53 protein-coding genes and 2 tRNA genes are annotated in these 57,036 nt (G+C 62.0%); 24 read left to right on the top strand and 31 right to left on the bottom strand.

The window, feature by feature from the left end:
- Positions 1 to 76: 76 nt before the first annotated feature.
- Positions 77 to 493 (top strand): 2Fe-2S iron-sulfur cluster-binding protein, encoded by a 417-nt coding sequence (locus tag AB1555_15215; protein MEW6248046.1) that lies wholly within the window; start codon positions 77 to 79, stop codon positions 491 to 493.
- 103 nt (positions 494 to 596) lie between these two features.
- On the opposite strand, the gene AB1555_15210 is transcribed toward AB1555_15215, so the two are convergent.
- Positions 597 to 1,307 carry an FAD-dependent oxidoreductase gene (locus AB1555_15210; protein MEW6248045.1) on the bottom strand — a complete coding sequence of 237 codons (711 nt, stop codon included), beginning with the start codon at positions 1,305 to 1,307 and terminating at the stop codon, positions 597 to 599.
- A gap of 129 nt (positions 1,308 to 1,436) precedes the next feature.
- Between AB1555_15210 and gltX the strand changes: the two genes are divergently transcribed.
- Entirely contained in the window at positions 1,437 to 2,858 is a 1,422-nt protein-coding gene (gene gltX, locus AB1555_15205; protein ID MEW6248044.1) for a glutamate--tRNA ligase, read from the top strand.
- A gap of 37 nt (positions 2,859 to 2,895) precedes the next feature.
- A tRNA-Gln gene (locus tag AB1555_15200) sits at positions 2,896 to 2,969 on the top strand.
- A gap of 8 nt (positions 2,970 to 2,977) precedes the next feature.
- Here AB1555_15200 and AB1555_15195 read toward each other — a convergent pair.
- The 3 genes from AB1555_15195 to AB1555_15185 all read right to left on the bottom strand — a co-directional run bounded on the left by AB1555_15195 (position 2,978) and on the right by AB1555_15185 (position 5,595).
- Positions 2,978 to 3,328, bottom strand: a complete 351-nt coding sequence (locus AB1555_15195; protein MEW6248043.1) for a hypothetical protein — start codon at positions 3,326 to 3,328, stop codon at positions 2,978 to 2,980.
- A 24-nt stretch (positions 3,329 to 3,352) separates the two neighbouring features.
- On the bottom strand, positions 3,353 to 5,050 hold the full coding sequence (locus tag AB1555_15190; GenBank protein MEW6248042.1) for a glutamine--tRNA ligase/YqeY domain fusion protein: 1,698 nt from the start codon (positions 5,048 to 5,050) through the stop codon (positions 3,353 to 3,355).
- Between the two features lie 131 nt (positions 5,051 to 5,181).
- On the bottom strand, positions 5,182 to 5,595 hold the full coding sequence (locus tag AB1555_15185; protein MEW6248041.1) for a hypothetical protein: 414 nt from the start codon (positions 5,593 to 5,595) through the stop codon (positions 5,182 to 5,184).
- Between the two features lie 133 nt (positions 5,596 to 5,728).
- On the opposite strand from AB1555_15185, the gene AB1555_15180 reads away from it, so the two are divergent.
- Positions 5,729 to 6,046, top strand: a complete 318-nt coding sequence (locus tag AB1555_15180; GenBank protein ID MEW6248040.1) for a PilZ domain-containing protein — start codon at positions 5,729 to 5,731, stop codon at positions 6,044 to 6,046.
- Positions 6,047 to 6,121: 75 nt separating this feature from the next.
- Here AB1555_15180 and AB1555_15175 read toward each other — a convergent pair whose 3' ends face one another.
- Positions 6,122 to 6,658: a hypothetical protein gene (locus tag AB1555_15175; GenBank protein MEW6248039.1), complete on the bottom strand. Its 537-nt coding sequence runs from the start codon at positions 6,656 to 6,658 to the stop codon at positions 6,122 to 6,124.
- Between the two features lie 198 nt (positions 6,659 to 6,856).
- Positions 6,857 to 7,264, bottom strand: coding sequence for a hypothetical protein (locus AB1555_15170; protein MEW6248038.1), 408 nt, complete (start codon positions 7,262 to 7,264; stop codon positions 6,857 to 6,859).
- A 295-nt stretch (positions 7,265 to 7,559) separates the two neighbouring features.
- Here AB1555_15170 and AB1555_15165 point away from each other — a divergent pair.
- Positions 7,560 to 7,637: transfer RNA gene (locus AB1555_15165), tRNA-Glu, on the top strand.
- A 445-nt stretch (positions 7,638 to 8,082) separates the two neighbouring features.
- On the opposite strand, the gene AB1555_15160 is transcribed toward AB1555_15165, so the two are convergent.
- The 12 genes from AB1555_15160 to AB1555_15105 form a co-directional block, all read right to left on the bottom strand.
- Complete coding sequence (locus AB1555_15160) at positions 8,083 to 8,922, bottom strand: hypothetical protein (GenBank protein ID MEW6248037.1); 840 nt, start codon at positions 8,920 to 8,922, stop codon at positions 8,083 to 8,085.
- A 355-nt stretch (positions 8,923 to 9,277) separates the two neighbouring features.
- A complete protein-coding gene (locus AB1555_15155) occupies positions 9,278 to 12,181 on the bottom strand; it encodes a DUF499 domain-containing protein (GenBank protein ID MEW6248036.1) in 2,904 nt (967 codons plus the stop codon).
- A gap of 40 nt (positions 12,182 to 12,221) precedes the next feature.
- Positions 12,222 to 12,656, bottom strand: a complete 435-nt coding sequence (locus tag AB1555_15150; protein ID MEW6248035.1) for a DUF488 domain-containing protein — start codon at positions 12,654 to 12,656, stop codon at positions 12,222 to 12,224.
- The gene (locus tag AB1555_15145; GenBank protein MEW6248034.1) at positions 12,653 to 13,273 is read right to left on the bottom strand and encodes a DUF488 domain-containing protein; all 621 of its coding nucleotides are present in this window, start codon (positions 13,271 to 13,273) and stop codon (positions 12,653 to 12,655) included. The genes AB1555_15150 and AB1555_15145 overlap by 4 nt, the downstream gene beginning before the upstream one ends.
- The gene (locus AB1555_15140; GenBank protein ID MEW6248033.1) at positions 13,270 to 13,971 is read right to left on the bottom strand and encodes a hypothetical protein; all 702 of its coding nucleotides are present in this window, start codon (positions 13,969 to 13,971) and stop codon (positions 13,270 to 13,272) included. Before AB1555_15140 ends, AB1555_15145 begins: the two co-directional genes overlap by 4 nt.
- A 21-nt stretch (positions 13,972 to 13,992) precedes the next feature.
- Positions 13,993 to 14,247 carry a hypothetical protein gene (locus AB1555_15135; GenBank protein ID MEW6248032.1) on the bottom strand — a complete coding sequence of 85 codons (255 nt, stop codon included), beginning with the start codon at positions 14,245 to 14,247 and terminating at the stop codon, positions 13,993 to 13,995.
- A complete protein-coding gene (locus tag AB1555_15130; protein ID MEW6248031.1) occupies positions 14,223 to 16,976 on the bottom strand; it encodes a DUF1156 domain-containing protein in 2,754 nt (917 codons plus the stop codon). The genes AB1555_15135 and AB1555_15130 overlap by 25 nt, the downstream gene beginning before the upstream one ends.
- Positions 16,973 to 17,629, bottom strand: coding sequence for a hypothetical protein (locus tag AB1555_15125; protein ID MEW6248030.1), 657 nt, complete (start codon positions 17,627 to 17,629; stop codon positions 16,973 to 16,975). The genes AB1555_15130 and AB1555_15125 overlap by 4 nt, the downstream gene beginning before the upstream one ends.
- The gene (locus AB1555_15120) at positions 17,626 to 18,003 is read right to left on the bottom strand and encodes a hypothetical protein (protein MEW6248029.1); all 378 of its coding nucleotides are present in this window, start codon (positions 18,001 to 18,003) and stop codon (positions 17,626 to 17,628) included. The genes AB1555_15125 and AB1555_15120 overlap by 4 nt, the downstream gene beginning before the upstream one ends.
- On the bottom strand, positions 17,996 to 18,775 hold the full coding sequence (locus AB1555_15115) for a TIGR04255 family protein (protein ID MEW6248028.1): 780 nt from the start codon (positions 18,773 to 18,775) through the stop codon (positions 17,996 to 17,998). The genes AB1555_15120 and AB1555_15115 overlap by 8 nt, the downstream gene beginning before the upstream one ends.
- The gene (locus tag AB1555_15110; protein MEW6248027.1) at positions 18,775 to 22,290 is read right to left on the bottom strand and encodes a helicase-related protein; all 3,516 of its coding nucleotides are present in this window, start codon (positions 22,288 to 22,290) and stop codon (positions 18,775 to 18,777) included. The genes AB1555_15115 and AB1555_15110 overlap by 1 nt, the downstream gene beginning before the upstream one ends.
- Positions 22,291 to 22,313: 23 nt before the next feature.
- Positions 22,314 to 22,508 (bottom strand): helix-turn-helix domain-containing protein, encoded by a 195-nt coding sequence (locus AB1555_15105; GenBank protein MEW6248026.1) that lies wholly within the window; start codon positions 22,506 to 22,508, stop codon positions 22,314 to 22,316.
- A 905-nt stretch (positions 22,509 to 23,413) separates the two neighbouring features.
- Between AB1555_15105 and AB1555_15100 the strand changes: the two genes are divergently transcribed.
- The 10 genes from AB1555_15100 to AB1555_15055 all read left to right on the top strand — a co-directional run bounded on the left by AB1555_15100 (position 23,414) and on the right by AB1555_15055 (position 31,918).
- Positions 23,414 to 23,944 carry a hypothetical protein gene (locus AB1555_15100; GenBank protein ID MEW6248025.1) on the top strand — a complete coding sequence of 177 codons (531 nt, stop codon included), beginning with the start codon at positions 23,414 to 23,416 and terminating at the stop codon, positions 23,942 to 23,944.
- 30 nt (positions 23,945 to 23,974) lie between these two features.
- Entirely contained in the window at positions 23,975 to 24,343 is a 369-nt protein-coding gene (locus AB1555_15095) for a PilZ domain-containing protein (GenBank protein ID MEW6248024.1), read from the top strand.
- Between the two features lie 601 nt (positions 24,344 to 24,944).
- Entirely contained in the window at positions 24,945 to 25,598 is a 654-nt protein-coding gene (locus tag AB1555_15090; protein ID MEW6248023.1) for a S16 family serine protease, read from the top strand.
- A 192-nt stretch (positions 25,599 to 25,790) separates the two neighbouring features.
- Positions 25,791 to 26,894, top strand: a complete 1,104-nt coding sequence (locus AB1555_15085; GenBank protein ID MEW6248022.1) for a deoxyhypusine synthase family protein — start codon at positions 25,791 to 25,793, stop codon at positions 26,892 to 26,894.
- Positions 26,891 to 27,598: a thioredoxin domain-containing protein gene (locus AB1555_15080; GenBank protein MEW6248021.1), complete on the top strand. Its 708-nt coding sequence runs from the start codon at positions 26,891 to 26,893 to the stop codon at positions 27,596 to 27,598. Before AB1555_15085 ends, AB1555_15080 begins: the two co-directional genes overlap by 4 nt.
- A 61-nt stretch (positions 27,599 to 27,659) precedes the next feature.
- Positions 27,660 to 27,938, top strand: coding sequence for a hypothetical protein (locus AB1555_15075; protein MEW6248020.1), 279 nt, complete (start codon positions 27,660 to 27,662; stop codon positions 27,936 to 27,938).
- Positions 27,939 to 27,973: 35 nt separating this feature from the next.
- Complete coding sequence (locus AB1555_15070) at positions 27,974 to 29,401, top strand: aldehyde dehydrogenase family protein (GenBank protein MEW6248019.1); 1,428 nt, start codon at positions 27,974 to 27,976, stop codon at positions 29,399 to 29,401.
- 161 nt (positions 29,402 to 29,562) lie between these two features.
- On the top strand, positions 29,563 to 30,138 hold the full coding sequence (locus tag AB1555_15065) for an arginine decarboxylase, pyruvoyl-dependent (protein MEW6248018.1): 576 nt from the start codon (positions 29,563 to 29,565) through the stop codon (positions 30,136 to 30,138).
- A 57-nt stretch (positions 30,139 to 30,195) separates the two neighbouring features.
- Positions 30,196 to 31,128 (top strand): agmatinase, encoded by a 933-nt coding sequence (speB, locus tag AB1555_15060; GenBank protein MEW6248017.1) that lies wholly within the window; start codon positions 30,196 to 30,198, stop codon positions 31,126 to 31,128.
- A gap of 73 nt (positions 31,129 to 31,201) precedes the next feature.
- Complete coding sequence (locus AB1555_15055) at positions 31,202 to 31,918, top strand: pseudouridine synthase (protein ID MEW6248016.1); 717 nt, start codon at positions 31,202 to 31,204, stop codon at positions 31,916 to 31,918.
- 37 nt (positions 31,919 to 31,955) lie between these two features.
- Here AB1555_15055 and AB1555_15050 read toward each other — a convergent pair whose 3' ends face one another.
- The 5 genes from AB1555_15050 to AB1555_15030 all read right to left on the bottom strand — a co-directional run bounded on the left by AB1555_15050 (position 31,956) and on the right by AB1555_15030 (position 39,470).
- Positions 31,956 to 32,741 (bottom strand): MCP four helix bundle domain-containing protein, encoded by a 786-nt coding sequence (locus tag AB1555_15050; protein ID MEW6248015.1) that lies wholly within the window; start codon positions 32,739 to 32,741, stop codon positions 31,956 to 31,958.
- Positions 32,742 to 32,854: 113 nt separating this feature from the next.
- Positions 32,855 to 34,534, bottom strand: coding sequence for an ABC transporter ATP-binding protein (locus AB1555_15045; protein MEW6248014.1), 1,680 nt, complete (start codon positions 34,532 to 34,534; stop codon positions 32,855 to 32,857).
- 96 nt (positions 34,535 to 34,630) lie between these two features.
- The gene (locus AB1555_15040) at positions 34,631 to 36,301 is read right to left on the bottom strand and encodes an ATP-binding cassette domain-containing protein (GenBank protein MEW6248013.1); all 1,671 of its coding nucleotides are present in this window, start codon (positions 36,299 to 36,301) and stop codon (positions 34,631 to 34,633) included.
- A gap of 131 nt (positions 36,302 to 36,432) precedes the next feature.
- Entirely contained in the window at positions 36,433 to 37,911 is a 1,479-nt protein-coding gene (locus tag AB1555_15035; protein ID MEW6248012.1) for a TolC family protein, read from the bottom strand.
- 122 nt (positions 37,912 to 38,033) lie between these two features.
- Complete coding sequence (locus AB1555_15030) at positions 38,034 to 39,470, bottom strand: biotin/lipoyl-binding protein (GenBank protein ID MEW6248011.1); 1,437 nt, start codon at positions 39,468 to 39,470, stop codon at positions 38,034 to 38,036.
- Positions 39,471 to 39,763: 293 nt separating this feature from the next.
- Between AB1555_15030 and purE the strand changes: the two genes are divergently transcribed.
- The 3 genes from purE to AB1555_15015 all read left to right on the top strand — a co-directional run bounded on the left by purE (position 39,764) and on the right by AB1555_15015 (position 43,618).
- Positions 39,764 to 40,282: a 5-(carboxyamino)imidazole ribonucleotide mutase gene (purE, locus tag AB1555_15025; protein MEW6248010.1), complete on the top strand. Its 519-nt coding sequence runs from the start codon at positions 39,764 to 39,766 to the stop codon at positions 40,280 to 40,282.
- Between the two features lie 5 nt (positions 40,283 to 40,287).
- Positions 40,288 to 41,457: a 5-(carboxyamino)imidazole ribonucleotide synthase gene (locus AB1555_15020; protein MEW6248009.1), complete on the top strand. Its 1,170-nt coding sequence runs from the start codon at positions 40,288 to 40,290 to the stop codon at positions 41,455 to 41,457.
- Between the two features lie 292 nt (positions 41,458 to 41,749).
- Positions 41,750 to 43,618, top strand: coding sequence for a response regulator (locus AB1555_15015; GenBank protein ID MEW6248008.1), 1,869 nt, complete (start codon positions 41,750 to 41,752; stop codon positions 43,616 to 43,618).
- Between the two features lie 41 nt (positions 43,619 to 43,659).
- Here AB1555_15015 and AB1555_15010 read toward each other — a convergent pair whose 3' ends face one another.
- From AB1555_15010 to AB1555_14995, 4 genes are all read right to left on the bottom strand, one after another.
- Positions 43,660 to 44,382: a rhomboid family intramembrane serine protease gene (locus tag AB1555_15010; protein MEW6248007.1), complete on the bottom strand. Its 723-nt coding sequence runs from the start codon at positions 44,380 to 44,382 to the stop codon at positions 43,660 to 43,662.
- A 58-nt stretch (positions 44,383 to 44,440) separates the two neighbouring features.
- A complete protein-coding gene (locus AB1555_15005) occupies positions 44,441 to 45,340 on the bottom strand; it encodes a phosphoesterase (GenBank protein MEW6248006.1) in 900 nt (299 codons plus the stop codon).
- A gap of 79 nt (positions 45,341 to 45,419) precedes the next feature.
- Entirely contained in the window at positions 45,420 to 46,481 is a 1,062-nt protein-coding gene (locus AB1555_15000; GenBank protein ID MEW6248005.1) for an LOG family protein, read from the bottom strand.
- A 109-nt stretch (positions 46,482 to 46,590) separates the two neighbouring features.
- Complete coding sequence (locus AB1555_14995) at positions 46,591 to 47,358, bottom strand: CBS domain-containing protein (protein MEW6248004.1); 768 nt, start codon at positions 47,356 to 47,358, stop codon at positions 46,591 to 46,593.
- Between the two features lie 183 nt (positions 47,359 to 47,541).
- Here AB1555_14995 and AB1555_14990 point away from each other — a divergent pair, with 183 nt between their 5' ends.
- The 4 genes from AB1555_14990 to AB1555_14975 all read left to right on the top strand — a co-directional run bounded on the left by AB1555_14990 (position 47,542) and on the right by AB1555_14975 (position 51,756).
- Positions 47,542 to 49,005: a DUF692 family multinuclear iron-containing protein gene (locus tag AB1555_14990; protein MEW6248003.1), complete on the top strand. Its 1,464-nt coding sequence runs from the start codon at positions 47,542 to 47,544 to the stop codon at positions 49,003 to 49,005.
- Complete coding sequence (locus AB1555_14985) at positions 49,002 to 50,186, top strand: tRNA-dihydrouridine synthase (protein ID MEW6248002.1); 1,185 nt, start codon at positions 49,002 to 49,004, stop codon at positions 50,184 to 50,186. Before AB1555_14990 ends, AB1555_14985 begins: the two co-directional genes overlap by 4 nt.
- A gap of 3 nt (positions 50,187 to 50,189) precedes the next feature.
- Positions 50,190 to 50,822, top strand: coding sequence for a Maf family protein (locus AB1555_14980; GenBank protein MEW6248001.1), 633 nt, complete (start codon positions 50,190 to 50,192; stop codon positions 50,820 to 50,822).
- A gap of 256 nt (positions 50,823 to 51,078) precedes the next feature.
- Complete coding sequence (locus AB1555_14975; protein MEW6248000.1) at positions 51,079 to 51,756, top strand: hypothetical protein; 678 nt, start codon at positions 51,079 to 51,081, stop codon at positions 51,754 to 51,756.
- A gap of 65 nt (positions 51,757 to 51,821) precedes the next feature.
- On the opposite strand, the gene AB1555_14970 is transcribed toward AB1555_14975, so the two are convergent.
- The 3 genes from AB1555_14970 to AB1555_14960 form a co-directional block, all read right to left on the bottom strand.
- Positions 51,822 to 53,558, bottom strand: a complete 1,737-nt coding sequence (locus AB1555_14970) for an ABC transporter ATP-binding protein (GenBank protein MEW6247999.1) — start codon at positions 53,556 to 53,558, stop codon at positions 51,822 to 51,824.
- Between the two features lie 97 nt (positions 53,559 to 53,655).
- The gene (locus AB1555_14965; GenBank protein ID MEW6247998.1) at positions 53,656 to 53,874 is read right to left on the bottom strand and encodes a hypothetical protein; all 219 of its coding nucleotides are present in this window, start codon (positions 53,872 to 53,874) and stop codon (positions 53,656 to 53,658) included.
- A 29-nt stretch (positions 53,875 to 53,903) separates the two neighbouring features.
- A complete protein-coding gene (locus AB1555_14960) occupies positions 53,904 to 53,999 on the bottom strand; it encodes an AURKAIP1/COX24 domain-containing protein (protein MEW6247997.1) in 96 nt (31 codons plus the stop codon).
- A gap of 400 nt (positions 54,000 to 54,399) precedes the next feature.
- On the opposite strand from AB1555_14960, the gene AB1555_14955 reads away from it, so the two are divergent.
- Together AB1555_14955 and nadB are read left to right on the top strand one after the other, a co-directional pair.
- The gene (locus tag AB1555_14955; GenBank protein ID MEW6247996.1) at positions 54,400 to 54,723 is read left to right on the top strand and encodes a hypothetical protein; all 324 of its coding nucleotides are present in this window, start codon (positions 54,400 to 54,402) and stop codon (positions 54,721 to 54,723) included.
- Positions 54,720 to 56,366 (top strand): L-aspartate oxidase, encoded by a 1,647-nt coding sequence (nadB, locus tag AB1555_14950; GenBank protein ID MEW6247995.1) that lies wholly within the window; start codon positions 54,720 to 54,722, stop codon positions 56,364 to 56,366. The genes AB1555_14955 and nadB overlap by 4 nt, the downstream gene beginning before the upstream one ends.
- On the opposite strand, the gene AB1555_14945 is transcribed toward nadB, so the two are convergent.
- Entirely contained in the window at positions 56,302 to 57,030 is a 729-nt protein-coding gene (locus AB1555_14945; protein ID MEW6247994.1) for a transglycosylase SLT domain-containing protein, read from the bottom strand. The genes nadB and AB1555_14945 overlap by 65 nt on opposite strands.
- Positions 57,031 to 57,036 lie beyond the last annotated feature (6 nt).

Here is a 57,036-nt window from a genome sequence, read left to right as displayed (position 1 = left end):
GATTCAGCGGTAGATGTCACGGTCTTGAGGCCTCTCCTCGGGTGACGCTAAACCACGGAAGAAAGGGTAAAAGGGCATGGGAGGAATCAATCCCTATATCGAAAAGACGGACGTTGAGTTACCAACCAAACCGTACACGGTCACCTTCATCATGCCGGACAAAACAGAGACCAAGGTCGAGGTCCAGCCGGACAAAATTCCGTATGGGGCGACCGGGCTTCCCGGCAGCATCCTGGATATCGCGATGGGCAACGGGGTTGATCTTGAACATGTCTGCGGCGGAGTCTGCGCTTGCTCAACCTGTCATGTCATTGTGAGGAAGGGCTTGGAGTCATGCAATGAAGGGACGGACGATGAATTCGATCAGCTCGAAGAGGCACCGGTGACGACGTTGCAGTCGCGCTTGGGCTGCCAATGCGTTCCGAACGGCACGATGGACGTGGTGGTCGAAATCCCCGCTGTGAACAAAAATCTCGTTAAGGAAGGGCACTGAAAAGGATGCGAAGCGCTCGTCAATCGACATTGGTCAATCGTCGTGATGAGTAGCCATTCTCAAGCTTTCGTTTGACGAATGATGTTTGACGGTTAACGGTCTTCTAATCATACGTCTCCACCCGCACCTCCCGCCGGTCGAATCCCTGCTCGGTGAAAAAGGTCCGTAGCGGCCGGACAAAGGCTTTGATCCCGCAAATCATCGGGATCACCGGTCGTCCGTCGGCAAGGATCGGCTTCAGTTGTTCGATCAGCGCTTCGACTTCTGCGTGGGGCGGAGTTTCGGGAGCACAGGCGATCGGCACGTACCTGAAGCGATCCCGCCGTGACGCGAGGGCTGTGAACTCGTCGTGGTACACCAGTTCGGCTTGGCCCGGGGCGCTGTAGAGCAACGAGACTCTGCGGTCCGGAACGCGTGAAAAGAGATGGGTGAGCATGCAGCGGAACGGGACGATGCCGGAATAGCGCGCGATCAACAGCAACTCTTTCGTCGATGGATCAGGGAGGACAAAGTTGCCGTAAGGTCCTGAAAGTGGGACCCGGTCGCCGGCTTTGAGTGTGGCGAGATAGTGGGAGCCAAGCCCGCCGGGCACGAGATCATACACCAATGTCAGATGTCCGGACGGTCGTTCCGGCTCGGCCATCGTGTAGGCGCGGTTCAGCGGAGGATGTTTCCCGACCGGCAACTTCAGCGACACCCATTGCCCGGGCGTGAACGAAATGCTGCGTTCCAGCGGCGCGAGCACCAGTTCGCGCACGTGAGGAGTGAGCGGGCGGACACTTACGACTTGAGCCAGTTGTGTCGGTTCCCCCATGCTCCGCTATCCGGCTGGTCGATCTGTACTCGCAAGCGGCGAGCGTGATATAGATACGCGCCCCGTGGCACGCGTTTTCCTGTGCGCATCGTAGTGCCAGTGTCCAGGCATTTTCAATGAGCCGGCGAGATGAGTAATATCAGAGTTCGATTCGCACCCAGCCCGACCGGCTATCTCCACATCGGCGGGGTCCGCACCGCCCTGTTCAACTGGCTGTTCGCGCGCCAGAACAAAGGGGTCTTCATCCTGCGCATCGAAGACACGGACCAAAGCCGGTCCACGGAAGAATCCATCCAAGTCATTCTTGAAGGCATGCGGTGGGTCGGTCTGGACTGGGACGAAGGCCCCTATCGTCAGACCGAGCGCATGGATCTCTACCGGCGGCATGCCATGAAGCTCTTCGAGCAAGGCCGGGCCTATTGGTGTGTATGCCGAGCCGAGGAGTTGGAAACTCGGCGCAAGGAAGCCGAAGCGAAAGGGCTTTCGCCGAAATACGACGGCCGCTGCCGCGATCTCGGCATCACGACGCCGACCGGAGACGCTGCGCTGAGGTTCAGAGCGCCGCAGGAAGGGCAGACCGTCATCGACGATCTGATCAAGGGGCGCGTGGTCTTCGACAACAGCGTGCTGGACGACCTGATCATCCTCCGGTCCAACGGCTACCCGACGTACAACTTTTCAGTGGTCGTGGACGATGCGCTGATGAACATCACCCATGTCGTGCGCGGGGATGACCACCTCACCAACACACCCAGGCAGATTCCCATGTTTCAGGCGCTGGGCTATCCGGTGCCGCGGTTCGGCCATCTGCCGATGATCCTGGGATCGGATAAGACGAGGCTTTCCAAGCGCCACGGAGCGACCTCGATCATGGCGTACAAGGAAATGGGCTATCTGCCGGAAGCCATGGTGAATTATCTCGCGCGGCTCGGCTGGTCGTACGGCGATCAGGAAATCTTCACGCGGGAGGAGCTCATCGAAAAGTTTTCTTTCGACCACGTGCAGAAGTCTTCGGCGGTGTTCAACCCGGACAAGTTGCTCTGGGTGAACGCCCACTACATTCAACACGGGACGCCGGGCCGGATCGCGCAGGCCCTCGTGCCGTATCTGGAGCAGGCCGGGCTGAAAGAAGAGATCAAAGCCGTGTCGGCGGAGTGGCTGGAGAGGCTGGTCGTCACGGTGCGGGAGCGAACCAAGACCCTTGTCGAGATGGTGACCTGGGCGACACCGTATTTCGGGCAGGACGTCGCTATCGACGAAGAAGCGGCCAAGAAGTTCCTGACGCCGGCGATCGTCCCCGCCCTCACGAAGCTTAAGGCCGGAATTGAAGGCGCCGTGCAGTTTTCCAAGGCCCGCCTGGAGGAAGTCTTCAAGGGCGTGCTCGAAGAAGAGGGCCTGAAGATGGGTCAGTTGGCGCAGCCGGTGAGGGTCGCCCTCACCGGCCGCACCGCCAGCCCCGGCCTGTTCGATGTGATGGAGCTGTTGGGCAGGGAACGGACGCTTCACCGCCTGCAAAAGGGGATTGAGCGTGCCAAGGCCGCCCCGTCTTGACTCGCCGCCTTCGCTTATATTACGTTGAGCGCACGGTTGGGGGATCGTCTAGTGGTAGGACGTCAGACTCTGGATCTGACTACCTAGGTTCGAATCCTAGTCCCCCAGCCACTCTTTTTTTATCCTCCCTCCGAAGGCACCTTCACCGCCTGCCAGCCGGTCACGCCACCGGCTTCAAAGTACACTCTGAATTCCGCCGTCGTGCAGGGGTTCTTTCCGCTTGGCGGATAGAGCCAGACCTCTACCGGTCTGCCGTTGTGCTGGATGGTCTTTTTGCAGACCGGTTCGCCGAGGGTCAGAAAGACCTGGTCATGGTCCATCCCGTTGATCAGGAAACCGCGGTCGATGGCGCGTTTAATGGTCTCGGGATAGGCGGGATACCGTTCGTTCATCAGGCGCTCGCGCGTCGTGTCGCACGCCGAAACAAGAACGAGAGAGAAAAGCACGGCGAGTTGGATGGTCGTCCGCACGAGGAGCCTCAGAGCTGTCGAGCGTTAACCGGTCTTCTGTGCCTTTTCGATCTTGGCCCAGGTGTCCTTGAGCGTAACTGTGCGGTTGAAGACCAGTCGGTCTGCCGTAGAGTCCGGATCAACGCAGAAGTAGCCCAGCCGCTCGAATTGGTATCGCGCGCCGGGCAAAGCGTCTTTCAAGCTGGGTTCGACTCGACAAGCGGTGAGTCGCTCCAGGGAGTTCGGGTTCAGGTTCACCGTGTAATCCTGGCCCTCCGGGACGTCGGTCGGATCGGGCTTCGAGAAGAGGTGATCGTACAGCCGTACTTCCGCCTCGATCGCGTGGGCTGCAGAAACCCAATGGATCGTCGCTTTGACCTTGCGTTGTTCCTGAGATATGCCGCTCTTGGTCTCCGGATCGTACGTGCAGCGCAGTTCGATTGCTCGGCCGGTGCGTTCGTCTTTCACCACGCCTGTGCATTTGATGATGTAGGCATAACGGAGGCGGACCTCGCGTCCGGGCGCGAGGCGAAAGAACTGCTTCGGCGGATCCTCCCGGAAATCGTCCTGTTCGATATAGACGACCCGCGAGAACGGCACCGTTCTGCTCCCTGCAGACGGGTCTTCGGGATTATTGATCGCGCCCAATGCTTCGACCCGGTTCTCCGGGTAGTTGTCGATCACCACCCGCAGGGGCCGCAGCACGGCCATCACGCGCGGCGCACGTTTGTTGAGATCCTCGCGGACAAAGTGTTCCAGCAACCCCGCTTCCAGCGTGGCGTCCCGCTTCGCCACGCCGATATGTTCGCAGAACGCGCGGATCGCCTCGGGGGTATAGCCGCGCCGCCGCAATCCTTTGAGCGTGGGGAGGCGAGGGTCGTCCCAGCCGTTCACGAGCTTCCGCTCCACCAAATCCAACAGCTTGCGTTTGCTCATGACCGTATGCGTGAGATTGAGCCGCGCGAACTCGATCTGCCGCGGACGGTGCGGGGGCTCGCACTGTTCCACGACCCAGTCATACAATGGCCGGTGGTCCTCGAACTCGAGCGTGCAAATGGAATGCGTAATGCCCTCGATCGCGTCCGAAAGCGGATGGGCATAGTCGTAGGTCGGATAGATGCACCAGGCGTCGCCGGTCCGATAATGTCTGGCCCGACGGATGCGATAGAGCACCGGATCGCGCAAGTTGATGTTGGGCGAGGCCATGTCGATCTTGGCCCGGAGGACATGGGCGCCGTCCGGAAATTCTCCCGCGCGCATCCGTCTGAAGAGATCGAGGTTCTCCTCGACGGATCGATTCCGGTAGGGACTGTCCTTGCCGGGTTCCGTCAGAGTGCCGCGGAACTGCCGAATCTCGTCCGCGGTGAGGCTGTCCACGTAGGCCTTGCCCTTCTTGATCAAGCGGACGGCGTAGTCATAGAACCGCTCGAAGTAATCCGAGGCGAAGAACATCTTATCCCGCCAGTCGAATCCCAGCCAGCGCACGTCCTCCTGAATGGCCTGGACGTACTCGGGATCCTCCGTCGTCGGATTCGTGTCGTCGAACCGCAAGTGACAGACGCCGCCGGGGTTCTCGTTGGCGACGCCGAAGTTCAGGCAGATGGACTTGGCGTGACCGATGTGGAGATACCCGTTCGGCTCCGGCGGGAAACGCGTCACCACACGTCCGCCGTGTTTACCGGTCTTGAGATCCTGCGCGACGATCGCGCGCACGAAGTCCGATGGCGCTGATGCATTCGGCATGTTCATGTGATCGGGACGCATCTCCTTATGGCACTGCCAGCGCGAGGAAGCCTCTCGTGACAATCACTTGTACCATAAGACAGGGCGAGAGGAAAAATGCCTTGCTGCCGCTGCAGAGCCCTGCACTCTTATTAGACGGTCTGAGGCATGGGCATTTGGATGACGTTGAAGTCTTTCTGGGCGATGAGATGGCCTTCCATGAGCAATCGGAACTCATAGCGGCCGGGCGCCGGGAAGACGAGCGAGGGGATGTTGATGCCGAAGTCGGAAATTTGGAGGCGATCCGCGATGTACACGTTTGGAAGCGCGGCGCGGCAGACGAGCTGCTCGGTATTGAGGTACACGAGTTCGATGTCGAAGTGATAGGTGCCTTCCGCATCGGTGAGGCAGAAGTAGAGACCCATCTGATGATGTTGGAACGGAAAGGCCAGCGCCTGGAGGTGGGTGAAAATACCGATCAGGCTCTTTTTCTTGGTCAGGCTGTCCTCGATCACGGTGTCACACACCAAGAACGCCTGCACGCTGGGCTTCACGATCTCCGTCATACGTGCTATTCTACGACCCGCTTTCTCAAAGTCAAACGAGGCGTCTCTTTCCGCATGGGGTGAAGACCGCCGCCTTGCGCGCGGCGCACCTTGCTCCTCGTGCGGAGACCCCGTTGCGACAGGCGCGGCGACGATGGATCGGAAAGCTCCCCGGTTCAAGACCCAGATCCGTATCTTCTTTTCCGGCGGCGAGATCGAGGGTGAAGGCACAGTTCTTGATTTGTCCCGGGGTGGCTGTCGAGTGGAATGCGAGACCGAATTGTCGGCCGGCACCGAAGTCGAGGCGTGGGTGTACCCGCCAGATTATCACTGGCCGCTCAAGATCGAGCGGGCGATTGTGCGGTGGACAAAGGCCGCAGAATTTGGGCTGGAGTTTCTGCAGATACAACCGGCGCAAAAGGAGCGGTTGCGCTTGGTGCTCAACGGCAAGAACCTGGGCCCGAGGACTTAAGAGACCGTACTCTCTTGTCAGCCGACGCTTGCTCGGCGTACCGTCGACCGATCAACCGTTCTCCGGTTCCAAGGCTTATCCGATCGACGCAGCCCCGCCGCGCGTTTCAAACACATCGCCGAACAGTGTCAGGCCGGGTACGACGCGGCAGTAATGAGAGGTGATCTGAACGAGGTGCCCTTTGTGCGTATAAAACTTCCCGTTCGGAATCTGGATTTTTCCGCTGTGAGTCACCGTGACTTCGAGGACGACGTCGCCGCTGTCTCGGTCGGACACTTTCAGCCACAGCGGCCCGTTGAACAGGGCCAGCGAGGCCGGACCGGTCGTGAGCGCGAATCGGTTCGCCGTATTGAACGCCCACGCGTTTCGTCGCAGATGGGCCACATGGCTCCCCGCGCTGTCATAAAAATCCATGGTCAACAGCAGTTGATTCTCCTCGGGATGGAACTCCACGACCATTTGCTCCTTGCCCTGGAGTTTCACGACCCCGTTCGTGTTGCGGAAGACGTTCGAGCCGATATTAAGCTCGAGCAAGGGCCTGGACTTGTTGGCTTCAACGGCCTGAGGCGGTCGCGCGGGAGTCGTCCCGCTGGGATCGAGCTTCTCGGCCACAAGACCTCCCGATCATTCTCGATGTCCGGCCGGAATAGCCTTAGCGTGTGTGTAGTGGTTCGGTCGGGCACGCGTGCAGTGGGCCGGGCACGCAAAGGCTAGGCCGTTCTCAAAGTGAAGTCAAGCCCGTGATCGGGGTCTGTGATCAGGGCTCCACAGGGCGTTCATGCTTCGGGGCTTCAGGGAGAGGAGTGTGCGTCACTGATGAGTGGGAGGACCTTCGTTCCCCTGGCGATCGGTCGCGGTCACACAGATCGACGCAACGGTCTCCTGTTGCTTCAGCGGAATCGTAATGGTCTGCGATATGTGGCCGCCGCCGCGAGGGCTAGTGGCAGGGATGTCTTTCGCGGTGACGGGCCCGTCACCGGTATCGACATAGATGGTTGTTTTGGCTAACGACGTGAGAGGGCGACCGTCCAGAGCGGTGGTCGGTTCGGTATACGAGACGGACACAGTCGGTTTGGCAGCCGTGACGCGAATCTTGGGCGAACTGCCGCAGCGGAGCGAAGCCTTGGTGGGGGAAACGCTCGAACAGCCGAACAGGGTGAGGCTCAACGCACACAACAGAACTCCCGATCCGGCCGCGGGATTAAACACCGGTTTCATGGATCAGCTCCTCGGTAACAAGGATTGAATGGAGACCGGAGGGGTCCGGCTTCCCGATCGCGAAGCCTAGCGGGAACAGTTGAGTGCGGACAATACCGCTGGTGTAGGTATCGTGCCTCTATAGAGGGAGGATCGGGCTGTGAACGGGGTTCTGAAACGACGGCAGACCGCCGCGGCCGACGGTTTGCAATCAGTTCGAGGCGTATGGTACTGTGCCTCCCCGTCGCGCAAGTAAGAGGCAATCGCTCGTCCACACTTCGTTCGTCATTCAACTCAGTCGGTTCACGGCTTTGCTGGTCCCATCGTCTAGCCTGGCCTAGGACGGAGCCCTCTCAAGGCTCAGACACGGGTTCGAATCCCGTTGGGACCACCAAACCGAGCTTGCTCGACCCGGAGGCCATGTGATTGCTCTTGCCGACGGGATAAAGTCCTCAACCCTTTATGTCCCACCAGTCGCTTCGCTCCTCCCGCCCGCTCTTTATCGCTTTATCGTAAACAGTAGCGGGCGGAGAAACCCTCCAGTGGTTTCTTCCCTCGCATCAGCACTTCGCTTGCGCCGCCGGCTTCTTTGTCGTTTTGTCGTACATGATGGCCGATGGAGAAACCCGCCACGTGTCTTGCACTTAGCGGATCCCTCTTGCAGCGCGCTCGAACCTTTTTCGAGTCACAAGGCCCGTGATCGTCGCCTTCCCGCCGCTTGAGCGCCTGTCACGCCCCTTGCGTAAGCCTATTCCCCTTCCTCGCGCCTCAGAAACGACTCCCGACCCCTTAAATCTCGACCCCTTAAATCGTCCCTGCCAGACTGGTATGGCGAGAACTTAGCCACAGTGGTCCTTGTACTCCAACAGTAGCAGGGCGACGTTACAGATACTCAGAAGCAGATACCGGATTTCCCATTCGTCAGGCCCTTTCCGCCCATGTGCACCTTCATCTCCCCTGTGGCCAGCAAGCTTGAGGATGGATGCTCTGATGGTTCCGTGTAGCTTCGGGAAGTGCTTTTCAAGGGCTGCCCGATCACTCAGCTTTAGTGATCCATCACCTGTGAGGTTGCGAGCAAGTTCTTCGAGCGCTTTAAAGGCATTCCCGAATACGGTATTGGTGTCCACTCCTTTAAGCAGGTCGTGGTATGCGCTGCCCAGATCCCTTGCCCTTTCAGGGAATGTTGCCTCCAATCGAGGTAGAACTTTGTCAAGGACTTCCTTCTGCAGCAAGGGTTCTTCAAGCGGTAGGATCAAGGGTGGATTCCCCTTGATGTTAAGCTGCACGCCGCTGTCCGCCATGAAACGGCGAATGTCACGCTGGAATGAGTCAAGAGCTTCATGGCGTCCGTCTTGGGCGAGTAAAGATAGCAAACACTGCAGGACCTCAAGACGATCAGGGAGTAACTGATTCCAATGGTCTTTGATGCGTGAGGTACGCGAGACGGAAGCTTTCATTTGAGCAATCTGCAATTCGCCGTGAAGCTGTTGGGCTTTCTCAGAATTGTACCCGTGTCCAGGAATTGCTACGAGATTATATTCGCGTTGAAGCCTATTGACTTCTCGTTCTTCCTGATCCTCGTATGACTTGGACCTGGCCTCACAATCTAGCGTTTCAGGCGAAAAGTAGGTCTTGATCCTGAGAGCGAACGCTGGTTTTGCATCATGACGGTATCGCATCAGGGACTCAGAAGCTAAGCGAGCGCCAAAATGGCTTACGTTTGAAATTTGGCACTCGTTGTACAGAAACAACTGATACAACCTCTCGCTTAGCATCGTGAGGAACGTTCGATAGTCTCCCCTGGTCGAGATGACGGGATAACGAAGCGCCCAGGGCACATGTCCGCCCCAACGATCGTCATGCGAGGGAGAGCGTTGATCTGGCATTGGTCAGGCCCGCTGGCAGCGTGAAGGAAAACAGTACAGATCTAGCTTCTTCATACAGAGCGGTCGCTCCATCCGCAGCTTGAATACCAACAGCAGGTCAACATCTTGCGGTCTATCCCGCAGATCGCTTGATCCTAGACCCATAGGCCTATCGATCATCGGGGAGCTTCTCGATGTCCGCCTCGTCCAGTGGTTCGTAGACCGCGTTGCGAAGCCATGAAGGGTCGAAGCCCTTTGCAGAAGTCCCTTCGACATTCACCTTGACCTTGCCTTCATCCGACTCGTCGGCGAGGTTGGCGATAGCCGGGAACGCCTTGAAGATTTGGTCTCTCGTGGCCTTGAAGGCAAGGCGGACGGTGCTCTGCCGTCCGGCGACGGGCGCACCCGGGATCGGGGCCGGAGCGCCGCCGGGAGCCGCAGGTTGCGTGGGTGTTCCGGGAGTGGGAGCCGGCATGCCAGGTACGGTCGGCGGAGCCCCCGGCGAGGTCACCGCATCAGGAACGGCCCCAGGGACCATCAGGAAGCCGGATTCGAAATCCACCTCGTCTTCGGCAAGGGCCCGTCCGACCACGACCTTATCGCGGCTCACCTGGAACTTTCCATCCGCGCCAAGGGCAGGTTGCGGGCCGCTCGTGTAGGCGAAGGTTCCTTCTGTGACTCCCCGGGCGATGGCCTTCCGAAGAACGCCGGAAGACTCCAGGCGCGGGGGAGCGATGTCTCTGAAAAAGGATTCCAGGATCTCGGACGCCTTGAGACCCAGCACGGGCGCCCCGCCTTGGGGAACCGGCTCTCCCAGCTTCACCCGATCCGCGATCTTTCGCGGCGTGACGCTGCCATGCACGCGGGGAGTCCCGACACTCGTGAGGAGCTCCATGATCCGTTCGTGAATGCCGGTAGCCTGAAGCGGCCGGCCCCCTCGTTCCACCCGTTCGACGTCGATCCCCCCATTCTCGACGCGCGGCAACCACACCGCCGCGTACAGGTCGCGGAAGCAGGACTCCGCCGCAGCCTCCTCGGTACGCTTCCGTTCTTTTAGCTGGTCCAACTGGTCCTTGGTCAAGCGCAATTGTTGCTTCTTCGCGTCCACCCGCTCGATGGCGAGGAGGTAGCGGACCGCTCGACGGAGCGCCTCGATCTGCCTCTTGTCGGGGATGGCGAGCCCAAGACCGTTCCGGTAGCGCCTGGGCTTATCGCCATGCTTCGAGAGGTACTCCTTGGCCAGACGCTCCTGGTCGGCCTTGCTCTCCCCCGCGAACTCCAGCGGGAGGTAGACGACCAGGAAGCGGGGATCTTCATCAGGGATCTCCTGGCTCTTCCCAGGCCACACGACGGCCGTGTGGTGTCCCGCGAGCCGCGCGTCGAGCATTTCCTTGATCTTGTCTCGGACGGGGCCGCGCCCTTTGGACTGGGCCTCCTCGCGGGAGACGGTCTGCTCCGCGTCCTCGATCAGCTTCGTGACGTTGGGGTCCTTCTTGAAGCAGTAGCGGACGCCGTCATAGTGGAGGTAGAGGCAGGCGTTGCGGAGCTCGGACAGCACCGCTGTTGCCGTGATGTTGTCCAAGTCAGGCCCCACGCAGGCCGCGAGGAGCTCGCTCTCGGTCACTCCCGGAGGAAGCGTTTCCGAGTCTCCGGCTCCTTCTCGCCGAAGGCCACCGAACGAGTACAGAAGTATGGCGGTGGCAAGGCGCGTTGCCGGCTTCACGCTCGCCAGCGCGGGCGTCTCCCGCGCCATCCGCTCGTCGATCCGCTTGGCCCGCGCGTTCGGCCCCTCGATGTCCGCGGTGATCACCGGGTCGTAGTCGTTCTGGACGCCCAGTTCCTTCAGCATCTTGACCCGGACATCCACATCCTTGAGCGGCACGTCGCCGGGTCCCAAGAGGGGCTGGGCACCGCCGTGTGCCTTGAGCGAGTGCATGCAGGAGGCGAGGAAGCGGAGCGCGCCCCTTGTCCTCTGGAAGGCATCCACGGCCGTCCACCTCTCCCTCATCACGTCGATCAGCGCGGGGTGGAACGGGTACGCGGCGCGCATCCGGTCGCGCAGGAGACGTCCTTCCTCCTCGGCCTGCTGCCGGTCGGCTGGCGTTTCGGCATAGGCCCGCTTCATCCCTGTGACGACATCTTGATAGGCGGTCGCGACCTCCGTGGCGACGATAGGGTCCGGAGGAGCCCCGAGGAGCCGACGCTGCAGGATTGGTAGAATCTCGTCCCCGGTGACCGGCTCCCGAAGCTGGTCGACGCGCGCGGCAAGCTTGTCGATCTCGGCGAGCAAGGCGACGTTCCCCAACGCCTCCCGGGCGCTCCAGGTGAGCGAGTAGACGAGCGCCGCGTTCGTGCTCCCCGCGACCTCGACGGTCAGGTTCTGGAAGAAGTCCTTGGCCTGCCGCTGGAGGGTCGAGTCGAGCACGCTCACAGCGGCCGCCCGCTCCATGTACTTCAGGACCTCGTCGAGCAGCAGGAGCACCGGGCGTCCACCTGCCCCTTTGGAGAGGAGGTCCCGGATTACATCGCCGCCCGGCGCGACGCGATCCTGGTCGTGGTCCGCCACGATGGGAAACGCCCGCTCCGGGTCGATTTGCCAGGCGATCCAACCCCACATCGTACGGATCGTCCGGCCGCCGTCGAGCTCCTTCCCGTTGCGGGCGTCGAACTTCTCTCCATCGAACACGGCAACGGCGACGTTCTTGGGCGTGGCGAAGCCCTTCGCTTCGGGGACGCCGTCGAGGACCTCCGGCTTTCGCGCGGCATGGAGGAGCGACGCGAGGGTGTGTGACTTGCCTCCTCCGAAGGGGGTTCGGAGCTTGAGGACGCGGTTGTAGCCCGACTTTCCGGCGAGCGACGCCAGCACCTCCTCGAGGAGCTTCTGCAGGTCGGCCGTCAGGTAGGTCGCGCGGAAGAAGGCCTCAGGGTCGCGGTTCACAACGGGGACGTTCGGATCGCCCGCGGCGATGGCCCCGAGATCGATGGCGAAGACCGCCTCTGTGAGCGCACCTCCTTCGACATCGGGGTGCAACTTCACGAGATCGGTCCACGGGCGAAGGGCTCGGGTGCTCAAGGGCGTGCCTCCATAACTGGCCGATCCAGCTTGCCAATTCTCATAGATGAATGATCTCCAGGTCACCCCAGTTCTTCTTCAAATACTCCGCGACAAGCCGACGATGGCAGTGATGCGGTTTGTCCTCGCTGCAGAGCAGGCATGCTTCATCCACCGCGGAGCGCGAAACCGTCTCCTCGATCCTGCGTTCGGCCATCAATCTGAGGAACCTATCCTCATATCGTTCCCACCCGCCGCGACGCTTCTTGTATTCGTCCAGCATGTCCTGGGTCGGCGCCAGTTCCGGCCTATGCTCGTATTCGATCCCGCAGATGGCTCGCAGGAAATACCGCAGATCGTCTTTCTTGGCGAATGCGGCGAGCTGAGAAACGTTATTGAGCCGCACGTCAATGACCTTCTTCACGCCGGCCTTGGTGAGCCGGGTGAAAAAAGACTCCGCTGTGGTCTTCGTGAACCCAATGGTATAAAGCTTCACCGAGCGACTCCTCGGCTCTTCTGCTTTTCTGTCGACCAGGATTCCATATACGCGATCTGCTCGCCACGTCGCGCATAGGCCTCGGCAACCGCTTCATCACGACTCCGAAAAAGATCTGGCTCGGAAAGTCCGAGCTCCCGAAGAAGACGCAAAACGGCTTCGTCCTGGCTCTCGAGGCGTCCATCTTCGAGGATATGTGCGATCTCCACTTCACGGCTGGCGAGATGTCGGCAAATCAGAATTGCGCGATGGCAAGTGATCGGGTCCTTTTCGGCGCACATGAGCGCGATCGTCTGCGTCTTCATGCCGCGGAGGATACGTTCCAGCCCAGCCGCAAAGAGGGGCGTACGTGCCAGGAGGTCGTATCGGACCTTTCCGTTCTCGTAGCAGGATCGGTCCTCGGAACGCGCCCCAAGCTCCCGGCCGAGAAACACGTAGGCAATCCCCGCATCCTTCAGCCGCGAGCTGAACGGCTCCCGATTGAACTGCGGATTCATCCGGCTGTACGGCTGAGACCGCACATCGGCCACTGCGGTAACGCCATGTTGCCGCAGGAGTTCGATGACCTTCTCCGCCGTGTGTGTCGAGTGGCCGATGGTGTAGAGCACGTCGTTCATGATTTACCATCTGCACGGTCCGAGGTGATCACAGTGGCCGCGAGCTTGTAGGCGTAGCCGTGGAAGACTTCCCCAAGGCTTACGCATACAAGTGCCTCGTCGATCCCTCGCACTTGCCCACCTGAAAGCAATCGCTGTTCGATCCATGGATCTGTGACCACGAGACGATAGGAATGTCCGCAAAGCTGAAACTCGGCCCGCACGCGACGCCGCCGTGGTCCGAAATCTCCACCTTCGGCTACGACCGCCAATGAAAGGCGCTCTGGCCGCACCAGATACAAGGATCGCGTGAGTCGGACCGCCTCGTTCTCGGGAACTCGGTCGTTCAGCCCGTTCGAGCTCGAGTATCCGTTGAGCCACAGCGGACCGGCAGGATCCTCAACGGCGTTTTGGATGTCGCGCCACGTTACCCGGCTGGCAAGCTGCCAGTAGCGTTCCGCATCGATCACATGGTTTTCATGCTGGTGGCATTCTGGCTCGTGCTGCAACAGCGGAACCTCGACGACGTCAAGAATCCTGACATCGCGCCCGTCTTCATACCTGCGCTCCTCTTCAGAGACTTCGCGAGTCGGCCGCGCGCTGACTGGGCGAATCCACCGGCCAAACCCACCACTGGCCACTTCGCGTCCTGCCACACAGCGGCCGGACGGTGGCTTTCTCGAGTTGGCGAGGCAGACGATTCTGGCTTGGTAAGGCATGGTTATTCTTCGACCCCCATCCTACTTCCTCCCCGTGTCGAAGAGCGTGCCCTCATCTGCCGCAAGCCGCTGGTCTATCAAGGTCCGCCAGTTGGCGACCAGCTTCTTCAGGGCCGCCTGCTCAGCGGCCGTCGTGGCAACCGTGTGTTCCGCGCCATCGTCCTTCTTGCCCGCGAGGGCGGTCCCCGCCAGTGCTTGGGCCACGAGACGCAAGCGCTCTCGATCAGGCCGGGCCTCGTCGAGGAAGCGGTTCAGGTTGCGGGGCTGGTTCTCCACGAGCCACAGGATGCGGTGGAGCGCGTCGATGAGGGGGGCAGGCGCGCCTCCGTCTTCCGGCAAGCCCAGTTTCTCGTCCTCCCCCGCTCCGTAAAGTCCCGCAGTCGGTACTTCCCCTTCTTCTTTTCGAGCAGGGCATGGCGTCTGGTTGAAAGCCCCTTCTGGCCGTCGAGCTCCACGTTCTGCCCGTAGGTGAAGACGATGGCCTCGCCGGCCTCCATCTCGGCTGCCTTGTAGGCGTAGCGCCAGAGCACGTAGAACCGGCTCGGCCCGTCGACGGCGGCCACACCGCTGCCCGGCATGCCGAAGATCTTCTCCAGTAGCGTTTCAAGGACGACCCCTTCCACCTCGGCGAGGAACTTCTCGGCCGGAACCTCTTCGCCGTTGGCGTACTCGACCCGGGAGAAGCGGGTGTAGGCCCGGAGCCCCGCGCCGACAGCCGCGATCACGAGGTCCGCGCCCGTGATCCCCATCTTCCAGAGCGAATCCACCCGCTCGCGGACGATTCTCTCCAGCTCGGGGTGAACCTCGTCTTCGTAGGAGACCGTCCCTTCGCCGTCACGCTTTCTGGCGACGAGGAAAATGCTGGAAGCCAGAGACGCGGTTTCCATGGCAAGGAGTCGCGATTTCATCTCTGTATCAAGCGGCCAGGCCTCGGTGACGGTGAACCCGGCCTGCCGGAGCGCATCCACGAGCGTGGACCAGCCAAGGGTTGTTTTGTGGGCATAAACGACAACCATCGAGCCGCCGGATTTGAGGACACGGTTCGCCTCGGCAAACGACTGGGCCATCATCTGCTCGTAGGTAGCGCGCGCTTTGTCTTTGCTCCCACCATGACGGTAGAAGGCTGCGATAATCTCGTTCTTCTTCGGCGTGCATTCCGCTGCGAAATGCTCCGGGTAGAGGTGGCCTATGGTGCGCTTCAGCCAGACGTAGAAGAAGTCCGAGAGATTCGAGTAGGAGACGTTGTCATAGTACGGCGGATCGGTGACGACGGCGTCGAAGGAACCGGCGGGCCAGGGGAGCGCGGTGGCCGAGCCGCGGGTGACGGTGGCGGGTTTATCCAAACTCCAAACGTCATTCCAACCTACAACTGTCCGCTCAAGCTGGCTTTGCCAAGAACCACCAATCCCGGAATAAGGTACTTGCTCAGCAAAGTCCCAAACCATGGGAAGAGCCTGTCGGCCAAAAGCATTGACACACAGCTCAGCATCAAGCTTCCATCTCGTGAGAGTACAATTCAGGTCAGCGAGCTTGTTCAACGGAAGGCAAAGGCACGTTGCCACCGCCTTCGCCCGCTCTCGCTCTTCAGAAGGACGACAGCCGTCTCGGCTGTCTATCACGTCCTGTAACAGGCGGGACGCCTGTTCTCCCGCCTCTCGTACCGCCGCGGCAAAGCTGAGCAGGCAGAGCATCTGGCGGGGGGTGAAGAGCTCGCTCCATGTCTCGAAGCCAAAATGTTGCGTATCCATTGAACGGGGGTTGGCTTCGATCAGTTCGCTCGGCACCGTCAACCCCGTGCGCTGGCATAGCGCCTGGATACGCTTGCGGATCGCCTCGTCATCCGGTCGGAACTGGGGGTAGTCATCGGCGGAAAGGTAAATCTTCCCTTTCTCACCGGGCCTCGTGCAGACGATGGCCATCATCTGGTGGGACGACAGGCGTCCCGCCTGTCCTTCGGCCTTCACGTAATCGCTGTCCGCCACCGTCCCACAGAACGGGCAGGTGGCGTTGCCGCCCTTAGAGAAGCCTGCCGGATCGAAGCCGAGACCTTTTTCAGTGTGGCTCTCGACCACCTCGAAGCGCACCTGCTTGTGGCCCTTGGGCGCCACCATCTTGAGCGCCACGTAACGGTCCTTCTTTTTGCACAGCCACGTCTGGCGCACGAGCGGGACGGTCGCCCCGCAAGTCGGGTTCTTGCAGCGCACGGTGCGCGTCCAGAGGTAGGCGACCGGCACGAGGTACCCCGGCGGAACGTCTTCCTTCGCTTGCCACATCTCCGCCTGCTGGAGCGGCTTCGTGCCTTTTGCAGCTGGGTCGGGGATCAACGGGTAAAGGTCGCCGATCTCGGCCTTGACCTTCGTGAGGACCCACTCACCCCAGTAGCGGACCTCTTTGGCCAGGCCACCCCATGTCGTCTCGCCACTGGCGTTCTTGGGTCCGGTCATGCCTCGCGCGCTGGGGTCCGGCTTCCCGTACTTCTGGGGGTAGACGAGCGTGCAAAGCTCGATGATATGGGCGACGGGGTTGAGATCGAGCGCGTAGGCCTCGCACCCTAGCCGCAGCGCCTCGAGTGGGATGGCGCCGCCCCCCGCGAACATGTCCAGCACCTTGGGCCTTGGCGCCCGCCCTTCGACGATGTCGTCGACTGTGACCGGCTTTCCGGTCTCGACCGAGAGCCGTTCGGCGTGGGCTTCAAGGATGTGCTTCTGCGCCTCGGCGATGGTCTGCGGCGAGCCCGGGTACTGGCAGAGCCGCTCCACGAACTTCGCCGCGTTGGCACGGGTCAGGCTTTCGCGCTTGTCCTCGGGCCCATTCGCCGGGCGAAACCGACTCGCCGGCACCAGCGCCCCGTACACCGCCGCCCGGCAGGCGACCAGGGGACGCCGCGCCCACCAGAGGTGCAGCGTCGAGATGTGGCCCTTGCGCACCGACTTCTCCCGCGAGGCCTCGGCGCTGATGGCCTCGATGGGCAGGTAGTCCTCAATGAGCCTGCGGTCGTCTGTCATGTCGATCCGTTTCCTGAGCCCTCTGCAGTGGTTTGCCACGGGAAGGGTATCGCATCGGGATACTCTTCCAGGTAGGTCTGCAGCTCTTCCTTGTTGAGGGGATACCACTCATCGTAGGGGTAGCGCCTGAAGAAGTCAGCAATCCGCTCTCTAAAATGCTCATCGGCGACCGCATTCAATCGGCCCTTCCTCAGGGATCGCAGCGCTTCGAGGTCGGCTCTCGGCACGCGAAGCGTAACGAGGAAATCGACCCCCATCTTTTCCGAAAACCCAATGTTGTCATCTGGCGGAAGATAAAACCATTTCTGATTTATTCGCGCCTGTTGGGTGATAATGTTCTTCCAGCTCTTCGCCGCAGAGGTGTCCTTACTCTTTCGCTCGACGTCGCGGAATTTGCGAATCTCGCAGAGCGTGATGTCACGGCTGTGAAGGGTATCGCAGTCTTGCGTCGCTATTATGGCCGCAACCGGACGGACTGGCACGATCATGTTGAATGGATCGCTTCGACCAGCCACATCTTCCCATCTCGCCTCGCGTTCTCCGTCAGCCTCTGCGAGCACCACACTGCGAAGCGAAAGCTCGATCCGTGGGATGCCCACAAATATGTCACCCTGACGAAGCGGCGCGTTTTGATCAGGATACTCGTAGATCATTCTCCTCCCTCCCACTGAATGCCTCGCTCCGCCTCCCGCGCAGCGAACTCTAATCGCTCCTGTTCGGCTTGTTGCAGTATCTGCGCAGCGATTCGCAACGCCTCCGAACGTGTGATTCGTCGGCCGACAACGCCTTCAACCCATGCTGCGGTCAACGTGCCACGACGCTGCCCCTCGACGAACCAGTAATCTGGGGCTGCTGTTGCTGGAGATGTCGCATTGGCGAGGAGCATTCCGGCTAGCTGTACCCTCATGTTGGTCACCCATGGCATCTCTGGCCGCTTGACGAAGCTTTCACTCCAGTGACCAGATGCGGATATGTCTGTTTGCAGCGAGCTGGTCTTTAGATCGATAGTTGCCAAATCGCTACTCACCGCAAAACCTCCTTTCGAGATCACCCTCGATCAGCTTGAAAAACCAGTCATCGGTTAGGTCGTGGGCTTTGCTAAGCCAAGCGGAGAACCCGTCAGGAATTGGCGGTATCTGGGCGCCCGACGCTTGTACAATCGTCTCCCATATCAACGCAGGATTTCCATTCCGCTGCCCCACAGCAAAGCGCACGGTAAGAAACCCACCGGGATCATCGTGCTGGAACGACACCTGCCAATTGAACACGGTCGGATTCCTATTTACCCGTCCGCCCTCAAACAATGTCTCGGGAAGCGAGATTTTCGTCTTCATCTTCTCATCGAGGAAATCGAACACGCTCTCTTTTGTGAAGTCCGCGTCAACTGCGTCGATATATCGAAGAGCTAGATCTCGTAGGGCAAAGCTCTGCTTCGCGGGGTGTGCATCGAAGAGATCCCTGACAGCTTTCTCGCAGCGCCGCTTGAAGTCGTCCCAGATGTATCCCTCAGTTTCGTTGACCGTCATGATCCCGGGACCGATTTGTATGAGAGGCCATTTCCCCTGTCCGATCCGGAATCGGTGCTGTACCATGTGTGCGGCCATCATGTCGGGAATCTGAGCACTTGGCAGAGGCTCATGAAACGGATAGTCCTGCTCCACCCTCTCCGAGAAGCGGCCGAGTAAGATCCGATAGTGCGGATCTACTTCGATTTCACCCGCTTTTGATGTGGGTATCACCCACTTCAGCTCCAAGATGGCTTCGACCAGCGGCTTGTTCTTCAAAACTCTTCTAGGCATTACGTCCTCCTGGTGGGGTCTGATTTGGCCACAAGATCGACCGCATCCGCAGGAATCTCAAAGAATCGCGCCGCCACGATCTCGCGCTTGACGTGGTCCAGGCGCGCGGCGGGATTCTGGATGCGGACCAGCTCCGGGTTCGGCCCAAGGGGATCCCACACGACATAGAGCCAGTAGGTCTCCGCCAACTGCTGGGCCTTGTACCACTCGTTCGTGGTGAGGCGGACGGCCTGCCCGCGCCTCCGGCCCTTGACCTCGATGCGCTTCACGAAGACCTCCCCTGTCGCCTGGTCCGTAATCCGATGTGCGCGCACGTCGAAGCCGAGCTTGAGGTGACCGACGCGCTCGATGCGGTCCTCGGGAAATCCCTCCTCCTTGAGGGCGACCACGACCATGTCCTCGGCGGCCAGCTCGCTCTTCCTTCGGATGTTCGGGTCGAGCTCGTCCGCGAGATCCGCCAGCTGGGCTTCGGTGTCCGCGCCGGGCGCAAGCACAATGGCCGTGGCCACATGCCGCACAGGCCCCGTTCGGGCGATTTCCAGCCTCCCCAGGCTGCTGATCCGTTCCTCACGCTGCCGTTGCAGTTCTTCCACGTGCTTGCGCGCCTCGTCCGCCGCCAGCTTGAATTCCGACTTCGTGGCTGCTTCCGCAAGAAGCCGCATGGCGCGTTCCTGGGCGCGTTTGATCCGGACATCGAAAGACCGCTCCAAATAATCCCGGCGGATGCGGGCGAAGTGCTGCCGTTCCTCCTGGGAACGGGCGCGGCATTCCAGCTGATAGGTGCTCTTGAGATAGTCGGACGCTGCCTGGATTGCCACGGGATCAGCCATGGCCGGGGGATTCGGGTAAGGGGGGAGATTGAGCAGGCTATCGCTTGGTACGATCTCGAAGTGCCCGCGCTGCTCGCGGACGGCCACGAGCTCTCCGTGCAGCGGGACGTCATTGCCCTTCGAGTCCTTGCCGCGGATGGAAATCTCAAAGAAGTGGAGCCTGAACGGCTCGGTCGTCATCGGATCCACGTAGAACCCGATCCCTCCCTGGAGGGGCGCCAGCTTCTCGTTGAGCATCTCGTCAAGCGCCGCGTAGAGGGGATGGCCGGGTCCCATGAGGACGGCGTCCGCGTGCGCGGACTGCTCGAGGTGGTGTTTGTGGAACGTGACCTTGCGGTACGAGGGGTCGGCCTTTCCCAGGCGCTGAACCGACCGCAGCCGCTCAGTCCGCAAGTCGGCCAGGACATGCTCGATGCGCCATAGGCCATCCGCCCGTGGCTCCACGCGAAGACCGATTTCCTTAGCCGCCGCGATGAACTGCGCCTCCACATACCGTGGCATCAGCCGCTTTTCTTCGACCTCCAGGTTGCGGCGCTGAAAGCCCGTGAAGTCCACGTGGCTCCGAGCCAGCGCGATGCCCGTGGCGTTCTCGTATTCCTTTAACTTGGCCGGGTCGATGCGGTCGATCTGGTCCAAGTACTCGTCCAGCCGACGCGGATCGTAGGCCGCTTCTCGCAGCATGTCGGGAAGGTTGACGTCATTCAGCGAAAGCACCTCGCCGATCACGTCGAACACGCGCCCTTCGAGGGCCTCGTTCATCGTGTCCAGCTTCTCGAGGAGGCGATGCAGGATGCGTCCCTCGACGATGGGCTGCCCGTCCTCGGAATCCGTGGCCACGAAGTTGAAGGCGTAGACGTCCCTGTCCTGCCCGATGCGGTGGATGCGGCCGAGGCGCTGCTCCAGGCGCGTCGGGTTCCACGGCATGTCGTAGTTGATCATGAGGTGGCAGAATTGGAGGTTGATCCCTTCGCCCGCCGCCTCGGTCGCCACACACACTTGCGCGGTGGTCCGGAACTGTTCCTGCGCCTGCTTGCGTTCGTGGGGGTTCATGCCGCCGTGGATCTCGCAGGTCGTGAACCCCCATCGCTCGAGATGCTCGCGGACGTAATTGAGCGTGTCGCGGTGTTCGGTGAAGACCAGGAGTTTCCCTCGGCCGTCTTTCAGTTCGACGAACTGCGCCTCGCTGAGGCACTTCTTCAACGCGGCCAACTTGGAATCGCTCGCCTGCTCCCGCACCCTGCGGGCCTGCTCGACCAACTCCCTGAGGGCGGAGATCTCCGCACGGAGCTGCTCCAGCTCGAGGGCTGCCGTGTACTCGTCGACCAGCTGATCGCGGACCTCCTCGTCAAGGTCATCCTCTTCTTGCTCCGCATCGGGTAGCCGTCCCTGAAGGGCGGCGAGGCGCTTGGCCCGCTGGGCCGGGGAGAGCCCCTCCAACTCGTCGAGCAGATCCTGCTGCTTCTTGAGGCGCCGCTTCAGCGACTCGTGGATGGCGCAGGTCGAACTCACGAGGCGTCGCTGGAGGACGGTGCGGGTGAGCGCGGCAGACGACCGTCGCTGTCCCGTCTGCTGAGGAATGAACTCGTTGATGTATGCCGTGACCGACTTGTAGAGGGCGTACTCCTCGCTGTTGAGGTGAAAGGTCACGGTCCTGGCGTGCCGGTCGGGAAACAGGCGGTTGCCGTTGAGATCCTTGAGATCCTCTTTCAGACGGCGCAGGCACCATGGTGAATCCTTGCCGAGGCGAAACACGCTCTCCCGAATCGACGTCGCTTGCTTCCCGAGTCGATGCGGTTCCGGGAAAAGGTCGGGATCGATGAGCCGCAGGAAGTGCGAAAACTTGTCCTCGTCCCCGTGGTGTGGGGTTGCGGTCAAAAGGAGCACGTGGTCGGCCTGGGAGGTGAGCCGCGTGACGAGGTCGTACCGCTTGGTCGTGGCGACCTTGGGCTCCCGCCCCTGCCCTCCCGATGCGGTCCTCGCGGAGCACTTATGGGCTTCGTCCACCACGACGAGGTCCCAGCGCTGCTGCCACACGCGCTCACGCACATCATCCTGCTTTGCGTAGTCGATGGAGGAGATGACCTGCGAGGAGCGCTGCCACGGATTTGTGAGCTGCTGCTGGTCAACGGCGGAAAAAATAATGTCGAAGGACTCCCCGAACCAGCGGAGCATTTCGTCTTGCCACTGGGGCGTGAGCGGCGCGGGGCAGAGGATCAGGACCCGTTCGATGGCCTCCCGGAGCTTGAGCTCCTTGATGAGCAGGCCGGCCATGATGGTCTTGCCCGCCCCCGGGTCGTCGGCGAGGAGAAAGCGCAGGCGAGGCTGCGGTAGCATGGCTTGGTAGACGGCCTCGATCTGGTGAGGGAGTGTGCGGATGCCGGAGAGGCTCACGGCGAACTGGCGGTCGTGGGCGTAGGCCAGCCGGATTCGGGCGGACTCGATCAACAGTCGGAGTCGTTCCGCATCGGCGGGCTTGATCGCCGTCGGCGCTTCCCGGTCCGTGCCGAAGAGCGTGGCCGCTTCCGCCTGGGAGATGACTGCTTCCTCGAGGGTGCCGTCGGGCAGCCGGACCCGACACTCGTAGCCGGCGGAGTCATCTACGCCGAGTGGCCGGGCGTCTTCCAAGATCACCGGCGCATCGAAGTGGCCAGGCAGCAAGACGCGCTGTCCAATTGGGAGTATCAAACGGTTGTCGGCCAAACTGGTACTCAACGAGGCTTTGGCTTCACTGCTTTCCGCTTATTCGACTCGATCCATTTGTCAATGTCTTCTCGTTTGAAGCGCCAGGTGTTACCGACCTTAAACCCGGGGAGCCGGCCAGCCCAGGCGAGTTTGTAAATGGTCTTTTCAGTCACTTGGAGGTATTCAGCCACCTGCCGGATAGTGAGGGCGTGGTTGGTCACGAGTGCGCCTCCTGAGAAGGTCGCGCAAATTGAGGGCAAACTATTCCAAACTGTTCCACTTGTCAATGAGGGAGGGAGTAGGTAGGACCATAAAAATCGGCTGTATTCTCAAAACGGAGCGGTGTTAAGGGAGAGACAGGAGAGCAAGCGCCTAGCGGAGCGCGGACCACAAGACAAGTCATGGGGGAGGACTGGCTCACCAAGGGTGAAAGGGGAAGACCCGGAGGGACTGAAGCCGCCCGACTGAGACAGCCGGGCGGGTGGGGGATCTGAGACGAAAGATCGGCTTGGTGGCACGAGCCACGAGGCCAGGCCTTTAGTGGGCGAAGAGCGGGAGTCTGCCGGAGGCAGTCTCCCGCGTCAGAAAATGGGGACAGGCACAGGCAGAGACTTTTCGAGCCTGAGCCAGTCCCCATTTTCATTCGGGGCGGGGCGGAAGTATGGGAGGGGCTCACCGGCGTGGGCTCAGAGTCCGAAAAGTTCTGCGCGCCCCGAAAGCCGCGAGCATGAGCCTTGCGGCTCCAGAGTGCTTCGATCCTCACCGAGGCAGAGCGCGCCTGGCACGCCCCCTTGCCACCGCAAGTTCAACCCAACTGGGAGCACGCAAGGGGTGTGACGGGCGTTTAAGCGGAACGACTGCGAGGATCAGGAGCCTTGTGACTCGAAGGAGGTTCGAACCCGTGTCAACAGGCTCCAGCACCCCCTGCTTGCCTCGACCGCGAGTCCGGTTCAATTGTTCTTGGCGATTGGAATCGATCTGAGACCACGCATCGTGCCGTTGCCTTCCTCCCTACCGACGAGGGACTCCTTGCCCCCAATGCAGAATAGTGTTCCGCCGGAGAGCAGGTTACCCTTGTGAAGTGAACCTATCCTGATCGTATCCCGTGGCCGTTGGAGCGACCGCCATGTCTCTGCTCGCCTTCGTCGTCTTCTTCGTAGCGTCTATTCCGTCTGTGTTCGGCCAGACGGTCTCGATCCTGAACGGTGGTGATGATCCGGCGTCGAAAGCCGTCGAGTCGGCCATCGCGCAAACGCTGCGAGCCAAGGGCTATACGGTCAAGGCGGACTCCACGGACGGCTTTGTCCTGCTGCTCAATGTGCTGAAAGTCCAGACGAAGGCCGGGGCGAGCGCCGGTCTCGCGGGCAGTCTGACGATTGTCTCGATGGAGTGGGCGCAACTCGCTGACCGCGTCCTGTCCAAGCCGTGCCAGGCCGAACATGCGGCTGCGCAGCGACTCGAGAGCTATCTAGGGACTCGCCTGACCCAAATCGACAGCACCATCGCCTTCGCTCCCACGACGGAAGGATTGGCGGATCTTCTCGCCGGATTCTCCCATAAAGCGGTGCAAGCCGCTTCCCATAAGGTTGATGTCTTGGCTCAGGAAGCTCAGAAAATGAATGGGCAGGTGGGGCGTCCTTCAGCGGGCCTTCCATAAAAACGAGCCGTTCTAACAAGGAGGTGCGCGATGTACTGCCGTGTGCGTCCTCGCCACTTAGTGGATTGCCTCGTGTCCTGCTCGGGGGATGGGCCGCTTGAGGCCGAAGGGCGTGTGTTTGATGTGTCAGTGCCGGGCTGTTGGTGCCCCAGCCGCAAGCCTTTGGTTCCTGGGCAGTATGTCCAAGCCCGTCTCCGCTTGCCGATCCCCGAAAAATCGATCGCGGTGCGCCTTGCAGCCGTGACGTGGACCCACGGGGCCCGCGTCGGCTTGGAAATCCTGATGATGGATGCCGAGGACAAGGCGCGCTTGATGCAATATCTGGAATCGCAGGTCTGCCTGCCGCGGTACCTTCGAGTCCGGCTTCAGGAGTTGGTCGTGGCAACGGGAACAGGCTGATTCACACTGCCCGTTGCCTTGACGCCGCCGATGGGCACGTGCCTGCGCGGTTGAGGTCCGTGCGCCATAGGGGGAAAGGCGTATTTTTCCGTTGGCCCAAGGTTTCTCCCACGTGAACCGGCTTCCCGTGCGCCCCTTTCTGATTCGAACCTTTCTCGAAAATTGGACCAGTTCTTCTTCGGCCACGCGTCCAGGCACATAAGCCTCTTTCCCCACAAACCGATGGAACAGGCAGGAAGTCCGCCATGGGCTTCCCTTTTGGCGATCACGCGGTATAATCCCATCTAGGAGCCTGTCCGACATCGACCTTTCTACTGCGGCGAACGATGTACCGGCATCTGCTTCGTTCTCGGCCCCGAAAAATCCTCAACGTATTCCAGCGAATACGCCTCCGGTTTTTCGCGGCCTGCGGCCTTGCATCTGCCGGCACCTCCTTCGCCTCGTCACGAACGGCAATGTCGGACAGGCTCCTAGAAAGCGTAGCAATCGTCAGAGGACATTTTCCATGATCGGCCAGGGGCGAGAGAACAGCACGTGCTCATACCGGGAGAGGGCTCGGCGAGGGGTTCTCGGACTCGGAGGGATCGCGGCATGCCTCATTGTGGCGATCAGCTCACCTGCTCTGGCGCGGTCGTTTCAGGACGAAGTCCAGCTCCGCAAGCAAATCATTCCGATCCTGGGCACCGCCTTCGATCGTGACAGAAAACCGATCGGGGTGGTCGCCCAACTACAGGTTTCCCTGGCGAGCCGCAAGGACCGCAACGGGATGGAGGTCACCTTTGAGTCCAATCCGGGACGATTTTCGATTCGGGCGCAGGTGGCCGTTGTGACCGCGATCAATCGGGCGGCTCGGCTGGCCGGTCTGAATACGGATTCCTGGAGTGTTTCGTTGACCGTGCCATATGAAGGGGTCACCATCTACGGCGAGAGTCTGTCCGCCATGGTCGGCCTGACGGTGGTCGCCTTGGCGAAAGGCGATTTCGTTCAGCCGGCCCGCGTGCTGACCGGAACCGTCACCCGGGACGGGCACATCGGCGCGGTCGGCGGCATTTCGCTCAAGTTGGCGGCCGCGCGGGATCAGAACCTGCGTCGGGTCCTGGTGCCGGAGGAGTATGACGTCGCTGATGGCGATTGGGAGACTCCCTTCCTGTTGCAGGTATCTCCTGTGGGAAGCGTCACGACCGCCTACGAGGCGTTGACCGACCGGCCGCTCCAGGTTGAAACGTCTTCGGACTTTCCGCTCTCTGAAGACTGACTCCGTCCTGTCGCCTTCGGGTGCTTCGTCCCGCACGTACCGTCGATTAATCAATCCCCCTCAACGCGCAAGGCGACTGCGGTATCGTGTCCCTCTTCCGAAGTCTCGCGAATTGACGCCTATACGAAAGGTTGTGTATAAGGGAGGCGTTTTTCGTGTCGTGTCCCCTTGGTTCGAGCAGGAGTAGGCAGCATGCCCGCACGTGAATTCCACGACGGCGCGAAAGACGGGTTGGAGGCGCTCGAGCCTCTTGATCCCGACAACATCAAATCCTTTTCGGACCTCCTGGCCGCCATGCGGAAGACCGCCTTCGGAGGCAGGCGCTTGGGCGAAGCCTTCGAGGTGCTGGTGGCAATGATCGAGGATCCGGAGTGTTCGGTCGTCCTGACGCTGTCCGGCGCCATGACGATCGCCAAAATGGGCAAGATCATCAGCAGCATGATCGATCATGGGATGGTCCAGGTCATCGTCTCGACCGGCGCGTTGATCGCCCACGGACTCAGCGAGTCCATCGGCAAGGTGCACTATCGTCACCGTCCGTCGATGAGCGATGAGGAGTTGTTTCGCAAGGGCTATAATCGGGTGTACGATACTTTGGAGATGGAAGCCAACCTCAACTACGTGGAACACGTGGTGTCGCAGACGCTCAAGCGGATCAACGCCGATCAGCCGCTTTCCTCGGAAATCCTGACCCATGAATTGGGGCGGACGTTGGCCGAGGAGTATGAAGGCAGCGGCATTCTGAAAAGCGCGTATCTGAAGAACGTCCCGGTGTATATCCCGGCCTTCACCGATTCTGAAATGGGGCTGGATGTGGGCACCTGGGCGATGGGCAAAGCCGCGGATTTGGCTCGAGCTCAGGCGCAGGGCGGCGGCGATCTCGCGGTGTTGCGGGCGCTTCATCGGTCATGCCCGGCATTCAATCCCTATCTGGATTTGAACAGCTACACGGACCACGTCCTTTCGGCCAAGCGGCTGGGCATTTTCACGATCGGCGGCGGGGTGCCGCGGAACTGGGCGCAGCAAGTCGGGCCGTATATCGAGATCGGGAACATGCGGCTGGGGTTGAACGTCAAGCCGCCGCGATTCCAGTACGGGGTGCGGATCTGCCCTGAGCCCGATTACTGGGGAGGGTTGAGCGGCTGCACGTATCAGGAGGGGATCTCCTGGGGAAAGTTCGTGCCTCCCGAGGAAGGCGGCCGTTTCGCCGAGGTGTTGAGCGATGCCACGGTGGTCTGGCCGCTGCTGATGATGGGGTTGATGGAGCGGTTCGGGCAGAAGGGGAAGCCCGCGTGACGGCGCGATCCCCACAGGGATCGAGTGAACCGACCGTCTCGACAGCGGGACGAGCGGTGGGGGTACCCTGGCCTGCGCTGTTGGCCTGCTTGACGCTGCTGCTGTCGGTCGGCGGCGTTTTGCGGAACGACGCGGCGGGTGCGGATCTTCGGGTCCGCGGGAATTCGGATGCGCCGGTGACCTTGATTGAATACTCGGATTTCACCTGCGGGTACTGCCTCAAATTCTTCCGCGAGACCTGGCCCCGTATTCAGGCCAAGTATGTCGAGACCGGCAAGGTCCGATTCGTCTATCGGGACTATCCCCGCGCCGACCAGGGTCCGGGACTGGATGCGGCGGTGGCCGCGCGTTGTGCCGGAGATCAGGGCCGCTACTGGGCCATGCACGATCGCTTATTTGCGGACGGCGGACGGCTCGACGCCGCGACGTTCGACCGGCACGCCAAGGCGCTGGGGTTGGATGCCGCGAGTTTCTCGACCTGCATGCGCGACGGCCGGCATGTGGATTCGATCTTCCACGATCGGCAGGAGGGAACCAGTTGGGGATTCCGCGGGACGCCGGGCTTCGTCCTGATGTTGACGAGGGACGGGCGCGGCGGAGACGCGGCCGTCACGATTCCGGGGGCGTTCCCTTATCAGGTGTTTGAAGAAGAGATCGAACGGCTGCTGGCGCGGACGCACCCGCGAGGCAAGAGCGGCGCGTAACGGCGCTGCGCCGTTCGGCCACATTCGTCCACGCATTTACATGGTCGGTAAGGAACTGCCTATGTCATCCGCACAAGCGTTTTGGTCCATACCCTGTGAGGACGGTGAACCGGATCTGTGGGTCTGCATGTCGTGCCTGAACGAAGTCTTCCGCCGCAAAGTCCCCAAGCCGGACTGCCCCACCTGCCACGGGGTGTCCACCTACGAGGCATTCACGCTCGAGGCGATTCGGGATTGGGGAACGGAAGAACTGATCGCCAAGGCCGTTGTCGCTCAGGCCGAGGACGACGCGCCGCAGGCGGCGCCCAGCGGTCTGTCCGCCGTCGAGTCCGCAGACTAATCCTCCTCATGTCCGACTCGTAGGGGATCTGCCCGATGGAAGCGGCACGCCCATTTCTCATCGGCGGTCAGTGGCGGCGATCGGCTTCGACCGCCAAGGTCATCAATCCCTTCACCGGCGAGACGATCGCCGAAATCTGCCGGGCAGAACGGACGGAAGCGGAGGCGGCGGTGCAGACGGCGGTGACGGCGACGGCCGCCATGCGCGAGCTGCCGGCCCACGCCCGCGCCGAAGCGCTGCTGAAGATCGCCGTGGCGCTGCGTGCACGGCAGGAAGAAGCGGCGCGCACCATTACGGCCGAGGCGGGAAAGCCGATCACCGATTCCCGCCGCGAAGTGGCGCGCGCCGTCCAGACATTCAGCGTCGCCGCCGAGGAGGCCAAGCGGGTTCCCGGCGAGATCGTGCCGATGGATTGGACGCCGGGAACCGAGTCCTACCTGGGGATCGTTCGCCGGTTCCCGATCGGGCCGATTCTGGGTATCACCCCCTTCAACTTCCCGCTCAACCTCGTCGCGCACAAAGTCGCTCCGGCCTTGGCTGCGGGCAATCCGATCGTGATCAAGCCGGCGCCGCAGACACCGTTGACGGCGTTGCTGCTCGGTGAGATCGTGCTGGAATCCGGCCTGCCGATCGGCGCCGTGAGCGTCGTGCCGTGCGACAACGCGGTGGCGGAGCGCCTGGTCGTCGACGATCGGTTCAGGATGCTGAGCTTCACCGGCAGCGCGGCTGTGGGATGGATGCTCAAAGGAAAAGCCGGGAAAAAACGGGTGGTGCTCGAACTGGGCGGCAACGCAGGGGTGATTGTGGAGCCGGATGCGGACCTGGACGTGGCGGCGCAGCGGTGCGCGACGGGCGGCTATACCTATGCGGGCCAGACGTGCATCTCGGTCCAACGGATCTTCGTCCATCAGTCGGTGCTCCAGCCGTTCACCGAGAAACTCCTGGCCCGGGTGGCTGCGTTGAAAGCGGGCGATCCGGCCAAGGACGACACGGTCATCGGCCCGCTGATCGACCAGGCCGCCGCCCGGCGGGTGGAAGACTGGATCGGCGAGGCGGTGGCGCAGGGCGGGAAACTGTTGCTCGGCGGCAAGCGGTCCGGTTCGGTGGTGGAAGCGACGGTCTTGGGCGACGTTGCGCCCACCATGAAGGTGTCCTGCCAGGAAGTGTTCGGGCCCGTCGTGACCGTTTCGCCTTATCAACGCTTCGAGGACGCATTGGCGGCTGTGAACGACTCGCCCTACGGTTTGCAGGCCGGGGTTTTCACCCGAGATGTGGGCCGGATCTTTCACGCCTTTCGGAACTTGGACGTGGGCACGGTGTTGGCGAATGAAATCCCGACGTTCCGCGCGGATCACATGCCCTACGGCGGAGTCAAGGATTCCGGCCTCGGGCGAGAAGGGGTACGGTACGCCATCGAGGAAATGACGGAACCCAGGCTGCTCGTCCTCAACCTCCGCCAGTGAATCACATCGTAAAAAAATCCCTCCGGCATATTGCGGAATCGTCCTCAACTTGGTACAACACCGGCCCTGTGCGCCGGTGGTCGGGAGCGGCGCGTGAATGAAATCCGGTGGGCAGCGGACGCGACGATCGCGTTCGCACGGACGAAGGGGGAAGCGCGACGATGGTTCCGACTCACATGTTCTTGACCAGGGGTGTCGGGGTACACAAGGAAAAGTTGGCGTCCTTCGAACAGGCCCTTCGCAGCGCGGGCGTGGCGTATTGCAATCTCGTCAGCGTGTCGTCGATTCTCCCGCCCAATTGCAAGATCATCCCGCGCAAACGCGGGGAGAAGCTGCTCAACCCAGGCGAGATCACGTTCTGCGTGATGGCTCGCTCGGAGACCAACGAGCGGAACCGGTTGATCTCCGCTTCCATCGGGCTCGCGATTCCGACGGACCGCCGCACCTACGGGTATCTGTCGGAACACCATGCCTACGGCGAAACAGACGAGGAATCCGGCGAGTATACGGAAGACCTGGCGGCCCAGATGCTGGCCACGACGTTGGGGATCGAGTTCGATGCCAATCAGGCCTGGAAGGAGCGGGAACAGGTCTTTAAAATGGGCGGCAAGATCGTCAGGACGTTGAACATCACCCAGTCCGCGATCGGGCGGCCCAACAGATGGACCACGGTCGTGGCCTTGGCCGTCTTCATTCCGCCGGAGAATCTGCCCAAGAAGGTCCGCCGCCGTCCGTAAGCGTCGACGCGCATCGGCTGCGCGCCGCCCGGCGGTATACAGGCCAGCGGGTAAGCGATGGCCCTTCCTCATAGCTGGCTCGGCCAGGAGCAGAACTTTCTCGGCATCGGCGAACCCTGGTGCCATCCGGATCACGCCGGAGTCTATGTCCTTCCGGCGCCCTACGAACACACCTCCAGCTACGTTCGCGGTTCGGACCGGGGACCGTTGGCGATCATTGAGGCGTCCCGACAAGTCGAGCTGTACGACGAGACCCTGGGTTGCGAAACCTACCGGGAATGGGGCGGGATTGCGACCGCCGCCCCGCTGGCGCTTCAGGGAAAAGTCGACCGGGAGGCGGTGGAGGCTATTGAAGCCTTTGTCGGTCCCTACGTGACCCCTGGTCGGTTCGTCCTCACCCTGACCGGAGAACATACGGGCGCGCTCGGCGCAATCCGCGCCCACGCGAGACGCTATCCCGACCTCTGTGTCGTACAGATCGACGCTCATGGGGACCTGCGCAAGGCCTACCAGGACAACCCCTACAGCCATGCCAGCGTCATGGCCCGCGTGGTCGACGACGGATTGCCGCTGGTGCAGGTCGGGATCCGGTCGATCTCGCCGGAAGAGATCGACTTGATCAATCGGACTCCCTCCGTGACCACGTTTTTCGCGTGCCACATCCTGGACCCGGCCGGTCCCTATGAAGGGCGCGCCGCGCGATGGGTGCCAGACGTGGTGAAGGCCTGCAAGGGGCCCGTCTATCTGACGTTCGACTGCGACGGCTTGGATTCCTCGCTTGTCCCGGCGCTGGGCACGCCGGAGCCGGGCGGGCTCGGGTGGTACGACACACTGGCCTTGGTCACGGCGCTGGCCAAGGGGCCGGGCATCGTCGGCATGGACGTCAGCGAGATCGCGCCGATCGAAGGGTTTGTGGCGCCGCAGTTCGCCGTCGCGCGCCTGGTCTACCGCATCCTGGGCCGCGTTCGCGCGGGACGCCGCGTGACATAGCCCGGCTCTTCCTCCCTTCTCCCCGCCGACCCTCTGTTCTTGGTACACTCGTGCCCGCGAGCGATCGACCGTGATCCGGATCAATAAATTTTTCACCGAACAGGGCATCTGCTCCCGCCGAGAAGCGGATCAGCTCATCGAAGAAGGCCGTGTCTCGATCAACGGACGGATCGCCCGGTTGGGCGACAGAGTTGGGCCCGACGACGTCGTCGCGAGGGACGGCCAGATGATTCGCCGGGGTGCCGCGGCGGTCTATATCAAGTATCACAAGCCGGTCGGCGTCACCACGACCAGCGAGCCCCATGTGAAGCGCAACATCGTCGCCGAAATCGGGCATCCCGCGCGCATCTTTCCGGTCGGCCGTCTGGACAAAGATTCCTCCGGCTTGATCCTGTTGACCAACGACGGCGACATCGTGAACGAGGTCCTCAGGACCGAACACGGCCATGAGCGGGAGTACGTGGTCCAAGTCGACCGGGAGTTTGATGGGCGGTTCCTGGAACGCATGGCCGGCGGAGTGGTGGTGCTCGGGAAACGGACCAAGCCCTGCACCGTGGCGAGACTGGGCCCGCGGCGCTTCCGCATCGTGCTGACCGAGGGCCGCAATCGGCAGATCCGGCGCATGTGCCAAGCCCTCGGGTATCGGGTCGTCAGCCTCCAGCGCGTCCGGATCATGCACATCACGCTCCACGGCCTGCGACCGGGCCAATGGAAAAATCTCACCGAGCAAGAACGGTCGGAACTGTTCCGCACACTGGGAAGGACAGAAACGGAAGGCAAGCGATCGTGAACGCCGAAGAATCCGGCAACGCGAAGAAGCGCTCTTGTCAGTCGCTTCGGGAGACCGAGCTGGGGCTTTCGGCGGGGACGGCGATCGGCGAAATGGTCGGTTCCTGCTTTTCGCGTCGTGCGGGCGGGGGGGCAGCCTGAAGCCGCGATCCCGGCGACCGCGTGAGGAACAAGTTCAGCAACGCGATGAAAAAACTCCCGCCGACCAGCATCGCACTGGTGCTGCGGATGGTCCTGGTGCCCTCATCCCGCATGTCTTTGGCGACGTCCGCGACGGTTTCGATGAGTCGATCCAACGCCAGGCTGACCTGAATCATCTTGGGGCCGGAATTGTCCGCGGCGTGGATTTCGGCTTTGCGACGGAGCTCGGTCGCTTCCTTGGCCGAAGGAGCGTTCCATTCCTGCGTCAGCAGTTGAATCGTCAAGCTGGCTGCGGAGAAGTATTGGTCGAGACTGTCGCGGACCGCCTGAAGGTCACGAGGCTCGCTGCGTCCGCTGCGCGACACCCGCAGGCTCGCGGCGGCGTAACGGTCGATGGCGTGTTGGATGCGGGCCCGCTGGTACGGCAGGGACTCCGTAATGCGCTCGAATTCCTTCTTGTTGGGGGCTTCCAGCGCGCGGATGATCGTATTCCGGTACCGCATCACATCGGCGGAGATGTGAGCCAAGTCGGCCGCGCCGAGCGTGTACTCGGTGTACATGACGCGCAGGTCTTGATCGACTTGGCTCAATGCCTGGCCGCTGACCCAGCCCAGCCCTGCGATCAGCGCGCTGATCAAAAGCTGCGACCCGCTGGGCCATGTGATGCGAAGCCGACCGAGCACGGTTCGCCTTCCTCTCCCGCGGTGCGGCCTTGCCAAGGCGGGAGCACTTGCAAGCCAGTCTAGCAAATTCGATCCTGGAAAGGAATCGCGGCGCGCCGCTCCTCGGCCTGCTGTCAGGTCAGCGTGATCCGGCGGTCCACGCGCGCGGCCAGCGTCGTGTCGTTCGACACGAAGATCACCGACCAGGGCTCCTCCTTGGAGCACAGCCGGCGGAGGATCATGTCCCTGGTCGCCGGCTCCATATTGTGGAGCGTGCCGTCCAGAATCAGAAGCTGGGGCCGGGCGACGATCGCCCGCGCCACGAGAATCCGCAGGATTTGACTCTTGGTGAAGTTCTTGCCGCGCGCGTCCACCGGCGTTTGCAGTCCCAGCGGCATCGCGTCCACCTCGTCCTCCAGTTCGACGAACCGCAGCGCCCATTGCAGATCATCGAAACGCACGGATTCGCGACGAAGGGTGATGTTTTCCTCGATCGTCCCCTCGAACAGCGAGAGGTGGGAATCCAACACCAGTCCTCGGCAGGCGTTGATGAACTCCAAGCTGACGTCGCGCAGGTCGACGTCGTTGTAGCGGATCACGCCGGATGTCGGAAGATAGAGCCCGGCCAGTACCAGGGCCAACGACGTTTTCCCGACCCTGTCGCCGCAGAAGACGGCGACTTTCTCGCCGGGCGCCACTTCGATGTTGAAGTGTTCAAAAGCGGGCAATTGGCCCGGATAGGCGAAGGACACGTCGATGCAGGTCAGCCTGACCCCGAACAGGACCGAATCGGGCGGGGACACGGACACCAGCCCGCTGGGGCGTTCCTTCGGCAGGCCGAAGAACGTGGCCAGTTCCGAGAGTGACGTGAAGGCATAGAACACGGCGTACATCCGCCTGGCGACGGTATCAAGGTTCATGAGCAAGGCGCCGACGATGAGCTCGGCCGCCACGAACTGGCCGAGCGTGATGTCGCCGATGGACAGCAACCAGCCGCCCAGCCCGATCATGCCGCTGTGCCCGAACGCCTGCCAGATGACGGCGCTCTTGTATTGGCTGCCGGTCAGGATGTCGGACCGTATCCGCCGCGCCATGACGTAGGCCCGCACGAGTTCGTCGGTTTTCCTGAGCAGCAACGACCGACTGGCCGTCGCCTTGAAGTGCAGCCGGTTGTGGGCGATGTCCTGCAGCCAGCTAAAGGTGTCGTAGTTGAGTCGGGAAACCTTCCGCGTGATCTCGAATCCGCCTCGGCCGAACACGGCGATCAGAAAGACGAAGCCACTGACTAGCAGGATGTTATAGCCGAGGAAATAGGGGTGATACGTGACGAGAATGAGCATGCCCAGCGAACCGGATATCAGCACGTTCACGATGTCGGCCAGCATGGCGACCGTCGCCCGGGGGAGCAGTTCCGCTTCCATGAAATAGTTGGCGTAACGAGGTGAAAACGCCTCTTCGCGGAAGCGCGGCAGGTGTTCGGTCATGGCCAGCGCGATTCTGGTGAACAGGCGCTGAAGCAGAATTTCGACCGCGCGGGCCTGGAGCACGCGGAACGCGCCCATAAACAGGAGGCCCACCAGCATGGTGCCGGCGAGCGTCACGATCATGATCGGTTGGATCGAGTAGGCGAAGGTGTTGACTAGCTCCTGGACGGTCAGCGGGACGATGAGGGAAAACAGCCCGATGGCGACGGCATAGGTCAGGATGATCGCGAGGATGCGCTTCTCCAACCCGAGCAGCAACACCAGGCGCGCGAGCGTCGCCACGGCCTGGGAGACGTGCGGAGGATGACGCTCAGAGCCGTCGGCGCTCATTCACCGGAGTCCTTGGCGAATCTCCGCCGCGGCTGTACGGCGCGGAGGCGGGATTCGGCCGAAGTATGGACGCTCACCGGAGTGACACGCAAGCCCTTAGTCCAGGACGATGCGGCGATCCACGTGGGGGGTGAGGTTGGGATCGTTGGAAACGAAGATGACCGACCATGGTTCTTCTTTCGAACAGAGGCGCCGCAGGATCGTTTCCCGAACGGTCGGTTGCATATTGTGGAGGATGCCGTCGAAGATCAGGATTTGCGGCCTCGACAGGATCGCGCGGGCGACCAAGATGCGGAGAATATGGGTCGGGGCGAAGATCATGCCGGGAGCCCGAACGTGGGTCTTGAGCCCCTGCGGGAGGGCGTCCACTTCTTCTTCCAGTTCGGCGAACCGCAGAGCCCATCGCACGTCGCTGTAGGGGATATTGGTGCGGCCCAGAACGATGTTCTCCTCCAGCGTCCCTTCGAACAGCGAGAGTTGGGAATCGAGCACGAACCCGCGGCATTTGTTGATCGTCTGCAAATCGAGATGGCGCAGATCGACCCCGTTGTAACGGATCACGCCGGAGGTCGGCGACTCGATGCCGGCCAGGACACGAGCCAGCGTCGTCTTGGCGATGGTGCTGGTCGCATAGATGCCGATCTTCTCTCCCGGCGTCACTTCAAGGTTGAAGCGTTGGAAAATCGGCACAGCCCCCGCATGATGGACGAACGTCAGGTCCTTGCAGGTCACCCGAATGCCGTGAATCGTCGGATCGGGCAGCGGCACGGACAGCGTCGCCGTGTCTTCGTCCTTGGGCAATGAGAAGAGAAAATCCAGCTCGTGCAGCGCGGTGAAGAAGTAGAAGATGTGGCTCATGCGCTTGACGACGGCGTCGAAGTTCAGCAGCAGCGTGCCCACGACGACCTCGGCCGCGACCAACTGGCCCAACGTCAGTTGACCGATCGAGAGCAACCACCCCGCCGTAGCGATCAGACCGCTGTGTCCCAACGCCTGCCACCCGACGGAGCCGAGATACTGCCGCATCAGGACGTGGAAGCGCGTGCGTCTCGCGGCGACATAGGCGTTGACCAGTTCGTCCGTTTTCTTGATCAGCAGCGGTTCGCTGACGGTCGATTTGAAATGCAGCAGGTTGTACGCAATCTCCTGCATCCAGTGCAGCGTGTCGTACTTGGCGTGGGACATCTGGATCGTCGCCCGCAGGCCTCCGTGGCTGAGCAGAAACATGATCGCGCCGAAGCCGGCGAGGAGCACCGCGTTGAACAGCAAAAAATACGGATGGTAGAAGACCAGGATCGTCATGCCGATGGCGCCCCCGACGACGACGTTGACGACGTCGATGAGCAGCACCGAGAGGGCGCGTTGCATCAGCACCGTCTCCAGAAAATAATTCGCGTAGCGCGGCTTGAAGCCTTGGGACTTGAGGTGAGGCAGGTGCTCGGTCATCGCCAGGGCGACGCGCGCGAAAACCCGTCGTTCCAAAATCTCGACGGCGAAAAACTGCAATGCGCGGAAGGCGCCGACGAACAACAGGGTCAGCACCATGACGGCGGCCAGCGTCACGATCGTGATCGGTTGGATGGCGAACGCGAAGGTGTTGACCAGCTCTTGAACGGTCAACGGGACGATGAGCGAGAAGAGCCCGATCGCCACCGAGTAGGAACCGATCAGGCCGAGCACCCGGCGTTCCAGACGCAGGAGTAGGCCGAGACGGCCGATCATCGACTGGAGCGTGACAGGATGGCTCTCGGAGCGGTTTGGATCCATGCCTCGCTCGCTGGGAGGTGCTCAACAGACCGGGCGGCGGGTTGACGGCGGATGCCGACCCGCCGCCCGCTCGCCCGATGAATCGTCTAACCCTATCAAAGCACGGAGAAAAATACCACTGCCTCCGGCGATCATTCGCGCGCCCGGTAGGTGACCGGAACGGCCGACGCCTCGCTCTTTGCCCACGCGCCGATCGCCCATTGATAGAAGGCCAGGGCTTTCTGGTAATCCGCCTTGGCGCGGACGAGTTGGTTCTCCGAGTCTACGGAATTGCGCTCCCGCAAGTTCACGAAGAGCACGCTGGTCGCGCCCAGGCTGAAGCGGAAGCGTTCACCCTCCTCGAGCGTCTTGGCGAGCCGCAACGAGTCGGCGGCGGCGGCGATGCGCTCCTTGGCCCGTTCGACGGCGGACAGCGCGTTGTCCACATCGACGACGACCTGCTGTTCGCGGAACTTCTGGACGAGGACGAGCCGATCCGCCTTCCCCTGCGCTTCCAGCACCTCACCGCGGCTGCGGCGCTGGAAGATGGGAATGCGGAGTTCGGCGCCGAATCGATAGCCGAGGCCCAGCACGAACTTTTCCGGGGCGCGCGCCGGCGCCGCCTCCACGTCCAAACTAGGCAACAGATTGTTTTTGGCCAGTTCCAGATCGATATTGTTGAGCTTTGCCTCGATCCCGATCTGCCGGACTTCCGGGCGATTGGCTTTGGCCTGAAGCTTGTGGGCTTGCACCGTTTCCGGCGGCGGCACGACGGCTTGCGATGGCAGGTCCGGCGCCCGCTCGGCCGGCGGCGTCACGGGGGCATGATTTTCCCAGAGGAACATGGACAATCTGTATTGCTCCTGCTCGACGGCGCGCTGGGCGGCGATCCAAATTTCCCTGCGGCGCTGCACCTCCTGATTCGCCTCGACGACGTCGAGCGGCGCGACGGCGCCGGCCTTGGCGCGTCCCTCCACCTGCTTCGCCCGATCCTCTGCGACGCCGAGCGCGCGTTTCTGAATGTCGGCCAGCTTCACGGCGGCGACCCAATCCCAGTATTGCGTGGCGGCGGCCAGGAAGAGGTCCTGGCGGGTCTGCGAAATCTTGACGTCCGCCATCGGGTCGGCCAACTGCGACCGTTGGAGTTCCGCCGCCTCAGGATTGATCATCAGGCCGCGCAACAGCGGAATGAGTCCGCCGAGAATGACCTGATTGGTGTCCCCGCTGAACGCCAGGTCGGGAATTTTGGCGGGGCCCCCGAGCACTTGCCGGATGCCGGCCGACCCTCTGAGACCGGAAGGATGCCGGACCTCCATGAGCGTGTCGTTGAACCCGGCGGTCCTGGTGTCGGTCGTCCCGCTGGGAATGAATCGCTCAAGTTCCGTGTCGTTGACCAGGACGGGCTCGAAGGCGCCCAGGGCCTTGAGCAATTTGCCTCTGGCGGTCACCTTCTCGGTGCCGGCGCCTTTGAGCAGGGGATGCGAACGGTCCACCCAGGCCAACACTTCGTCCAGCGAGAGCGGAATGGGGGGCAACGGCTTCGACTTGGCCGCGTCGGCGGCGAGCGCTTGGCTCGACGCGGACCAGGTCGCCAAGATGAAGCAGGCGACGACGGCAAACAGGCGACTCATCGTACACACTCCTTTCTGTTCGGGCAGAAGCTGCGCCCATCGACTGATTTGCTACAACGGATCGCATGCCGGAGGCGAGACGACACGAACGACGCCCAGGGCAAAGGCCGGGAGAACGACGCTTACTTGGCACCGCGGCCGGCCTTGGGCAGGAGCGTATCGATCAGGCTGGGCGGCCGTTCTTGATAGTCGGGCGGGAACAGATTGAAACGACGCCAGAGTTCGTACCAGAGGGGGACGCGATTGAGGATCACCCATCCCATGGCTTTTGTCCCTTGCCGGACGTGGGCCTGATCGGGCCAGGGCCGGTCCTCGGGGTCGGGCACGACCCAGAAGCGGAAGTTGCCTTTGCCGTCGTCCACCTGGTCGATCACTTTGATGACGCCTCCGTACGTGCCGGCCATCAGCTCGGGCCAGGCCGGCAGCGGGATCGCCGGGATGCCGTAGAACAGGATTCGAACTTTTCTCCCGACGTTCAGCAAGGGAGCGTCCAGACCGTCGGCCACCATCTCGATCGCCTTGTCCATGCTAGCGGGCGAAATACGGACGAGCTTATCTCCGGGCCGCACCGTTTCCCCGGGGCCGACTTCGGCCATCCGGACGACGGTGCCGTCGATCGGCGCCAGAATCCGGCTGGCTACGCGCCGCTGCGTGGCATTCGACAAACGGAGCGTGACATCGGCCAGTTCGTTAGCCGCCTTGGCGGCGTCGGCGAAGGCGCCGTCCCGGGCCGCTTCCGCGTCGATCAAGCGTTGCAGCACTTCGGCGCTGACCTGGTCGCGGCCGTAACTCAACGCCATCATGGCCTGCTGGGCGGCTTTCAAAGAAGCTTGGGCTGCCTGCAACTCCGCCTTGCTCGCGATGGCTGCCTGAATCGTCAGTTCGAGTTCGCGTTGCGACACCAGGCCCCGCTCGGCTAGTTGTCGATGGCGATCGACGTTCAACTCGGCCGTGTCGACGGCAATCTTGGCGGCGGCGACCTTCTGCTGGGCCTCGCGGACCTTGTTTTCGGCCTCCACGACCCGAGCCTGAGCGGACGGCACGGCCGCTCTCACCAGGTTCTGCATTTCCTTAATCCGCTTGTCCAACTGCTCGGCCCGTTCCAGGGCGGCCTTGCGGGTTTGCTCCAGCGCAACCTTCCGCTGCTCGAGCAGGGAGAGCAGGTCCGGCGCCATGAAATTCGGATCGACGTCCTCCAGCTCGAGGATGAGGTCTCCCTGCTTGACCCGCACACCTTCGAAGATGTGCCATTTCTTGATGCGTCCCGTGATCTGCGCCTCGATATCCTGCGGCCGCTCATACGGCGAATAGGCGGAGAGTTGGCCGGTGACCGTGATGGTCTGGGTCCAGGGGACGAAGGCGATGATCAGCGTAAAGAGCAGAACCAGCTTGATGGCGAGCCGCGAGGAAAACTTCAGTCGTTCGGGGATCTGAACCGCTTCCCAGGATTGCAGCTTGGATGAGGTGGCGAGGTCGTCGACGGTGATTTCGTCCAAGCCGGTGGGTTGGTTGACAAACGACTGAACCTTGGCTTTCAACCCCTCTCCCAGGCGCTGCACCGCGGCCTCCGATGATCGGGACGGAAGTCACGTGTATCATAAAGGAATTCGGATAAGAGGGTCAAACGGCTCCGGTGTTTCCTCGGGACGCTTGTACTTCGGGACGCTTGTACCTTGACCCTCTTTCTCGGAACGGCTAAGGTGGGCGTGGTTCGATCCGTGCGGGATCGCAAGGGCCCGGGGCGAGGGATAACGAGATGGCCACCCGCAGGTTCATGGCTCGGGCTGAAGGCGGCGGAGGAGAGCATATGGCTGGTTCGCGCCAACGTCTATCGAGGAACGGCAAGGGACGCATCCGGCCGCTGGTGGGGGTGCTCGGAGGGAGCAAGAGCGACTTTCCTACCCTGGAAAAGGCCGTCGCGATCCTCACCGAGTTGGGCGTGCCGAACGAGTTGCTGGTCGTCTCGGCTCACCGGACGCCCGATCGCCTCTTCGCCTATGCCGAACAGGCGGCGAGCCGCGGCATCGAGGTCATCATCGCCGGCGCAGGAGGCGCCGCCCATCTGCCCGGGATGCTGGCGGCCAAAACCCACTTGCCGGTCATCGGCGTGCCGATTCCCACGGAACATCTGCGCGGCCTGGATTCGCTCCTCTCCATCGTGCAAATGCCACGAGGGGTACCGGTCGCGACCGTGGCCATCGGTGGGGCCGAGAATGCAGGCCTCCTTGCCGCGCAGATTCTTGCGGGGCGGTATCCGGTCATCCGTCAACGCCTGCAACAATTCCGCGCCGAACAGACGCGCGCGGTCATCGCATCCCAAGGGCCCTTGCCGACCCCGTCGCCGCGAACGGGGAAGACACGCAAGGCGTGACTGTGGTGCCGATCGAATCCGGTTCCGTGTTGGGGGTCCTCGGCGGTGGACAACTCGGGGCTATGTTCGCCCAGGCCGCCCGCCGTCTGGGCTACCGTATCGCCGTCTGGGATCCGGATCCCGAGGCGCCCGCCCATCGGAGCGCCGACCACACGTTTGCCGCCCCGTTTTCCGATCCCCTCACCCTGACGCAGTTTTCCGATCTGGTCAGCGCAGCCACGTACGAGTGGGAGAACGTGCCGGCGGCTCTGTGTGAGGCCTTGGAGCGCAAGGTCCCGGTTCGGCCATGTAGTCGGATCTTGCGGTTGATCCAGGATCGGTTGACGCAAAAGGAATTTTTGGCGGCCCGGGGACTACCCGTGCCGGCGTTTCGCGCGATCCGGTCGCCCGACGAGCTGGCATTGGCGGAGGAAGTGGGTTTCCCCTGTCTCTGCAAGACGGCGACGTTCGGCTACGACGGGAAAGGCCAATGGCAGATCCAGAATCGGGACGAACTGGATATCCTGTGCCGTCGGCTGCGGGAGACCGCGGGAGGCGGCAGCCGATGGATTGTCGAGATGTTCCTGCGTTTCGAGCGGGAACTGTCGGTGCTGGTCGTGCGCGGAGCAGACCGAGACCGCCGTATCTATCCGGTCGTGGAGAACATCCATGAAGCCGGCATCCTGCGGACCACCCGCGTGCCGGCCTCGGTGGATCCCGGGACTGCGGAGCGCGCCGCGGCACTGGCCGGAGACGTCGTCGAAGCGCTCGATGGGATTGGAGTGTTTTGCGTGGAGCTCTTCCTCATGCCCGACGGCCGCCTCCTGATCAACGAAGTGGCGCCGCGGCCGCACAACTCCGGCCATTACACGCTCGACGCGTGCACGGTGTCGCAGTTCGAACAACAGGTGCGCGCGCTGTGCGGTCTCCCGCTCGGCGAAGTCCGGCTGTTGAGCCCCGCCGTGATGGTCAATCTCATCGGCGACGATGCGCTGCAAGTCGGCGCGGGGACAGGGCAAGTCGAGTTGCTCGGGACGGCGGGCGCGGCGCTGCATCTGTACGGGAAACGAGCCGTGCGTCCCGGCCGCAAGATGGGCCATGTCACTTTTCTAGCCGAAAAGCCGGAGGAGGCGTGGAAAGCCGCCATGGCGTTGCGACGTAAGCTCGCCGACCTTTCTCCTTCATCACCGATCTAGACTTTTCATAGTCACGCCATACGGTAACGATCGCTCCAAGCTGCGCTCCACATTCCCCCGCGCGCGGCGCCGGCTGTCCCGTGTTCTGTCGGGTACCAGCCTGCAAGCCGTTTTCTCCCAAGACTTCCCGTGTCGCCCGTCCTTTTTTGTGACCTCACTGTAGGGACGTTCCCTTCACCGCTGTCGTGGCTCCTGCTTGTTTGTCGAGGAATACCGTGAATCTTGTCGAATGTGTTGCGGTACAAAAATTGCTGATCCGGCACCTATCGGTCATCTGCACGGCATCCGATCCGTGAGCACAACGAAGTGTCCGACAGCCTCCGCGATCCTGCCCCAGACGGCGGGCCTCACCCGTTGGTTGACGGCGCCTCGCTTCCGGATCGTGCTCTTACAGAGTCTCGTCGGAATCATCCTGTCGTGTCAATTGCGCTTCGGCGAGCATTTCCTGATCGGCCCGGGCACGGCGGATCTATTGGCCCTGGGCCTGCTGGTGATGGTCGCCGGGCTGCTGGCGCTGCCGCCGAATCTGTTGGAGGCGCGCTGGTTCTCGTGGTCGCTCGTCGGCTGCAACACGACGGTCGTCACGGCCGTCATTTACCTTTCCGGCAGTGCGCGGTCGGAGCTGTATCTGTCGTATTTTTTGCTCATGCTGATCGCCGCATCCGTCCGCACGCTCAAACAGATGTTGGGGTTGTCGGTGGTGCTCTGTGCGGCCTACGGCGCGGTGTTGTACGAAGGGGTCATTGAAACAGGCCAGGTCTCGGCCGGTCATCTTCTGGGCGTTCCGGTTCTGCTGATTATGGCCGTTTTTTACGGAGTGACCCTTGAGAGCCTGTCCGAGGAACGGGATCAGAAGGCGAGCCTGTTGGGGGAGATCGCCGAGCTGCGGGAGATGGAAGCCGCCTTGCGGGCCGGCCGCGACCAGCTTGAGGCGCGGATGAAGGGTCTGCGGGCCGAGCTGTCCACGGTGAACGAAACGCTGCGTCTGGGCGCCGTCGAGCGAACGGGACTGCAGCGGCAGCTCCGCGATGCGCAGAAACTGGAGGCGATCGGTCGGATTGCGGGTGGACTGGCGCAGGAGTTCGACCACGTGCTGTCCGTCATCGGTGGCCGTACGGGGTTCCTGCTGTCGAAGCTCAAGTTGAACGATCCGCTTCGCCGGCCGGTGGAAGAGGTCTTCAATGCCGGCGACCGGGCAGCCGAACTCACGGCGCAGATCTTGTCGCTCGGCCAATCGGAAAGCGTGAGCCGAGACTTTCTGCCCGTGAACGTGATCGTCACCGAATTGCAGGACATTGTCCAAGAGCTGCTGCCTTCGACGGTGGAGTGCCGCCTGGTGCTGGCGCCGGACGCCGGTTCGGTGCGGGCCGATCGCGGGCAGATCGAGGAGATACTCCTGCGCTTAGCCCTCAACGCGCGTGAGGTCATGCCGCGGGGCGGCCGTTTGTCGATCGAAACCAAGAACATGACCGTGGAACCGAGCGGAGCCTGGCAGCCAGAGGCGATCCGCGGCGGTCGGGCGGTCGCCTTGGTGGTCAGCGACAACGGAAGCGGGATGAACCAAGAAACCCGAGCCGGCCTCTGCGAGCCGTTCATCTCAGCCACATCAATCAAAGGGAAGGGAGCGAGTCGCGGGCTGAGGCTGGTGACGATCTATGCCCTGGCGGGGCGGAACGGCGGCTTTGTCGAGGTGCACAGCAGCCCGGGGCAAGGGACGGTCGTGACCGTCTATCTCCCGCAGGCCGAGCGGGAGGCGCCGCCATCGGGTGCGGGATCGTACCGGGCTTTGTGCGCGAAAGGCGCTGAAACAATCCTGCTGGTCGAAGAGGACGAAGTACTGAGAACGCTCGCACGCGCGACTCTGAGCCGCTATCAGTATCACGTCCTGGTCGCCGGTTCTCCCGTCGAAGCCATGTTGGTGGGTCAGCAACACACGGGAGCCGTCCATGTGGCGGTGACCAATTTGATCATGCCGGATCTCGGCGGGCGGGACCTGGTCCAACGGTTGATGGTCCAGCACCCGAGTCTCAAGGCCCTCTTCATCTCCGGCTATGCGGAGGAGACCATGAACCATCACCGGATCGATCGGAAGCGCTATCTCCGGAAGCCGTACGCCCAATCGGCGCTGGTTGAGAAAGTCCGCGAGGTATTGGACGCGTGAGGCCATGAGCGGCGGGCGCGCTCATCGGATTTCCCTTCCGCTCACCAGTCTTCATACCGCCAGGATCGATGCCGGCGCGGGGCAAACAACCGGACATCCCGACGTTTGAAAATTCCAATCAGGGCCATGCCCGCGAGAAACCCGCCGATGTGGGCGAAGAAGGCGACCCCGCCGCCCTGCCGTCCGAGGCTGAACCAGCCGCTCAGCGCCTGCATCACAAACCAAAAGCCGAGGACGAACCCCGCCGGCACGTACATCATGCGTGAGAACAACCCCAGCGGAATGAGCACCAGCACCTGCGCGCGGGGGAACAAAAGCAGGTAGGCGCCCAACACGCCGGAAATCGCCCCGCTGGCGCCGACCATCGGGATGGTGGAAGACGGATCGGTCAGCGCGTGGCTCACGGCGGCGAGAACCCCGCAGGTCACGTAGAAGATCGCGAACCGGACGTGTCCCATGACGTCTTCGACGTTATTGCCGAAGATCCACAGATACAGCATGTTGCCGATCAGATGCATCCACCCTCCGTGCAGGAACATGCTGGTCAGGAGCGAGAGCGAAGGAGGGATGGCCGCCACGTCCGGCGGAAGCGAAGCGCGGCCGAACACCGCAGCCGGAATAGCGCCGTACGCGTAGATGAAGGCCTCTCCCGGGCCGGCCGGCAGGGAGGCTTGGTAGAGGAACACCAATACACAGGCGGCGATAAGCGACACCGTGATGATCGGCGTGATTTCGGTAGGATTGTCGTCGTGCAGCGGGATCATGGTCGCGGGTCAGAGACGAGAGGCTCGGGGCGAGGGGTGATCCAGTGCAGTCATGGACTCAGGTCGGCATGTTCTGGGAGTTTTGCCCCTCGTCCCTCGTCTCTCGCCTCTCGCCCGCGACACGCTCAAGCGGAGCTAGCGGCGACGGGGCGTCCGGAGGCAAGGGGACCGAAAACCCGGCGGCGTGGGTATGGCCGCCCCCCCCGAACGCGGCCGCGATGCCGCCCACATCGGTCCCGTCTTCGCGGGAGCGCAGGCTGTAGTAACGGCGGCCGTTCTTGTCGTGCCAGATAATGCAGAAGGGATAGTGAGGCGAGAGCCGTTCGCCGATCTGGCTGGTCAAGACCGGGCTCTGTACGGCAGGGACGACTTCGCCCTGGAACGAGACCATGGTCGCGTGCGCCGCGAGCTTGCCGACCAGCTCATTTTCGTACCGGAGAATCGCACGACCTTCCTGTTCGAGTTCTTTCTGTCGAAATGAATCCCAGAGTTTGAAATCGAAGGGGTACGATGCGAGCGCGGCATTGATTTCCCGGCTGCCCGGCAGCGCCCACTGCCACAGGTCCTTGTCCTGGATGTATTCCAGCAGCCAAGGGGCCGGCTCGTCGTGGGCCCACTCCCATGCCAGCACGGCTCCCGACTTCTTGAGGTCAAAATAGGCATAAGGCAGCCCGGCCAGCGCTTTCTCGGCGGTGATGTGATGATCGAGCACCAGCAAGCGGGAGGCCTCGCGGGCCATGTTCTCGAGAATCGGTCTCGAGTAGCTGAAATCCACGATGACGATCCGTTGGCCGGCCAGGTTGCCGGGCGGAGGGTCGCCGTGCTTGACGGCGATGAATTGCGCCGAGGGAAAGCGCTTCCAAATGGCCCAGGCCGCGCCGAATCCGTCCGCGCATTCCGCATGATAGAGCACCAGGCTGGGCGGCTGGTCCGATCTGTGGCGAGACAGGCCCGACATTTCGCGTCACAGAATACCATGTCTGGCGACGGAGGCCAAAGAGTCTTTCGACGGGAACGCGGGAGGAGCGGCGCCGGGGTCACTCGGCCGGGAGCACCGGCCCCGGCAACGTATTCAGATGGTCGATGAGTTGGCGAAGCCGGCCGGCGCTCCTTCGGTTGAAGAGAAACACCAGGCGAGGCAGGTCCTTCACGGCCGGCTCGTCGAGTTCCTCCGGGAGAGGACCCCGCTGTTCGAATACACCTTCTGTCAGCAGGTCCTTGAAACGGTCGTTCACGTCGGCCACCTGTACATCGGAGAGCGGATGCTTCAGGCGCATGGCCAACTGACGACCTACGAACCGGATGGAGTGATAACGGCGATAGAACGTCAGGATTTCCGCCACCGCTTTTTGCTCGCTGTCGAAGATTTTGAACAGGCTCAGATCCTCCTGGTTGATGAGGCCGCGCCCCAACAACTGGTCGGCGATGAAGTCGTACCAATGATTCCAATAGTCGCACCCCGGCGCCTGAAGGCAGACGATCGGCTGAGGGTCGCTTTTGCCGGTCTGCGTCAAGGTCAGGATTTCGAAGCCTTCATCGTGCGTGCCAAAGCCGCCTGGGAACAACGCAATCGCGTTCGCTTCCTTCTGAAAGGTGAGCTTCCGCGTGAAGAAATACTTGAACGTGATGAGCTTCGGATCGTCGGCGATCACGGCGTTCGGTCCCTGTTCGAACGGCAACAGGATATTGACTCCGAAACTGTTCTCCCGGCCGGCTCCTTCCTGACAGGCCCGCATAATGCCGTCAGCCCCTCCGGTGATCACCATGAAGCCGTGTTGCACGATCAGGCGGGCGAATCGGTACGCCAGTTGGTAGTTGGGATCGTCCGGTTGAGTACGGGCCGAACCGAAGATGCTGATCTTCGGGCGGTCGCGATAGGCCTGGAACACGCCAAAGGCGTGGCGAAGCTCTTTCATCGCCCGGTTGACGATCTTGAGATCGAGCAGATCCAGGCGGGATTCGCGCAGCCGCAGGACGCCCACCAGGATTTCTTTCATCAGGACGCTGGACAGGTCGTCGTCCGGTCCGTCCAGCAGGCTGTGCACCTGGGCCAGGACCTCTTCTTTGGTCGGAGTCGGGCGGCTTCGGGTTTGCGCCATCGATTTGGTTCCTTTGCGTTGGAAGAAACAGCAAGACCGACGCAGAGCGCGAATTCTACCAAGCAGTCGGCGGCTGGTCAAAAGGCCAACGTGGGGAGGACCGCTGACCCTAGCAGGATTTCTTGTAGAGATTCTGGACGGCCCATGCGCTGATACGCGATTGGTCTTCGTCGGACAGAGCGGTGAACTGAATTTCCACCCCGGGAGGCCGACGGTGCCGTTCGCCCTCGGACTGATGGGGCGGTTGATAGCTTGCGACGACCGCGCCGTTCACGTGGATGGGAACCCTCGAGCCGGGCAGGGAGAACGAAAGCGTGACGTCCGTCCCGGGCAGCAACAGACTCGACGTTTCGACGAACGCGCCCGCGTGGCTCAACTGGGTGATCGTGGCCTTGTGATCGGCGCCCCGCTCGCGCCCGTCGGAGGTGCGGACGAAAGCGGGAATCTGCGTGTGGCATCGCTTGGGCCGGAACACAAGGTCATGGGCCGTCAAAATTCCCACGGGTTGATCCTGGTGGGTGACGATCAGCAACGGCACTCCGGTCGAAGCCATGAGCGTCGTGGCTTCTTCGATGGGGCGGTCGAATTCGATCGAGCGGACCGGTCTGGACATGATCGCGCGGGCCTCGATGTTGTGAGGCTCCAACCCTTGTGCGACGACTTTCTTGACGATGTCGCTCGGGGTGACGATGCCGATCAAGGTCTCGGTGTCTTTTACCAGGAGGCACGGCACCTGTTCGCGTTGCATGACCAGCGCGGCTTCGCTGACTAGCACATCGCCCGGAATTTGAATGACGCCGGGTGTCATCATCTGGGCTACCATTGCTGACGAATAGTCGGATGCGGCGTCGCGAGCCTTGTCCCCGGTGCCTCTCATCGCGACCTCAATCGATCAAGCGGTTTACGTGGCGTTCGAGGTTCCGGGAGCGCAACGCACAGGAAGTATAGCAGACAGGAACTCCGCGGAATGCTGCGTCGTTCCCTTGCCAGGGAGGCCCTCGGCCGATTAGACTGGCGTCCCGGCGGCTTCGTGTTCCCGGTTCAATCGAGTATAGGGATAATGGGCGCAGTTGACCAGGAATTCTTGAAACGCATCACCGCGATCCCGATGCACGGGTTCGGCCTCTCGGCGGATGTGTATTGTCCCGACGTGGGTGAACTGCTCGAGGCCTTGGACGGCTACCCGCCGGACCTGGGCTTTGTGGAGCTCTTCAAAGCGAATGACTCGGCGCTCGCCGCGGTCAGGCGCCGACTGCCGTCGGTCGGTCTGGCTTATCATGGGGAAGGGTTGTGGGTCACGCAGCCGGATTGGTGTGAGAAGTATCCCTATAGGCTGGAACTGGAGGCGGCGGTGGCGCACCTACGGACGCTGGGCAGCTATTGGATGACTCACGAATGCGCGAGCAAGCAAATGGCGGGCTATGCCTTCGGCACCTATCTGCCGCCTCTGTTCACCGAGACCAGCGCGGCGGTGACCGCCGAGCACATCACGCGGGTTCAGCGATATCTCGACGAGCACTGCGAGATGACCAGAGGTATGGGGCCGCTCTTTCTGCTGGAGATGCCTCCGCTCACCTACTTCGGGTTCGGGGCGCTTCCGATTGCGCGGTTCTTTCGACTGATCGCCGATCGCACGGCCTGCGGCCTGGTGCTCGACATCGGCCACCTCTGGACGGTCTACCGGTATTCGGGCGCGTGGCGACGTTCGAATGTGGAGCGATTCGCAGAGGACTTCCTGGACATGTTCCCGGTCGAGCGTGTGGTGGAAATTCACGTGGCCGGTCTCTCGGCGGAGGGTGAAGGCGAAGCAACGGACGGCGCAACCCCTCCGTATCTGCTCGACGACCATGCGGCGCCGATCCCGGATATGCTGTTCGACTTGCTCGCGCAGGTGTTGGCGCGCCCTGACCTGGTCCATCTCAGAGGGATCGCCCTGGAGGTCGACAATAAGCCGATTCCGCAGACCATCCGGGAATATCGGCGGTTCCGAAAAGAGTTTAACAGGGCCTTCGACCAGCGGAGCACGCCGCCCTCCGAGCATGAGCGTGGGGCAACGTTCGAGAGCCAAAGTCCGGCGGTGTCTTGCTGCCAGACCGAGAAAACCCGGCTCCTTCTCGACTACGCGCGATATGTCGGGATCGTTTCGGGCGTCGCCGATCAACTTGCGGCGGAATCGCTGTGTCTGGTCGGGGATCACGACGGCGTGGACCGCTATCGGCGCAGGTATCTGCCGAACGAGATTCTTCGTTGGGGTGGAGATCTGCGCGACATGTTTCCGGAGACCCATCAGCTGCTGGATGGACAGGGCGTCGAGCTTGAGGAGTTCGTGTTCCACTGGTTTCGAACGCCCCGCCCGGCGACGGTTCCGTATGATTTCTTTCTGCTGAAGATCGAGCGGTTTGTCGAATTTGTCCGAGACCGGCTTCCCTCCGCAGTTCCGACTGCAGAGCGCGAGGCTGAGGGTCTGCGGACTGCCTATCAGATTGCCAACGAGCCGGTGACGGAAGACGGGGTGAAGGCATGAGTTTCTGGGATTCGCTTCCCCAGCCGATCATCGGGCTGGCTCCCATGGACGGCGTGACAGATGCGACCTTCAGGAGGCTGGTCGCGACACAGGGGCGTCCCGATGTCATCTTCACGGAGTTCACGCATGTCAATGACATCTGCAGGGGGCCTGATTGCTTGGTGGATTCGCTCCTCTACAGCGAAGTCGAGCGGCCGATCGTGGCGCAACTGTACGGCAAGGACCCCGAGCTGTTTTATGTCGCTGCGCATGCGGTGTGCGAGCTCGGATTCGACGGGCTCGACATCAACATGGGCTGTCCTTCGCGCAATGTCGCCTCTTCGGGCTCCGGCGCAGGATTGATCCGCACGCCGGAGCTCGCTCGCGCCGTTGTCCGCGCCGCGCGGCAGGGCATTCTGGACTGGTCGGCAGGTCAGACGCCAGAGGGGGCGGGACTCAAACCGGCTCGCGCGGAATTGCTCAGAAAGATGAATGTTGCCAGAAACGGGCGTCCGACGGTTCCTCGCCGGGTCATTCCGCTTTCGGTGAAGACACGCCTGGGCTATGACTGCGTGGTGGTCGAAGACTGGATCGCCGATCTGTTGGAAGAGCGGCCGGCGGTCATTTCCGTTCACGGTCGGACGCTGCGGCAGATGTATCGCGGCGAAGCGGACTGGAATGCCATTGCCAAGGCCGCACGGATCGTGTCCGGAAGCGGAACGCTACTTCTGGGAAACGGCGACGTCATGTCCATGCAGCACGTCGTCCGACGCGTGCGCGAGAGCGGAGTGCACGGCGTGCTGATCGGGAGAGGAGCCTTGGGCGGGCCCTGGTTGTTCCGCACGAAGGACTTTGTGAAACGCAAGATCTGGTCCGAGAGGGACGGAAATGACCTGCTTCCCGGCGCGCTCGATGTCGCAATGAGTGTGGACGAGCGGTTTCGGGTAATGATGGCCCATGCCCGCCAGTTCCACGCGCTATGCGGGTCCGAGCAGTTTCGACGCATGCGCAAGCACCTGGGCTGGTATTGCAAAGGCTTCCCCGGTGCCGCCGCGATGCGGGCGAAGATGTTCCAGGCATCCAGTCCGGCCGATGTGGAGCGGATCGTCGCCGAGTTCGCGCCAGCGGCATGCGTCGGCCGCGATTCTCGGTCCGATTCCTGGGTACACGCGAGATCTTCTCCCGTACTCTCGGCCACCTGACGCATGCCGCTGATCCTCGCGTCAACCTCTCCCCGCAGGGCGGAACTCCTGAGCCTTCTCCAAGTTCCGTTCAAGGTCGAGCCGCCGTCGTTTCAAGAACACGTGCGCCTCGGTGTGCGCGCCGAAGCCATGGCGAAGGAATTCGCCCGGGGTAAGGCGCAGGCGTGCGCCGTTCGCTTTTCCGACTCGCTGGTCCTCGGCTGTGACACGCTGATCGACCTGGACGGCGCGGTGCTGGGCAAGCCGGTCGATCTGCCGGAAGCTCGCGCCATGCTCCGGCGCCTGTCCGGCCGCGAACATGTGATCCATACCGCGGTCGCTTGCAGGCGGCTCTGCGACGGCGTTGATGAAGTGGTTGAAACGAGCGTGCGGGTCTGGATGAGGAATTTCGGAGCCGAAGAGATCGAACGCTACCTCGACACCGGCGAAAGTCTGGGGAAGGCCGGCGCCTATTCCATTCAAGGCGAAGGAAGCCGGCTGATTGCAGAAATCTCCGGCGATTATACCGCAGCGGTGGGATTGCCGTTACGGCTGGTGGCTGATCGCCTCGGAGCTTATGGGGTCGAAGTGCCGGTCGATGTCGAGATCTTGTATCGGACGAAACCCTACCCCAATTGGGGGCGCTTCGCGGACTAGGAGCCTGTCCGACATTACCCATTCTGCTATGGCGAACGATGCAGGAGCATCTGCTTTGTTCTCGGCCCCGAAAAATCCTCAACGTATTCCAGCGAATACGCCTCCGGTTTTTCGGGTCCTGCGGCCGCGCATCTGCTCACGCCTCCTTCGCCTCGCGACGAACGGTAATGTCGGACAGGCTCCTAGATTGCAAAAACCTTTGGCCTTTCCTTACAATGCCTTCCACCTATGCATTGTTCTCGCAAGGAGGGGGTTCATGCGTTCGGAAGTTGAATCCGGAGAACGGAAGGTGGGTCGAGGGTCGGCGGTGCTCGCGTTCTTGGCGTTGGTCGGATGGGCCGTTGCCGCAGAACCGGTCTTTGCGATCGATGTGAAGCTCACGATGGAGGAAGCCAAGAAGGTCCTTGAAGCGGGACGGGTGCCGATGGAAAAGGCGAACACCCCGGAAGAGGTCAAAAAGGTCTTGCAGCAAGCGTCTCTGGAGACCCGTGTCGGTGCCGATCCCGAGAAAGACCCGTGCGGCGCCAGCGCCATTCTCCGAACCAAGCGGTATCGGCTGGAAGCCTTCGGCCGGCAGGAAGCCACCGAGTCCAAGAAGCAGAAAAAAGACGTTCGGATGCCGGAAGAGTTCATCCAGAAAGTCATCGACATGCCGAATATGGAAATCGAGGTGCAACTCTGCGGCGACGACGAGTATTTCGCCGAGGGTGTCCAGGTGGTTTTCCAGCAGAACGGCAAGACCATCAAGCCCATCGACGTCAGTCCGGCCGAACGCGGACGGAAGAACGACGGCCAGGGCCCCGCCTATCGGTCTCGCTTCACCGCCCGCTTCGCCTACGAGAGCTTCGATCCGAATGCCAAAACCAAAGTGATCATCTTCTATCCGGATGGGAAGATGGTCGATTTTGATGCGGACTTCTCGAAGGTGAAATAAAGCGAACGGCGATCAACGGGTAGCTCATAACGGGTCCTCCGGAGAGGACCTTTCGCGGTTTGCCGTTAGCTGTTCGCTCCTTGCTCTTGCAAGCGGAGCGTATACAGGTAGCGATAGAGACCTCGCCGTTCCATCAATGAGGCGTGGGTCCCCTCTTCCACGATCCTGCCCTTATTCAACACCAGTATCCGGTCGGCCTGCTGTATGGTGGTGAGCCGGTGCGCGACGACGAAGGTGGTCCGGCCGGCCATCAACCGTTCGAGCGCATCCTGGACGAGTCGCTCGGATTCGCTGTCCAGCGAAGAGGTCGCTTCGTCCAGGAGCAGAATTCTCGGGTTTTTGAGAATCGCCCGGGCGATCGCCAGCCGTTGTCGCTGGCCGCCGGAGAGATTCACGCCCTTTTCGCCGACGACCGTCCGATACCCGTCGGGTAACGCGCTGATGAATTCATGGGCGTGGGCCGCTCGGCTGGCGGCGAGGACTTCCTCTTCGGATGCGTCCTCGCGACCGTATCGGATGTTGTCGAGGATCGTCCCGCCGAACAAGATGGTCTCCTGGGGCACCAAGGCGATCTGCCGATAGAGACTGTCCAGCTTCACCCGACGGAGGTCATATCCATCGATCGTGATCCGTCCCTCGAGGGGATCGTAGAAGCGATGGAGCAGATTCACGATCGTGGTCTTGCCCGCGCCGGTCGGCCCCACCAGCGCGATCATTTCCCCCGGCTTGGCTTCGAACGACACGTCCGTCAACACCGGCGCACGCGCGTCATACGCAAAGTGGATCCGCTCGGCCCGCACGTGGCCGGCGATCGGCGGCAAGTCCACGGCGTCAGGCTCGTCGCGAATGTCCGGTTCGGTGTCGAGGATCTCGAAGACCCGCTGCATGGAACCCTGGGCTTCTTTGACCAGCGCGAACATGCGGGCGGCCGAGCTGAAGGGGCCGATCAAGATGCCGGCGAAGAGCACGAAGGCGAACAGATCTCCCGGCGTCACGATCCCTTCGATCACCTGGAGACCTCCATACCACAGCACCGCCGCCGCGGCCGAGAAGGTCAGCAGACTGATGGTCGGTACGAAGACGGCGAGCACCGCCGCCCGGCGGAGCGAAATGGCCAGGGCGGCCTGGACCTGCGAGGCGAACCGTCGCTCCTCGCGGGCCGTTTGAACGAATGATTTGACGATGCGGATGCCGGAAATCACTTCCTCCACCAGCGTGCTGATCGAGGCGGTCTGATCCTGGATCGACGTGGAGAGCGCTTTGAGCCGCCGGCCGAAGAGGCGGGCGACCAGAACCAGGATCGGCAAAAGAAGCAGAATCAGGAGGCAAAGGCGCCAGTTCATCACGAACAAAAATACGGTGCCGCCGACGAACGTGACCAGTTGCTTGGCCGAGTCGATGGGCGTCTCGGTCACGACGGTCTGGATGACGTTGACGTCGTTCATGAGCCGGGAGAGCAGTTCCCCGGCCCGACGTTTCGCGAAGAAGCTAACGGACAGCGTCTGGAGATGGGCGAACAGATGCATGCGGAAATCCACCACGATCCGTTGCGAGACCCAGACCGTCAGAAAACTGTGCCCCATGGAGAAAAGTCCCTGCAGCACGATGAGCCCGATGAACAGCCGGATTGCTTCGGTCATGCGCTGCGGGTCCCGCTGCGCAGTGATGATGTCCCAGAGGGTGCCGGCCAGTCTCAGCAAGGCAAGGTTGAGGGCCGCGACCGCCATGACCATGACAGCCGCGGCCACCATGCGCGGGAGATAGGGTTTGAGGAAAGGGTAAAAACGGGCGTAGTACGACATGAATCAGGTTCTCGATAACGGGCGTCCGCTGAGGAGAGCGCCCGATAACGGGCGGCGAGGAGAGAGGCCGAGGAGAATGGAGGCCCAGGAGGAGAGGCTACAGTTGGGCGATCGACTCAATCAGGTTCTTGTTGATCGCAACGAAGTCGGATCGATCTTTGTCGTTGATGAGCACGTCCGTCAGACTAATGAAGAGCCGCTGCTCCTCGTTGATCGCATCAGAGACGCGGTTGCGCATCGGGGGGATGAGAAAATCCCCGACGTACGTGCAGTTCACCGTTCGAACGCGAATGCGGACTTTCTTGCCCTCGGGCACGTTGGCCTCCGTCCCTCAACAGGATGTCCTTAGCTCTTCCGACGCAGAAACTTCTGGCGCCGGCGCAGTTTCTTATACTTGTGCTTGCGCATCTTCTTCCGGCGTTTCTTCAGCACGCTCGACATACGCAATCTCCTCGGAGCTGAAGTCTAGAGTCTTCCCGCATAAAATGCAAGCAATATGCGGTACTTTACGCAAAGCCTCTACCCTGAAACAGCGGCAGTCTCGTAACACAGCGTTTGCGACGCTGTCAAGCAATCGCCGCAGAGAACCTTGCCCGCCGGCGCCGTGCTGATCGCTTGACCCGCTGCGAACGGATTTCTATACTGCGGCATGTTCTCGCCGAGAGGTCGCATAACAAGACTCTTCGTTCTCTCGCTCCCTCTCATCGTGTTTCTGTCCGCCTGTTCATCGAAGGGCCCCCAGTATCCGGAAGATCATGAGCGGTTTCGTCGAATCGACACGGCAGTCGAATCGCTGCGCAAGGCCTATGTCAATAGGGACGCCTCGGCTTTGGAGTCATTGATGTTGCCTTTGGATGCGCTGGACCGAATGCAGCGCGACGCCCGGCGCGACTTCGAGGGCTTTCAGGAGATTGCCTTGGATTGGACGATCGAACGCATCGTGATCGACGGAGACAACATCGACGTCTTCGTGCATTGGCAGGGGCAGTGGAAGCGGGATCCCGGCGACCCCGGTATCCGCCAACGCGGACACGGCCGCCTTCAGTGGGTCGGAGTCCAGTCGATTCTCCTCAAGGGAGTCGAGGGAGACCTACCCTTCGGGATGGCGGTCCGCCAGGCTGTGTCCGAACAGGCGGGGGGCGATTCGGCGAAGGGACAGCAATGACGTCGGCGACTCAGGAGAAAACGGCAGAGGCGGATTTTCTGGTCGTCGGGAGCGGCGTGGCAGGCTTGCGCGCTGCGCTCGAGCTGTGCTTGCATGGCCGCGTTTTGATCCTTACGAAAGGTCACCCGTTCGAAAGCAGTTCGATCTATGCGCAGGGCGGGGTCGCGGTGGCGTTGAGCGAGGAAGATGATGTGGCCATTCATCTGACCGACACGCTGAAGGCGGGGCACGGGCTCTGCCGGGAAGAGGCCGTGCGGGTGTTGGTGGAAGAGGGCCCGGAACGGATTCACGAACTCATTGCATGGGGGGCCGAATTCGACAAGGTCGGTGGAAAATTCGCCTTTGCCCGGGAGGCGGCGCACAGCCGCAGCCGCATCCTCCGGGCGCGTGGGGATGCGACCGGCAACGAGATGGTTCGGGTGCTGCTGGCGCGGGCGAGCCGGCAGAAGCAGATCCGGCAGCTTGAGCGGCACTTCACGGTGGATCTGGTCGCCGTGGATGGACGATGTTGCGGCGCGCTGGTGCTCGACGAACTGTCGGGACAGCGAATGGTGATCTCCGCCAAAGCAGTGGTGCTTGCGACCGGAGGGGCCGGGCAGATCTATGCGCGGACGACGAATCCGCCCAATGCGACCGGGGATGGCATGGCGATGGCCTTGCGGGCCGGCGCGGTTCTAGAGGATATGGAGTTCGTGCAGTTCCATCCCACCTCGCTCTATCTGCCGTCCAGCCCGCCGTTTCTCCTCTCCGAGGCGATGCGCGGGGAAGGCGGCCAACTCCGCAACAGCAAGGGCCAGCTCTTCATGCACAAGTACCACCTGGCGGGAGACCTGGCGCCGCGCGACGTCGTCGCCCGCGCGATCTGGTCCGAGATGGCGGCGACCCGCTCCCGCCACGTCTACTTGGACGTCACGCACCTGGACGCGACTTTCATCAAACGGCGGTTTCCGACCATCTACGCCACGTGCCTGCGCTACGACATCGATATCACGGAGGAGTGGATTCCGGTCTCGCCCAGCGCCCATTACATGATGGGAGGGGTACGGACCGACCTGACCGGCGCGACAAGCCTGCCCGGCCTCTTCGCAGCCGGGGAAGTCGCATGCAGCGGCGTTCACGGCGCCAATCGCCTGGCCAGCAACTCGCTGTTGGAAGGGCTGGTGTTCGGAACCCGGGCGGCGCGGGCGGCAACGGAGTTCGCTTCGCGCCTGCGAGCCGTCCCGGTGGTTCCGTCCGCGAAAGAACTGGAAGGCGGCGCATTGTGTGAACTGGAGGATGCGGAGAAACTTCGGAGTTCGTTGCGTCGGCTGATGTGGGGAAAAGTCGGACTGGTCCGGACGCGGGATTCACTGGCCAGCGCGACGGCGCAGTTGTCGCGCTGGTCGCGCCTGGTATCACGCTCCTTCGGGACAAGGACGGCGTTGGAAGTGAAGAATATGATTCAGGTCGCGCAGTGCATCGCCGAGGCGGCGCTATGGCGGGAGAACAGTATCGGCGCGCATTACCGGGCGGACTTCCCCGAAAAAACACGGCCGGGCTGGCGCCAGCATAGCCAGGTGGCGCAGGCGAAAGAGCGGGTTATGGCCGTGGAGGAGCCGAAAACGCGAGGTCTGGTGATCGAGTGGCGCGGGCGGGCGCGGTGACGGTCTTGAGCCCGGAACCGGCGTCGGCGAACAGGAAATGCCGGTAATAGCGGAGGACCTTGGAGACGTAACGGCGCGTTTCATCGATCGGCGGCAGCGTCCGGTACCGTTCAACGAGGGTCTCGCCCGCATTGTAGGCCGCGAGGGCGAGCGGAAGATTGCCGTGGAAGCGGTCGAGAAGGTAGCGCAGGTGCCTGGCTCCTCCACCGATATTCTCGTCGGGATCGTAGATGTCTCGCACGTCCAACTGCACGGCTGTTTGCGGCATCAACTGCATGAGTCCCACGGCTCCGGCTCGGGAGACTGCCATGGGGTCGAAATCGGACTCCGCTTTAATCACCGCCCGTAGCAGCGCAGGGTGAAGGCGGTGTCGCCGGGAGTGCCGCGCAATCACGCGTTCCAACTCTTTTTCGGACAGGGTGGCACGCAGGCTTGTCGAATCTAGGTCGATTCTCCGGTAGCGGGAATCGGACGGCACGTTGGTCAGGGACACGGTGCCGTTGGCGTCGATAAACTGGTAGATTTCGGCCTGAGCGAAAACAGGGAGGTGGAGGATCGCCGCCAGGGAAAAGAAGAACACGCCGACAGCCGACCAGGAACCGATGGCGCTCGGTTGACGGGTTGCGTTCGCTCTGCCGAACAACGAGAACATCGTGTTGACCATAGCATC

The organism is Nitrospirota bacterium (assembly GCA_040755395.1).
Classification (GTDB): domain Bacteria; phylum Nitrospirota; class Nitrospiria; order Nitrospirales; family Nitrospiraceae; genus DATLZU01.
This window is presented reverse-complemented; position numbering and strand designations above follow the sequence as displayed.

Excerpts from the sequence above, each read along its gene's own strand:
- AB1555_15215 (MEW6248046.1), top strand. The coding sequence starts at position 77 with ATGGGAGGAATCAATCCCTATATCGAAAAGACGGACGTTGAGTTACCA.
- AB1555_15210 (MEW6248045.1), bottom strand. The coding sequence starts at position 1,307 with ATGGGGGAACCGACACAACTGGCTCAAGTCGTAAGTGTCCGCCCGCTC.
- gltX (MEW6248044.1), top strand. The coding sequence starts at position 1,437 with ATGAGTAATATCAGAGTTCGATTCGCACCCAGCCCGACCGGCTATCTC.
- AB1555_15190 (MEW6248042.1), bottom strand. The coding sequence starts at position 5,050 with ATGCCGAATGCATCAGCGCCATCGGACTTCGTGCGCGCGATCGTCGCG.
- AB1555_15185 (MEW6248041.1), bottom strand. The coding sequence starts at position 5,595 with ATGACGGAGATCGTGAAGCCCAGCGTGCAGGCGTTCTTGGTGTGTGAC.
- AB1555_15180 (MEW6248040.1), top strand. The coding sequence starts at position 5,729 with ATGGATCGGAAAGCTCCCCGGTTCAAGACCCAGATCCGTATCTTCTTT.
- AB1555_15170 (MEW6248038.1), bottom strand. The coding sequence starts at position 7,264 with ATGAAACCGGTGTTTAATCCCGCGGCCGGATCGGGAGTTCTGTTGTGT.
- AB1555_15160 (MEW6248037.1), bottom strand. The coding sequence starts at position 8,922 with ATGCGATACCGTCATGATGCAAAACCAGCGTTCGCTCTCAGGATCAAG.
- AB1555_15145 (MEW6248034.1), bottom strand. The coding sequence starts at position 13,273 with ATGAACGACGTGCTCTACACCATCGGCCACTCGACACACACGGCGGAG.
- AB1555_15140 (MEW6248033.1), bottom strand. The coding sequence starts at position 13,971 with ATGCCTTACCAAGCCAGAATCGTCTGCCTCGCCAACTCGAGAAAGCCA.
- AB1555_15130 (MEW6248031.1), bottom strand. The coding sequence starts at position 16,976 with ATGACAGACGACCGCAGGCTCATTGAGGACTACCTGCCCATCGAGGCC.
- AB1555_15125 (MEW6248030.1), bottom strand. The coding sequence starts at position 17,629 with ATGATCTACGAGTATCCTGATCAAAACGCGCCGCTTCGTCAGGGTGAC.
- AB1555_15115 (MEW6248028.1), bottom strand. The coding sequence starts at position 18,775 with ATGCCTAGAAGAGTTTTGAAGAACAAGCCGCTGGTCGAAGCCATCTTG.
- AB1555_15100 (MEW6248025.1), top strand. The coding sequence starts at position 23,414 with ATGTCTCTGCTCGCCTTCGTCGTCTTCTTCGTAGCGTCTATTCCGTCT.
- AB1555_15095 (MEW6248024.1), top strand. The coding sequence starts at position 23,975 with ATGTACTGCCGTGTGCGTCCTCGCCACTTAGTGGATTGCCTCGTGTCC.
- AB1555_15085 (MEW6248022.1), top strand. The coding sequence starts at position 25,791 with ATGCCCGCACGTGAATTCCACGACGGCGCGAAAGACGGGTTGGAGGCG.
- AB1555_15075 (MEW6248020.1), top strand. The coding sequence starts at position 27,660 with ATGTCATCCGCACAAGCGTTTTGGTCCATACCCTGTGAGGACGGTGAA.
- AB1555_15070 (MEW6248019.1), top strand. The coding sequence starts at position 27,974 with ATGGAAGCGGCACGCCCATTTCTCATCGGCGGTCAGTGGCGGCGATCG.
- AB1555_15065 (MEW6248018.1), top strand. The coding sequence starts at position 29,563 with ATGGTTCCGACTCACATGTTCTTGACCAGGGGTGTCGGGGTACACAAG.
- speB (MEW6248017.1), top strand. The coding sequence starts at position 30,196 with ATGGCCCTTCCTCATAGCTGGCTCGGCCAGGAGCAGAACTTTCTCGGC.
- AB1555_15045 (MEW6248014.1), bottom strand. The coding sequence starts at position 34,534 with ATGAGCGCCGACGGCTCTGAGCGTCATCCTCCGCACGTCTCCCAGGCC.
- AB1555_15040 (MEW6248013.1), bottom strand. The coding sequence starts at position 36,301 with ATGGATCCAAACCGCTCCGAGAGCCATCCTGTCACGCTCCAGTCGATG.
- AB1555_15035 (MEW6248012.1), bottom strand. The coding sequence starts at position 37,911 with ATGAGTCGCCTGTTTGCCGTCGTCGCCTGCTTCATCTTGGCGACCTGG.
- AB1555_15010 (MEW6248007.1), bottom strand. The coding sequence starts at position 44,382 with ATGATCCCGCTGCACGACGACAATCCTACCGAAATCACGCCGATCATC.
- AB1555_15005 (MEW6248006.1), bottom strand. The coding sequence starts at position 45,340 with ATGTCGGGCCTGTCTCGCCACAGATCGGACCAGCCGCCCAGCCTGGTG.
- AB1555_15000 (MEW6248005.1), bottom strand. The coding sequence starts at position 46,481 with ATGGCGCAAACCCGAAGCCGCCCGACTCCGACCAAAGAAGAGGTCCTG.
- AB1555_14995 (MEW6248004.1), bottom strand. The coding sequence starts at position 47,358 with ATGAGAGGCACCGGGGACAAGGCTCGCGACGCCGCATCCGACTATTCG.
- AB1555_14990 (MEW6248003.1), top strand. The coding sequence starts at position 47,542 with ATGGGCGCAGTTGACCAGGAATTCTTGAAACGCATCACCGCGATCCCG.
- AB1555_14985 (MEW6248002.1), top strand. The coding sequence starts at position 49,002 with ATGAGTTTCTGGGATTCGCTTCCCCAGCCGATCATCGGGCTGGCTCCC.
- AB1555_14980 (MEW6248001.1), top strand. The coding sequence starts at position 50,190 with ATGCCGCTGATCCTCGCGTCAACCTCTCCCCGCAGGGCGGAACTCCTG.
- AB1555_14975 (MEW6248000.1), top strand. The coding sequence starts at position 51,079 with ATGCGTTCGGAAGTTGAATCCGGAGAACGGAAGGTGGGTCGAGGGTCG.
- AB1555_14970 (MEW6247999.1), bottom strand. The coding sequence starts at position 53,558 with ATGTCGTACTACGCCCGTTTTTACCCTTTCCTCAAACCCTATCTCCCG.
- AB1555_14960 (MEW6247997.1), bottom strand. The coding sequence starts at position 53,999 with ATGTCGAGCGTGCTGAAGAAACGCCGGAAGAAGATGCGCAAGCACAAG.
- AB1555_14955 (MEW6247996.1), top strand. The coding sequence starts at position 54,400 with ATGTTGCCTTTGGATGCGCTGGACCGAATGCAGCGCGACGCCCGGCGC.
- nadB (MEW6247995.1), top strand. The coding sequence starts at position 54,720 with ATGACGTCGGCGACTCAGGAGAAAACGGCAGAGGCGGATTTTCTGGTC.
- AB1555_14945 (MEW6247994.1), bottom strand. The coding sequence starts at position 57,030 with ATGGTCAACACGATGTTCTCGTTGTTCGGCAGAGCGAACGCAACCCGT.